The organism is Streptomyces sp. NBC_01275, from assembly GCF_026340655.1.
Taxonomy (GTDB): Bacteria; Actinomycetota; Actinomycetes; order Streptomycetales; family Streptomycetaceae; genus Streptomyces.
In genome coordinates this window covers 3,038,310-3,094,841 of sequence record NZ_JAPEOZ010000001.1, presented here as the reverse complement: position 1 = coordinate 3,094,841, position 56,532 = coordinate 3,038,310, and the positions used below count along the sequence as shown (strand labels likewise).

The following is a 56,532-nucleotide window of genomic DNA, read 5'->3' as shown; positions in this document are numbered from 1 at the left end:
CCGCTGGTCGGCCTGGACGTGGCCGGCCACGAGATGTCCCACGGCGTGACCTCGACCACGGCCGACCTGACCTACTCCGGCGAGTCCGGCGGCCTGAACGAGGCCACGTCCGACATCTTCGGATCGCTCGTGGAGTTCTACGCGGGCAACTCCAACGACGTCGGCGACTACCTGATCGGCGAGAAGATCGTCCGCTCCGGCTTCGGCCGGGACGCCCTGCGCTACATGGACAAGCCGAGCAAGGACGGCAACTCCGCGGACTACTGGAGCAGTTCGGTCGGCAACCTCGACGTCCACTACTCCTCGGGCGTCGCCAACCACTTCGCCTACCTCCTGGCGGAGGGCAGCGGCACGAAGACCGTCAACGGCGTCACCTACAACTCCCCGACGTACAACGGCTCGACGGTGACGGGCATCGGCCGGGACAAGCTCGGCGCGATCTGGTACCGCGCCCTGACCGTCTACATGACCTCCTCCACCAACTACGCGGCGGCCAGGACGGCGACCCTGAACGCGGCCCGCGACCTCTACGGCGCCGGCAGCACCGAGTACAACGCGGTGGCGGCGGCCTGGAGCGCGGTCAACGTGAACTGACCGTTCGCCGCCGTCCGTTCCGGCGAGCGACGCGGCCGCCCGGGCTCCGGAGCCCGGGCGGCCGCCCCCGGCCACCCCGCGGACGAATGTTCGGGACCCGCCCCGCGATCACCGGTTAGGCTCCCCCCGCGCGCATCCCGCGCGAACAGTGGGAACCGGGGGTAACAGGGGACATGGCAGAGGAAGTCGGCGTATCGGAGAAGAGCCCGAACGCGTGGGGGCAGGCCGTCATGGCGGTGGTGCTGGTCGGGGCGCTCGCGGGCGGGCTGTGGGTCATCCAGAAGAACTCCGCCGAGGGCGCGAGCGCGGCCGCCGACGAGCCGGCCTCCTGCTCGAACGACAAAGACGCCAAGCCGTCGGCGAAGCGCATATCCGGAGCTCAGCTCTGCAAGGCGCTCAACCGCACGGACCTGTCGTGGCTCCTCGGCACGCCCCGGGAGAAGGCGCAGACCGCCCACGGCAGCGAGAGCTCGGTCAAGCTGGCCGGTGGCACCGAGATCGCCACCCCCGAGGCGACCGTCACCTTCGAGACGTACTCCGTGAAGCTCTCCCGCTCCTACGACGGTTTCCCGGTCGCCGACATGGCCGATCTGCTGGGCGGCACCGCGCAGAAGAAGACGATCGCCGGCCACCCGGCGGTCCTCTACTCGGACCGGACCATCGCCCTCAGCTTCGACCTCGGCGGCAGCGGCAAGGCCAGCACCGGCCCCGGCGGCATCGCCCGCAGCCTGATCGTCGCCCCGGACGCCAAGGACGGCGGCGGCTCCTACGAACTCGCCATCTGGCGCCAGGACGACGTGGTCCCCGACGACGCGGCGCTGCTGAGCGTGGCGGAGCGGGTGCTGCCGACGATTCCGGGGTGGACGACCGGCTGACCGGGGCCACAATGCCCCCGTGGACGAAGAGACCGCACATGACCAGGCCGACCTGATCCCCCTCCTGCTCCAGCACCTCCACACCCCGCTGACGGGGACGTCGTACCTGCGCGGAGTCCTGCCCGCGCCGGGTGGAGCGGACGCCGTGCGGGTCGCCGTAGGGCCCGAAACCGCCGTATCGACACGGGAGTTGACGCTCTACGAGGTTCCGCTTCTCGTCGGGGACGACGCCGTGACCGCGTACGACGTCATCGGGGTGCTGCGCACTCTGTGCGCGCAGGGCGAACGGCCGGCGGCGGTCGGGTCGGTGTGGGGGATGCCGATCGTCGCGGTGGACCCGGCGGTCGTGCCGCGGGCCGCCGAGAGCGCCGCCGACCGGGGACTGCGGCTGCTGCGGACGCTGGCCGGGCCGTCGTACGACGAGACGTACGAGGATCCCCTGCTGTGCGGTTTCCTCTTCCGGGACCAGGAGCGGGTGCGGCTGTACTACCGGGTCGAGGGGCTGGCGGGCGTGACCGCCGCCGACGTCCGGACGACCGGCGCGCTCACCGCGCTGATCGCGGCGCTGCCCTCGCTGCTGCGGGGCGAGGGGGAGCGGATGGCGGCGGACGACCGTGATCCGCACTGCGCGCGGGTGCTGGAGCTGACGTACTGGTGAGCGGGTGTGGTGGTGAGGGTGCGGGGCGTGGGACGGTCCGGGACGTCCGGTCAGGGGTGGGTGGGGGCCAGGTGCTTGAAGTAGGCGATGAGGCCGGTGAGGCCTAGTTCGAACGCCTGGTCCGCGCGGTCGCCGCTCTCGGGAGCCGCGGCCAGCGCCGTGGACAGCCGAGGGGTGTCGGCGGAGTCGACCGTGTCCCACATCGTCGCCGGTGCGGCGAGGTCGAGGGCCGAGCCGAGGATGAAGTTCTCGAGGGTGTTGAGCGCGGTCAGTCCGGCGTGTCCGGTGAAGCCGGCGCGCTCCATCAGCCCGAGCGCCCTCTCGTACATCGTCACCGCGTCGACCGCCCGTACCGTCTCCGTGGCGAGCAGCGGGATGGCGCGGGGGTGCGCGGCGAACGCGGAGCGGTAGGAGCGGGCCCAGGCCGCGAGGGCCTCCTCCCATACCGGCAGGTCGAGCGCGGTGGTGTCGACGGCCTGTCCCACCCGGACGCGTATCAGCTCGATGACTCCGGTGCGGCCCTCCACGTGGTGGTAGAGGGAGGAGGGCTGTACGCCCAACTGCCGTGCCAGCTCCGGCATCGTGAAGTCGCCGCGCTTGTCGACGAGCGCGAGCGCGGCGGCGGCGATGCGGTCCTGGTCCAGGATCGGGGATCTCGGTCGGGCCATCTGCGGGCGACGCCTCCGTCGGGTTTAACCCGTTCGTTACCGGAACCGGGCTTCCGTATGTGGATGTGGACGCCTACTTTACCTAAACCGAATCGGTTTCGGTTTACCGGGTCGGTGTCCCGCTTGTCCCGCCCTCGGCATCCCGCCCGAGCCTCCCCTAGGGGACCGCACATGCCCGATTCCACGATCGCGACGTCCGCCGCCGAACCTGTCGAACCCGCAGAGCCCGCCGAGTCCGCAGAGCCCGCAGGGCCCGCCGAGTCCGCGGCGGGGGCGGCCCGCCTCAAGCGGGACGCTCTCGGCACCAGCGACATCACCTTTCTGGTGGTCTCCGCCGCCGCACCGTTGACGGTGATGGCCGGGGTCGCTCCGCTGGCCGTCCTGCTCGGCGGGCTGGGCGCCCCGACCGCCTACCTGGCGGCCGGAGCGGTGCTGGCGGTCTTCGCCGCCGGATTCACCGCGATGACGAAGTACGTGGGCAACGCCGGCGCCTTCTACGCCTACATCGGCCGGGGGCTGGGCCGGCATCTGGGGCTCGGCGCGGCCGCCCTGGCCCTGGCCTCGTACAACGCGCTCCAGATCGGCATCTACGGACTGTTCGGCTCGGCGGCGCACGACACCCTCAAGACGCTGTTCGCAGTCGACGTCCCCTGGCCCGTGCTCGCCTTCGGCGCGGTGGCCGTCGTCTGGTACCTGGGCTACCGGGGAGTCGACATCGGCGCCAGGGTCCTGGGCGTCCTGCTGGTCGCGGAGACCGCGATCCTGCTGGTGCTGGCCGTCGGCGTGCTCGTCGACGGCGGCGGCTCGGGCATCGGCTTCGCGTCCTTCACGCCCTCGAACGCCTTCGCCCCCGGCATGGGCGCGGCGCTCGCCCTGGCGTTCACGGCCTTCATGGGCTTCGAGTCGACCGCGCTCTACCGCGAGGAGGCGCGTGAACCGAACCGCACGATCCCCCGCGCCACCTACATCGCCGTGGGATTCCTCGGCCTGTTCTACGCCTTCATCGTCTGGGCCGTGATCCAGGCGTTCGGCGAGGCGCAGGTCCGCGGGGCGGCGGCCGCGCACCCCCTCGACCTGTTCTACGTCGCCACCGACGAGTTCGTCGGAGCCTGGGCCTCCGACGCGATGCGCGTCCTCATCGTCACCAGCGTCTTCGCCGCCCTGCTCGCCTTCCACAACGCCGTCAACCGCTACGCCTACGCACTGTCCGGCGAGGGCGCGCTGCCCCGGGTGCTGGGCAGGACCCACGCCCGGCACAAGTCCCCTTACGCGGCGGGCCTGTTGCAGACCGCGCTGGCCGCGATCGTGGTCGCCGGGTTCGCGGCGGCGGGCGCCGACCCCTACCTGAAGCTGCTGCTGTGGGTGAACACCCCGGGCGCCATCGGCCTCATGGTGCTCCAGATACTCACCGCGGTCGCGGTGTTCGCCTTCTTCGTGCGCGACCGGCGCGGCGAGAGCGTGCTGCGGGTGGTGGTCGCGCCCGCGGTGGCCGTCGTCCTGCTGATCGCGGCCACCGCGACCATGGTCACCAGGATCGATCTGCTGACGTCGGCCAGTACGACGGTCAACGCGGTCCTGCTCGGTCTCGTCCCCGTGGTGCTCGTCGCGGGAGTCGCCGTCTCCTTCGCCCGCCGGAACCGGGACCGGAACCAGAACGGGGACCGGAACCAGAACGGGGACCGGAACCAGAACGGGGACCGGAACCAGAACGGGGACCGGAACCAGGACCGGGACCGGAACCAGGACCGGGATCAGGGCCGGTCCGCCGAGCCCGCTTCCGTGAACCTCTAAGAACCTCTCAGCAGAACAGGAACCGTCTTGTCCGCTTCGCTCACGCCCCGGGATCACCGCGGCGCCGCCGCCGACCTCGTCCTGGTGGGCGCAAACGTCCGCACGCTGGACCGCGCACGTCCCGGCGCGGGCGCGGTGGCCGTACGCGGCGACGTCATCCTGGCCGTGGGCGAGGCGGCGGACGTGAGGGACTGGCGCGGCCCGCACACGGAGGTCGTCGACCTCGGCGGCGCCACGCTCACGCCGGGCCTGGTCGACGCGCATCTGCACCCGGTCTCCGGGCTGGAGATGGCGGTCGGCGCCGATCTGTCGGCCTGCCGCGACCTCGACCAGCTGCGGACCGTACTCGCACACACGGCCGCCCGCACGCCCCCCGGCGGCTGGGTGCGCGGCTGGGGCCTGGACCCCAACGTCTTCGGCGACCGGCACGTCACCACGGACCTGGTCGAGGACGCCCTCGGCGGCGCCCCCGCCTATCTCCTGATGTTCGACGTCCACTCCGCCCTGGCAAGCCGCAGGGCACTCGAACTGGCCGGGGTCGCCGGACCTCGGCGTTTCGCGGACCGTTCCAAAGTGGTTTGCGACGCGTACTGTCGCCCCACCGGGCACCTGCTGGAAATGGCCGCGATGTCCCTGGTGGAACGTGTGATCCCGGCCGAGCCGCTCCAGGCCAGACGGGACCGGCTGCGCCGCCTGCTGTCCGACATGGCCGCCACCGGGCTGACCGGCGGGCACGTCATGGACTGCCAGGGCGACAGCCTCGACCTGCTCACCGCCCTGGAGGACGGCGACGACCTGCCCCTCCGGCTGCGGATCGCCCCCTTCTGCCTCCCCGGAGCGGACCGCGACGAACTGGAGCACCTGGTCCGGCTGCAACGCCGACGCGGCCGCGACTGGCAGGTGGGAGCCGTCAAATTCATGATCGACGGTACGGTCGACGGCGGCACCGCCTGGCTGGAGGAGCCCGACACGCACGGGGAGTCCGCGCACAGCCTGTGGCTCGACCCCGCCGACTACACCGCCGCCGTCCATCACCTCGCCCGCGCCGGCGTACCGACCGTCACCCACGCCATCGGCGACGCGGGCGTACGCCACACCCTCGACACGCTCGGCGCCCTTCCCCCCGGATCGCCGCGCCTCCTGCATCGTGTCGAGCACATCGAGACGCTCGCCCCGGACCAGGTCCCGCGGTTCGCAGCCCTGGGCGTCATCGCCTCCATGCAGCCCACCCACTGCACCGACTACACCCGCGCCGACCACGGCGACAACTGGTCGCAACGGCTCGGCGACCAGCGCGCCGATCGCGGATGGGCCTGCCGCGACCTGCGTGAGTCCGGAGCGACGCTGGCTCTCGGCTCGGACTGGCCGGTCGCCCCGTACGACCCGCGCGCCGTCCTGGCCGCCGCCCGGCTCCGCCGCCCCGCGGGAGCCCCGGACGCCGTCCCCAACCAGCCGGCGCAGGCGCTCACCCCGCTGATGGCCATCGAGGGCTACACCACCCACGCGGCACGCGCGGCCGGTGAGGAGTCCCGCTCCGGCCGTATCGTCCCCGGCCACCGCGCCGACCTGACGGCCTTCGCCGTCGACCCCCTCACCGCACCGCCCGACGAACTCGCCCAGGCCGACATCGGACTCACCGTGTCCGGCGGCCGGATCACCCACCGGGCCTGATCCGCGGGGACCGGCGGCCGCGACACCGCCAAAGGCGAGGGCCGACGCCTGGGAGGCGCCGGCCCTACAGGGTCCCTGGAGCCGTCGGCTCAGGCGGCCGGCTCCGGATCCCGGTCCCGGTCCCGGTCCGCCGCCTCCTGGGCCTCGCCCGGCTGCTCGGGCTCACGGTCCCGCATGACCAGCGTCGCGAGTATCGCCGCCGCCAGGACGCCGATCGCGCTGACCGTGAAGGTCGTCGTCATCGAGGTGGTGAAGGCCTCCCGGGCGGACCGGATCAGGCCCTCGTCCTCACCGGCCGCGGCCAGCGCGCCGCCGATCGACTGACGAGCCGACTCGGGGGCGTCGGCGGGCATCTCGGCGGCGAAGCCGCTGGTCAGCAGGGAGCCGAGGATCGCGATGCCGAGGGCGGTGCCGGCCTGCTGGACGGTGTCGTTCAGGGCCGAGCCGACGCCCGCCTTGTCCGCGGGGATGGTGCCCATCAGCGCGCCGACGGCGGCCGGCATCGCCAGGCCCGCGCCCAGACCGAGCAGGCCGAGGGAGATGGCCGGGACGGTGAAGCCGGAGTCGGCGTCGACCGTCGTCAGAAGGCCGAAGCAGGCGACCATCACGAGCATGCCGGAGAGGATCAGGAGCCGGTTGCCGATCCTTGCCGCCAGCTTCACGCCGACGCCGTTGCCGATCAGGGCCGCGATGGCCAGGGGCAGGAAGGCGAGACCGGCCTTGACGGGGGAGTAGCCGAGGACGAACTGCAGGTACTGCGTGAGGACCAGCAGCAGACCGCCGTTGCCGATCTGGACCAGGGCCAGGGAGAGCGAACCGCCGCTGAAGTTGCGGTGCTTGAAGAGGACCAGCGGGACCATGGGGGAGGAGGCGACGTTCTCCCAGACCACGAAGCCGGTCAGGGCGGCGACGGCCACGACGAGGGTGACGGCCGAGCGGTCGCCGAACGCGCCGTGCTGCGGAAGCTCGATGATCCACCACACCAGCGCGGTCATGCCGACCGCGGACAGCACCGCGCCCAGCGGGTCCGGCTTCTGCCAGGGCGCCCGGGACTCCGGCATCAGGACCACGCCCGCGACGAGGGCCAGGACGACGACCGGGACGTTCACGAAGAAGATCGAGTGCCAGGAGAAGTGGTCGATCAGCACCCCGCCCAGCACCGGGCTGCCGACCAGTCCCAGCATCGACACCGAACCCCAGGCCGCCATCGCCTTGCCGCGCTCCTCCTCGTCGAAGACGGTGATGAGGATCGACAGGGTGGACGGCATGATCAGCGCCCCGCCGACGCCCATCGCGGTGCGTACGGCGATCACCTCGCCGGGGCTGGTGCAGAGCGTCGCGGCCAGTGAGGCGGCCCCGAAGAGCGCCAGGCCGATCAGCATCACCTTCCGTCGGCCGAACCGGTCGCCGAGGCTGCCCGAGGTGAGCAGGAGGCCCGCGAAGACCAGGATGTAGGAGTCGAGGATCCACTGGGTGTCCTGGGCGCTCGCGCCGATGTCCTCGGTCATCGAGGGCACCGCCACCGTCAGCGCCATGCTGTCGATCGTCAGGACCACCGTGCTCAGGCAGAGCACGAGGAGGATCCACCAGCGGCGGGGATTGCGGCTTTCCAGGGTTTCCATGGGGGCGTCCTGCCCTTTCATCGGCTTAGCGGCTTCATCTGCCTGCGTACAGTGTTCCGTGCGATGCGCACACTGTACGCACAACGGAACGGTGTGCGCAATGCCTGAACTGTGTACGCTGATCGCGCACGACGTACGCACACGGTGAGGAGAGGCTGGAGTCATGGCCGCCAAGGCGAACCCGAACAACCCGCATAGCCCGACGAACCCGAAGAACCCGAAGAGCCCGAAGCCCGTCCCCTCCGTATGGACCCGCCAGGAGCGCGAACCCGACCAGCCCTCCCTCAGCCGGGACGCGATCGTCCGCGAGGCCGTCGCCATGCTGGACGCCGAGGGCATCGAGGCGCTGAGCATGCGCAAACTCGGCGCTCGCCTCAACGCCGGCGCGACCTCCCTCTACCGGCACGTCGCCACCAAGGACGAGCTGATGGAGCTGGCCGTGGACGAGGTCGCCGCCGAGACCCGCGTACCGCCCGCCGACGGCTCCGACTGGCGGGCCGGCGTCACCGAGGCCGCGCGGTCGTTCCGCGTCACGGTGCTACGGCACCCCTGGCTCGCCTCGGTCCTCGGCCAGGCCGGTCTCGTCTATCTCGGGCCGAACCTGATGGCGTACACCGAGCGCCTCGCCGCCCTGTTCAGCGCGGCCGGCTTCACCGAGCCGGGCCGGGAGATCGAGCCGCTGCTCAGCTACGTCATCGGCATCAGCACCACCGAGGCGGCCTGGCTCACCACGGTCGCCCGTTCCGGCGAGAGCGAGGCCGAGTTCGTCGCCCGACTCATGCCCGCGGCCCGTCAGGCCGCCGCGCCCTTCGAGCACCTCGCCGACGAGTACACCGCAGAGACCGCCGACCCGGCCGCCCTGCGCGACGCCAAGTTCGCCTACGGCCTGGAGGTCGTCCTGGACGGCCTCGCGCTCCGCCTGCCGCCGTCGGACAGCTGAGACCCCCTGCCGCCACGGTGTTCCACACCCCGCGGTCCGGGCCCCCGGCCGGGCGAGCGTCGGCGCCCACCGGAGGCGCCGCTCACTCGGCGCCGGCGGCCAACGCCCGCCGCACCCCCGGCTCCTTCGGCCCCAGGAAGTGCGGGTCCGGTTCGAACACCGCGTCCAGCGCCGCCTTGCCCGCCGCGAAGATCTCCCGAGTGCCCCCGTAGTACCAGGTCACGTCATGTTTGGCGTCGACCCCGACCCCGTACGAGTCGACCCCCGCCGCCTCGCACAGCGCGACGGCCCGCCGGATGTGGAAGCCCTGGCTGATCAGGACGGCCCGGTCGACGCCGAAGATCTTCTTCGCCCGGACGCAGGAGTCCCAGGTGTCGAAACCGGCGTAGTCGCTGACGATCCGCGCGTCCGGGACGCCGTGCTTCGTCAGATAGCCGCGCATGGCGTCCGGCTCGTCGTAGTCCTTGCGGCTGTTGTCTCCGGTGACCAGGACGACCGAGACCCGGCCCGCCCGGTACAGCGTCGCCGCCGCGTCCAGCCGGTGCGCGAGATACGGCGACGGCTCGCCGTTCCACAGGCCCGCGCCGAAGACGACGGCGACCTCGGCGCGCGGCGCGTCGGCGGTCGTGCCCAGCCGGTCCGCCGTGGAGACGTAGAGCCAGGTGGCGGGCAGCAGTGCGAGCACGCTCGCCGCCATCACGGCCTGCACCAGCCGCCGCTGCCCGGCACGCGTGCGCGGCAGCCGCGGTCGACGGATGTTCATACGGACGTCCCCCCGGGTTGAAAGCCCCTTCGGCCCGGGAAGACGCAGCGTAGGGTGATCCGGTTCGTCCGCCCGCCGCGCCCACCGTGTACCGCACCTCACACCGCACCTCACACAGCCCCCACGCGCGTGGTGAACGCCCCGAAAAGACTCGTGACGGTCAGGCAACGGGGGTGCAACCTCGTGCGGTCAGGATCGGTCCATGAACGAGATCAGCGCACAGCTCAGCGGCCGACTCGGCCTCGGCCGGCCCGGCCTCGTTCAGCTCGGCGGCCGGCGGCGGCCCGAACCGCCCGCGCTCGTCGTCGTGGCCCACGGCAGCCGTGACCCGCGCGCGCTCGCCACCGTCCGCACGCTCCTCGACCGGGTCCGCGCGCTGCGTCCCGGCCTGCCCGTGCACCTGGGCCACATCGAGCTCAACGCGCCCCTCCTGACCGACACCCTCGCCGACCTCGACGCCCGCGGCACGACGGACGCCGTCCTGGTCCCCCTCCTCCTCGCCCGCGGCTACCACGTCAGGCGCGACATCCCCGAGATGGCCGCCGCCGCCCGGGTACGCACGCGCGTGGCCACGCCGCTCGGCCCGCACCCCCTGCTCGTGGAGACCCTGCACACACGGCTGGTCGAGGCCGGCTGGCGCACGGACCTGACGGAGGCGGAGCGCCGCAGGAGCGCGGTGGTCCTCGCGGCGGCCGGCTCCCGCGACCCGGACTCCGCGGTGGACACCCGCCGTACGGCCCGTCTGCTGGCGCAGCGCCTGGGCGTCCTCGTCGTCCCCGCCTACGCCTCCACCGCGGCCCCCGCCGTCCCCGAGGCACTGCGCACCCTGGCCGCGCGAGGCCGCGACCGGGTGGCGGTGGCCTCCTGCTTCACGGCCCCGGGCCGGTTCGCGACGGAGTGCGCCGACGCGGCCCCCTGGATCGCCTCGGCCCCCCTGGGCACCCACCCGGCGATGGCCGACCTGCTGCTGCACCGCTACGACCAGGCCCGCGAGGCGGACGGCAGGAGCAACGCCGCCTGAGCGGCCCGACGGGGCGCGACCGGTCCGTACCCCCCGATTGTCACCGCGGCCGCTTACTGTCGAGACATGGAAGGCACCGCAGAAGGCACCGCACCCCGCACCACCACCCCGACCGGCCCCGCCGCCCCCACCACGCCCCGCACCGCCTACGACCCGACGTCGGTCGCCCGCTGGGCCCCGGAGCCCGACAAACGCCCGGGACGCACCGCCTTCCAACGCGACCGGGCCCGCATCCTGCACTCCTCGGCCCTCAGAAGGCTGGCAGGCAAGACGCAGGTGGTGACGCCCGGCACCCGCAGCCGGGTCTGGGACGCCAGCCCCCGCACCCGTCTCACCCACTCCCTGGAGTGCGCCCAGGTGGGCCGCGAGCTGGGCGCGGCCCTCGGCTGCGACCCCGACCTGGTGGAGGCCGCCTGCCTCGCCCACGATCTCGGCCACCCCCCTTTCGGCCACAACGGCGAACAGGCGCTGAACGAGTTCGCGGCCGACTGCGGCGGCTTCGAGGGCAACGCCCAGTCGCTCAGGCTCCTCACCCGCATCGAGCCCAAACGGTTCGTCAAATCCGAGGAGAGCGGCGAGGCCACCAGCGTCGGCCTCAACCTGACCCGCGCCACCCTCGACGCCGCCACCAAGTACCCCTGGCCGCGCGGCGCCCACCCCACCGACCCGGCGTCCGGCAAGTTCGGCGTCTACGAGGACGACCGGCCCGTCTTCGACTGGGTCCGTGCGGAGGCCCCCGGCACGCGCACGTGCTTCGAGGCGCAGGTCATGGACTGGGCCGACGACGTGGCCTACTCGGTGCACGACGTGGAGGACGGCCTGCACGCCGGCCATGTCGACCCCAACTGCCTGCACGCCGAGCCCGAGCGCCAGGAGGTCTTCCGCGTCGCCGTCGGCCGCTACGTCCCCGCCGACACCGACCCGGCCGAACTCGCCGCCGCCCTCGACCGGCTCCAGGACCAGGAGTGGTGGCCGCACGGCTACGACGGCACGGCGGTCGCCCAGGCCCGCCTCAAGGACGCCACCAGCCAGCTCATCGGCCGCTTCTGCCTCGCCGCCGAGGCCGCCACCCGCGCGCGGTTCGGCACGGGCCGCCTGACCCGCTACGACGCCGAACTCGTCGTACCGCACGAGACCCGGCTGGAGTGCGCGGTCCTCAAGGCGGTGGCCGACCGGTACGTCATGCAGCGCGCCGAGCAGGAACTGCTCCGCGCCGACCAGCGCATCGTCGTCGCCGAGCTCGCCCAGGCCCTCACCGCCCGCGCCCCCGACGGCCTGGACCCCCAGTTCCGGGCCCTGTTCGACCAGGCCCCCGACGACCGCGCCCGGATGCGCGTGATCGTCGACCAGGTCGCCTCCCTCACCGACGCCTCGGCCCGCTCGCTGCACGCCCATCTGACGGCCCGTCCATGAGACGTACGAACCCCGGTGGTCCGAACCCCGGACCTTCGAACCCCGGACCTCCGAACCCCGGTGGTCCGAAACCCGCCCGAACGTGACCCTGCGTGGGTCTGATCGGGCCACTCCCCCTTCCCCCATCACGCTGCGTGCGGGACGCTCGCATATGGCGGCACCCTTACGAGGAGGCATCACGTGGTCGACGCGGATCAGACATTCGTCATCGTCGGAGGAGGCCTGGCCGGCGCCAAGGCGGCCGAGACGCTCAGGGCGGAGGGCTTCACCGGCCGCGTGATACTGATCTGCGACGAACGCGACCACCCCTATGAGCGCCCGCCGCTCTCCAAGGGCTATCTGCTCGGCAAGGAGACCCGCGAGAGCGTCTTCGTGCACGAGCCCGCCTGGTACGCGCAGAACGACATCGAGCTGCACCTGGGCCAGACGGTCGACGCGATCGACCGCACCGCGAAGACGGTCCGCTTCGGCGACGACGGCACCCTCGTCCACTACGACAAACTGCTCCTGGTCACCGGCTCCGAGCCGCGCCGCCTGGACATCCCCGGCACCGACCTCGCCGGCGTCCACCATCTGCGCCGGCTCGCGCACGCCGAGCGCCTCAAGGGCGTCCTGGCCGCCCTCGGCCGCGACAACGGCCACCTCGTGATCGCCGGCGCCGGCTGGATCGGCCTGGAGATCGCCGCGGCGGCCCGCGAGTACGGCGCGGAGGTCACGGTCATCGAACCGGCGCCGACCCCGCTGTACGGCGTCCTCGGCCCCGAGCTGGGCAACGTCTTCGCGGAGCTGCACCGCGAGCACGGCGTCCGCTTCCGCTTCGGCGTCCAGCTGACGGAGATCGTCGGCCAGGACGGCATGGTCCTCGCCGCCCGCACCGACGACGGCGAGGAGCACCCGGCGCACGACGTCCTCGCGGCGATCGGCGCGGCCCCCCGCGTCGCCCTCGCGGAGGCGGCCGGGCTCGAGCTGGCCGACCGCGCCCACGGCGGGGGCATCGCCGTGGACGAGGCGCTGCGCACCTCCGACCCCGACATCCACGCGGCCGGCGACGTCGCGTCCTTCCCGCACGCCCTCTTCGACACCCGGCTGCGCGTCGAGCACTGGGCCAACGCCCTCAACGGCGGCCCGGCGGCGGCCCGCGCCATGCTCGGCAAGGACGTCGTCCACGACCGCGTGCCCTACTTCTTCTCCGACCAGTACGACCTGGGCATGGAGTACAGCGGCTGGGCCCCGCCGGGGACGTACGACGAGGTGGTGATCCGAGGGGACGCGGGCAAGCGGGAGTTCATCGCGTTCTGGCTGAAAGAGGGCCGCGTCCTCGCCGGGATGAACGTGAACGTGTGGGACGTCACAGAGCACATCCAGAAGCTGATCCGGGGCCGGAACCCGGTGAACACCGAGGCTCTGGCCGACCCGCACGTCCCCCTGGAGAACCTGACGTCCTAGCGCGCCCCTCGCGTGACCTCTTGAGTGTCGGTCCGTCCCCGTAGAATCACCTCGTGGCAGGACGGATCAACGACGAGGACGTGAAGGCGGTACGGGACGCGGTCCCGATCGACGCCGTGGTGTCCGAGTACCTCCAGCTGCGCAACGCGGGCGGCGGCAACCTCAAGGGCCTCTGCCCGTTCCACGACGAGAAGTCGCCGTCCTTCCAGGTCAGCCCGAGCAAGGGTCTCTTCCACTGCTTCGGCTGCCAGGAGGGCGGCGACACCATCACGTTCGTGATGAAGGTCGACCACCTCACCTTCTCCGAGGTCGTCGAGCGCCTCGCCGCCCAGGCCGGCATCACCCTGCGCTACGAGGAGGGCGGCTACAACCCCTCCCACCAGCGCGGCGAACGCATCCGCCTGGTCGAGGCCCACAAGATCGCCGCCGACTGGTACGCGGAACAGCTCGCCACCAGCCCCGAGGCCGACACCGGCCGGATCTTCCTCGCCGAGCGCGGCTTCGACCAGGCCGCCGCCGTCCACTTCGGCGTCGGCTACAGCCCCCAGGGCTGGGACCACCTCACCCGCTTCCTGCGCGGCAAGGGCTTCAGCGACAAGGAGCTCTTCCTCTCCGGCCTCTCCCAGGAGGGCCGCCGCGGCCCCATCGACCGCTTCCGGGGCCGGCTGATGTGGCCCATCCGCGACATCGGCGGCGAGGTCGTCGGCTTCGGCGCGCGCAAGCTCTACGAGGCGGACAACGGGCCCAAGTACCTCAACACGCCCGACACCGCGATCTACAAGAAGTCCCAGGTGCTGTACGGCATCGACCTCGCGAAGAAGGACATCGCCAAGTCCAGCCGCGCGGTCGTCGTCGAGGGCTACACCGACGTCATGGCCTGCCACCTCGCCGGCGTCACCACCGCCATCGCGACCTGCGGCACGGCCTTCGGCGGCGACCACATCAAGATCCTCCGCCGGCTCCTGATGGACAACGGCAGCGCTCGCGTCATCTTCACCTTCGACGGCGACGCGGCCGGCCAGAAGGCGGCCCTGCGCGCCTTCGAGGACGACCAGAAGTTCGCCGCCGAGACGTACATCGCGATCGCCCCCGACAACATGGACCCCTGCGACCTGCGCCTGGCCAAGGGCGACGAGGCGGTCGCCGACCTGGTCGAACCCCGCACGCCCCTCTTCGAGTTCGCGCTGCGCCAGATCGTCGTCCGCTACGACCTGGACACCCCCGCCGGCCGCGCCGCCGCCCTCGACGAGGCCGCCCCGATCGTCGCCCGCATCAAGAACACCGGCGCGCAGCACGAGGTCGCCGTCCAGCTCGCCGGCATGCTCGGCATCCTGGACACCCAGTTCGTCGTCAAGCGGGTGGCCCAGCTGGCCCGTTGGGCCCGCGACCGCGGCGGCAAGGGCCCCGCCCCGGCCCGCGGCGACGCCCAGCAGCCCTACGAGGCCGCACCGCACCGCACCGGCGGCCCCGCCCTCACCCTGCGCAACCCCGTCTACGCCACCGAACGCGAGCTCCTCAAGCTCGCCCTCCAGCGCCCCGAGCTGGTCGCCCCGGCCGTCGACGCCTACGGCGTGGACGAGTTCACCGCCGCGCCCTACGCCGCCGTACGCCAGGCGATCCTGGACGCGGGCGGCGCCGAGTACGGCACGCAGGACGGGCAGGAGTACCTGGTCCGGGTCCGGGAGATCGCGCCCGACGACGCCGTCCGCGCGATGGTCACCGAGCTCGCCGTCGAGCCGATCATGCGGCGCTCGGTGGACGAGATCTACGCGGGCACGGTCCTGGTGCAGGTCCGCCGCCGCGCCGTCGAACGCCGCGTCCGCGACGTCCAGTCCCAGCTGGCCCGGCTCGGCGCGGGCGGCGACCAGGCCCAACTGACCGCCGTGCAGAACGAACTGTGGATCCTCCAGCAGTACGACCAGGCCCTGCGCGAGCACGGAGCCGCAGCTCTCTGAGCGTGTCGCGGCCCCCGGGTTCGCCACGCGGTCAGCACGCGGTCACACACCGGACGCAAAAAGTCATCGCACGCCCCTCGTGGCGGAGATGTGTCGTACTCCACACTGGGTTCCGGTGCCTGAGTCCTCGGAGCGCGGCCGATCCGTCCCCAGCGGGTCCCACACCCCCGCGCTGCGCTCATCGCGTACGGGACGGACAGCGGCCTGGCCGCCGCCTCCGCCCCCGAAGTACCGCTGCCGCACACCTCTCGGCAGCGATCATCCTGGAGGTCGCCCCCGTGCAGACCCAGACCCTGACCCAGTCCGACACCAGTACCGACGACACGGAGCCGGACGCCGAGACCGACGTCCTGGTCGCGGTCCCGCCGCAGAACCGTGCCGTGCACCACCCGGAGACGGACCCGGAGCCGGAGACGGAGCCGGAGGCCGAGTCGGCCGAACCGCCCGCCGAGGCGCTGGACGAGGCCGCCGAGGCCCCCGAACCGCCCCGCGCCCGGGTCGTCGACAACAGCGGCCCGTCCTCCGACCTGTTCCGCCAGTACCTGCGGGAGATCGGCCGCATCCATCTGCTCACCGCGGCCGAGGAGGTCGAACTGGCCCGCCGCGTCGAGGCGGGCCTGTTCGCCGAGGAGAAGCTGAGCAGCACCCCCGACCTGGACAGCGAGCTGGCCCTCGACCTCGACCGGCTGGTCGTCATGGGCCGTATGGCCAAGCGCCGCCTCATCGAGTCCAACCTGCGCCTGGTGGTCTCGGTGGCCAAGCGGTACGTCGGCCGCGGGCTCACCATGCTCGACCTCGTCCAGGAGGGAAATCTTGGCCTGATCCGAGCGGTCGAGAAGTTCGACTACGCCCGCGGCTACAAGTTCTCCACGTACGCCACCTGGTGGATCCGCCAGGCCATGTCCCGCGCCCTCGCCGACCAGGCCCGCACCATCCGCGTGCCCGTCCATGTCGTCGAGCTCATCAACCGGGTGGTCCGCGTCCAGCGCCGCATGCTCCAGGAACGCGGCTACGAACCCACCGCCGAAGAGGTCGCCGGCCAGCTCGACCTGGCGCCGGAACGCGTCGGCGAGGTCCTGCGCCTGGCCCAGGAGCCGGTCTCCCTGCACGCCCCGGTGGGCGAGGAGGACGACGTGGCCCTCGGCGACCTCATCGAGGACGGCGACGCGGCCAGCCCCGTGGAGTCGGCGGCCTTCCTCCTGCTGCGCGAACACCTGGAGGCCGTCCTCTCCACCCTCGGCGAACGCGAGCGGAAGGTCGTACAGCTGCGCTACGGCCTGGCGGACGGGCGGCCGCGCACGCTGGAGGAGATAGGCCGCATCTTCGGCGTGACGCGCGAGCGGATCCGGCAGATCGAGTCCAAGACCCTCAACAAGCTGCGGGATCACGCGTTCGCGGACCAGCTGCGGGGCTACCTGGACTGAGGGCTGCCCACCTTCGGGTGAGCAGCCCTCGGGCTCAGTCGACTTCCGCGACCGCCTGCGCGAACTGCGCCTTGTACAGCCGCGCGTACGCCCCGTCCGCTGCCAGCAGGTCGGTGTGCGCACCCTGCTCGACGATCGAGCCGTTCTCCATCACGAGGATGGTGTCCGCGTCCCGGATGGTCGACAGCCGGTGGGCGATGACGAACGACGTACGCCCGTGCGCGAGCTTCGCCATCGCCTTCTGGATCAGCACCTCGGTCCGGGTGTCGACGGAGCTGGTGGCCTCGTCGAGCACCAGGATCACCGGGTCCGACAGGAACGCCCGGGCGATGGTGATCAGCTGCTTCTCGCCGGCGCTGACCCCGGAGCCCTCGTCGTCGATCACGGTGTCGTAGCCGTCGGGCAGCGTCCGGACGAACCGGTCCGCGTGCGCCGCCCGCGCGGCCTCCTCGATCTCGCCCCGGGTGACCTCCCGCGACGCCCCGTAGGCGATGTTCTCCGCGATCGTGCCGCCGAACAGCCAGGTGTCCTGGAGCACCATGCCGATCCCGGCGCGCAGCTCGTCGCGGGACATCGTGGCGATGTCGATGCCGTCGAGGGTGATGCGCCCGCCGGAGACGTCGTAGAACCGCATGAGCAGGTTCACCAGGGTGGTCTTGCCGGCGCCCGTGGGGCCGACGATCGCGACCGTGTGCCCGGGTTCGACCCGCAGCGAGAGGTCCTCGATCAGCGGCTTCTCGGGGTCGTAGCGGAAGGACACGCCCTCCAGCGCGACCAGTCCGCGCAGCTCCTCGGGCCGCAGGCCCGGCATCGGGTCGGCGCTCTGCTCCTCGGCGTCCATCAGCTCGAAGATCCGCTCGGCCGAGGCGACGCCCGACTGCACCAGGTTCGCCATCGACGCGACCTGCGTCAGCGGCATCGAGAACTGGCGCGAGTACTGGATGAACGCCTGCACGTCGCCGATGGAGAGGGAGCCCGACGCGACGCGCAGCCCGCCGACGACCGCCACCAGCACGTAGTTGAGGTTCGAGACGAACATCATCAGCGGCTGCATGACCCCGCTGTTGAACTGCGCCTTGAACCCCGCCTCGTACAGCGCGTCGTTCTGCTCGGCGAACTGCTGCGCCGACTCCTCCTGCCGGCCGAACACCTTCACCAGCGTGTGGCCGGTGTACATCTCCTCGATGTGGGCGTTCAGCTTGCCGGTGGAGCGCCACTGCTGCACGAAGTGCGGCTGCGACCGCTTGCCCACGCGGGTGGCGACGACCGCCGACAGCGGCACGGTCACCAGCGCGACCAGGGCGAGGATCCACGACACCCAGAACATCATCGCCAGCACGCCGATGATGGTCAGCAGCGAGTTGATGAGCTGGCCCATCGACTGCTGGAGCGTCTGCCCGATGTTGTCGATGTCGTTCGTCGCGCGGGAGAGGACCTCGCCGCGCTGGCGCTTGTCGAAGTAGGACAGCGGCAGCCGGGACAGCTTGGTCTGCACGTCCTCGCGCATCCGGAACATCGTGCGGTTGACGGTCTTGTTGACCAGGCGCGTCGCCGCCGCCATCAGCAGACCGGCGATCAGGAACACGCCGAGCGCGACCAGCAGGACCTGCCCGACCTGGTCGAAGTCGATGCCCTTGCCCGGGGTGAAGTCGGTGCTCCTGAGCATGTCGGCGACGTTGCCCTCGCCGCGCGCCCGCATCGAGTCGAGGACCTGTTCCTTGCTGGCGCCGGCCGGCATCTCCCGGCCGATGATGCCCGCGAAGACCAGGTCGGTGGCCTTGCCGAGGATCTTCGGCCCGACCACGTTGAGGCCGACGCTCACGACCACGCAACAGAGCATCGCGTAGAGGGTGAGCCGTTCCGGTTTGAACTGGGCGAGCAGCCGCCTGCCGGACACCTTGAAGTCCATCGAGCGGTTCTCGGGACCGGTGCCGGCCATCATGCGCCCCATGGGCCCGGCCATCAGGCAGCCTCCGCTTCCGTGAGCTGGGAGAGCACGATCTCCCGGTAGGTCTCGTTGTCCGCCATCAGCTCGCGGTGGGTGCCCGCGCCGACCACCCGGCCCTCGTCGAGGACGATGATCCGGTCGGCGTCGCGGATGGTGGCCACCCGCTGGGCGACGATCACGACGGTCGCCTCGGCGGTCTCCTGCCCCAGCGCCGCCCGCAGGGCCGCGTCGGTGGCGTAGTCGAGGGCCGAGAAGGAGTCGTCGAAGAGGTAGATCTCCGGCCGCTGCACGAGCGTACGGGCGATCGCGAGCCGTTGCCGCTGACCGCCGGAGACGTTGGCGCCGCCCTGTGCGATGGGGGAGTCCAGCCCGTTCTCCAGCTTGCTCACGAAGTCCTTGGCCTGCGCCACCTCCAGCGCGTGCCACAGCTCCTCGTCGGTGGCGTCGGGGTTGCCGTAGCGCAGATTGGTCGCCACCGTGCCCGCGAACAGGTACGGCTTCTGCGGCACGAGCCCGACGGTCCGGGCGAGGACCACCGGATCGATGCCCGCCACGTCCTCCCCGTCGACGAGCACATCCCCGTCGGTCGCGTCGAACAGCCGGGGCACCAGCCCGAGCAGCGTGGACTTGCCGCTGCCCGTCGAGCCGATCACGGCCGTCGTCTCGCCGGGGCGGGCCACCAGGTCGATGCCCTTGAGGACGGGCTCCTCGGCGCCCGGATAGCGGAAGCCGGCCCCGCGGATCTCCAGATGCCCGTGCCGGCGCAGCTCGGTGACGGGCGCGAGCGGCGGCACCACCGACGAGGAGGTGTCGAGCACCTCCTGGACGCGCTCGGCGCACACCTCCGCGCGCGGCACCATCATGAACATGAAGGTGGCCATCATCACGGACATGACGATCTGCATCAGATAGGCGAGGAACGCGGTCAGATCGCCGATCTGCATCTCGCCGCTGTCGATGCGATGGGCGCCGAACCAGACCACCGCGATCGACGACAGGTTCACCGTGGTCATGACCACCGGGAACATCAGGGCGAGCAGGTTGCCGGTCTTCAGCGAGATGTCGGTGAGGTCGGCGTTGGCCTTGCGGAAGCGGTGCTGCTCGTACTCGTCGCGGACGAAGGCGCGGATGACCCGGTTGCCGGTGATCTGCTCGCGCAGCACCCGGTTCACCGTGTCGAGGCGGACCTGCATCGACCGGAACAGCGGGCGCAGCCGCAGCACGATCAGCGTCACGCAGACGCCCAGCACCGGCACGACGGCGACCAGCACGCCGGACAGCGGCACGTCCAGGCCGAGCGCCAGGACGACACCGCCCACGCACATGATCGGCGCCGACACCATCAGCGTGAACGTCATCAGGGCCAGCATCTGGATCTGCTGGACGTCGTTGGTCGTACGGGTGATCAGGGAGGGCGCGCCGAAGTGGCCGACCTCACGGGCGGAGAAGGACTGCACCCGGTCGAAGACGCCGGCGCGCATGTCCCGGCCGAGGGCCGCGGCCGTCCTCGCGCCGTAGTAGACGGCGCCGATGTTGCACACGACCTGCGCCAGCGAGATGCCGATCATCAGCCCGCCGAAGGACAGGATGTAGCCGGTGTCCCCCTCGACGACGCCGTTGTCGATGATGTGCGCGTTCAGCGTGGGCAGGTAGAGGGTGGCGCAGGTCTGCAGGAACTGCAGCAGCACCAGCAGGACGATGGGTTTCTTATAGGGCCTGAGATAGGTCCGCAGAAGTCGTATGAGCACGCTACGTCTCTCGGAGTCGGCAGGAGGGGCATGGGCATGGGCACGGGCAGTCGGTTGCCCCTGGCCCCTATCGTCGGACACTCCACCCGCGTTACCTCAACTGATTAAGCCGACAGCAGTGCTTTTACGGCCGTCCGTGTACGGTCCACCACTCAGCGACACCACCGCTGCCGCTCGGCGACACCGCCGAAGCCGCTCGGCGACACCACCGCTGCCGCTCAGTGACACCGCCGAACGCGGCGACACCTCCGCACGCTACGCGCGTCAGCCCCTGCGCGTGGGTCAGCCGCGGAATGCCCCCGGATGCGTCTGCTCCCGCACCGACACGTACTGCTGCCGCACCGCCTGGCCCACGGCCAGCTCCTCGCCCGGCTCCAGCACCTGCGCCGCCGCCCCCTGCCAGGCCGGCGGGGTCCGCGGATCCTGCGTCCCCTGCGACACCCCGAGCGCCCACGCGGCCTGCCGCGCCGCCCCGATCGCCGCGTAGTCCGCGGGCTGCGGTACGACGACCTGCGCCCCGAAGAGCATGGGCGCCGAGGCCTGCACGGCGGGCAGTTCGGCGGCCGCCCCCAGCAGGAAGACCCGCCGCACGTCCACGCCCCGGCCGCGCAGCACGTCCAGCGCGTCGGCGAGCCCGCACAGCATGCCCTCGAACGCGGCCCGCGCGAAGTGCTCCGGCTTCATCGACTCGCGCCGCAGCCCGGCCAGGGTTCCGGCGGTGTGCGGCAGGTTCGGCGTCCGCTCGCCCTCCAGATAGGGCAGCAGCACCAGCCCGTGCGAGCCCGGCGTCGACTTCATCGCCAGCTCGGACAGCCCCTCCAGATCGGCCGCGCCGACCAGGTCGACGGCGCCGCGAAGGGTCCGTACGGCGTTCAGGGTGGTGACGACCGGCAGGTGCATGCCCGTCGCGTCCGCCAGGGAGGTGATCATCCCGCTCTGGTCGAGGAGCGCCTCGTGGTGCACGGCCATCACGGACCCGGAGGCCCCGAGGGACACCACCGCGTCGCCGTGCCCGATCCCGAGCCCCAGCGCGGCCGCCATGGTCTCGCCGGTCCCGGCGGAGATCAGCAGCCCCTCCGGGGTGGTGCCGGCCGCGTCGGACGGCCCGATCACCTCGGGCAGCATGGTCTGGTGACCGAGCGCCAGCTCGACGAGGTCGGGCCGGTAGCCGCCGGCGGCGGCCGACCAGTACCCCGTCCCGGACGCCCCGCCGCGATCGGTGGTGCGCCGCACCGGCCGCCCCAGCAGCTGCCACACCAGCCAGTCGTGCGCCTGCATGAGGACGGCGGTGCGCAGGGCGGCGTCGGGCTCGGTCTTCGCCAGCCAGCGCAGCTTGGTGATCGGCTGGGCGGCCTGCGGCACACAGCCCACCGCCTGCGCCCACGCCTCGCGGCCGCCGAGCGCGTCGATGAGATCGGCCGCCGCGACCTGCGCCCGCTTGTCACCGCCGACCATCGCCGGCCGCACGGTGTTGCCCTGCGCGTCCAGCGGCACGAGCGCGTTCTGCTGCGCGGACACGCCGATGGCCTGCACGCCCTCCAGCAGCCCGCCGCCCGCGGCCTCGCCCAGGGACAGCAGCCAGGCCTGCGGATCGACGTCGGCCGACCTGCCGATCTCGCCGCTGTCCACCGGATGCGGCGCATAGCCCTGCCGGAGCACGGCCCCGGTGTCCGCGTCGCAGACGACGATACGAGTGAATTCGGGCGAACTGTCCAACCCGGCGACTATCCCCATGTCGAAAATTCTGCCGCACCGAGCGGGGTGAACGTGTCGGCTCCCGCGCCCCTAGGTGTTGCTGGTGCCCCAGTCGTCCTCGCCGTCACCCTGCCCCCGCTCCCGCAGAGCCCGCACCCGGTCCGCCACGGAGGCGGGCATCCGGTCGCCGACCTTCGCGCTGACCGCGTGGTACGCCTTGCCCGCGTACTGCCTGCCCTGCTGCGCCGCGGTCTCCGCGGTGTTGCGCACGGCGGGGTTCTGCGCGACCTGGCGCGCGGACTTCTTCAACTGCTCGTAGCGCTCGCGCCCGGCCCGCGTGCCCAGCACGTAGCCCAGGGCGAGTCCGGCGACGAACGTGAGCCGGTAGCGCATGACGGCCACCCTTCCCTTGTGTAGGCACCTGTACAGGTACCGTCCGCGGGCCCCGTCCGCGGACCCCGCACAGCGGCGGGGCCTCGACGCCGGGGAACCGATTGGCGGAGCACCCCCCTGCTTGCGCTAATGTATGTGTCGCAGAGAGCGAGCGCCCCCTGGCGAATACCCAGGTAGGTACGTTCGATGCAACGAGGCATTCCTCCGTAGCTCAATTGGCAGAGCAGCCGGCTGTTAACCGGCAGGTTACTGGTTCGAGTCCAGTCGGGGGAGCTTCGATCTCCTGTAGCTCAATTGGCAGAGCAGCCGGCTGTTAACCGGCAGGTTACTGGTTCGAGTCCAGTCGGGAGAGCATCGTGAACGAGGACCCCCTGGGGGTCCTTTTTCATGTGGGTCCCACGCCGACGGGAACCGCGCGGGCAGCAGCGCGGTCCTCATGATCGTGCACGGTCGTGTGCAAGGTCGACCAGCCGAAGCGTGAGATCGTATGAGCGGCTATGCTGCGGCAGACGGCGCGCACACATGTACGCGACACGCCGCTATGGGGCGGTAGCTCAGCCGGTTAGAGCAGCGGACTCATAATCCGTCGGCCGTGGGTTCGAGTCCCACCCGCCCCACCGTGCGCTACACGTGGAGAATCGATCTGACCAGCAACTTTGCTGGAGGGTCGAGTGAGTTGGGGGATCTTGGCGGCCCTAGTCGATCATGGGTTCATGATCCTGAGGCCGGATTGAGGCCGGAGGTCACGCGGCGGCACGCATTCCCTCATCTGGGCCGTCGGGGTCGCTCTCCGGGGTGCCGCGCTGGTCCTCCATCTTGGAGGGCTCGCCCTGCCCCGGATCTTGCTTCCGCGACCGAGGCACGACTGCGTTCGTGGATTCCGCCTCGGCCGTCATGAGCTGAGGCAGGACGCTCGTATACGTGTCCGAGGTGATCTGGCGGGAGCTGTGGCCCAGCCGCTCCTGGACGACTTTGATGTCTGCCTTGCCTAACAGCGCCAGCGTTGCCGACAGGTGCCGGGTGTCGTGCAGGCGAATCGGCGGGAGGCCGGACAGCTCGACGAGTCGGTTGAACCGACGACTTATCCAGTCGGGGTGCAGGGGCTCGCCGTCTTCGTGGGTCCAGACCCGGTTGCTCTCGACCCACGCCTGTTCCCCGGACCACTGCTCGCGCTCCGTGGCCTGGGTGACTCGCCATCTTGCCCACAGCCTGTTCGTCTGAGAGTCGAGCGTGACGGTGCGCACGCTGTCCTGCTTCGGAGCCTCGTCGTACTGCTGGTAGGCAATCTCAACGATCTGCGCGGAGATGCGGAACCACGAGCCATCAAGGCTCACCTCCGGCCAGGGCAGAGCGCACATCTCGCCGCGCCGGGGGCCACGGAAGATGAACGCGTGCCACATGGCGCAGAGCCGGTCGTCATTCACGAAGTCGAGGAACTCGCCTGTCTGCTCCGGCGTCCAGACCATGACAGGGCTGGGCTTCTTGCCTGTGCGCTTCCACTCTTCGACCCGCTCCGCTGTCCAGACCAGGGCCTTGGGGCGCTTGACCGCCGGCAGCTCGACGAGGGCGGCCAAGTTGGCCGCATACTCGCCGCGCTTGATTCCGCTGCCCAGGAACGAGCTGAGGGTGGCGTTGATGCGGTGCATCGTCGGGGCGCTGGTGATCTTCTCCTTGCCCTTGCGGCCCTCGCGGAACGCGGCGTTGGCGTCGAGGTATGCCTGACGCGTGACGCGGCGCTCCTGCTTCCTCCCCGCGGCACGTACCCAGGCTGTGTAGGCGGCGTCGCGAGCTTCCTGCAGCTCGATCACCCTCGCGTGGTGGATGAGCCGTTCGGCGTTCTCCCGCTCGATCGCGTCGTACATGCCCTCGACGTGGCGTAGTTTGAGGTCACGCCGCTTGATGTGGCCGAGGTGAGGTTTGAGGTAGAGCCTCACATGCTCCTCGTACCCGTGGCGCGTCGTACGGGCCAGGCCCTTCTTGCGCTTGAGCCACGCACCCAGGTCCTCGCCGACGGTGGCGTTGCTGAGGACGTCGGCACCACCGATCAGATCGCGGTAGACCTCAGCCGCCTTGGTTTCCGCCTTGTCCTTCGTGGCGAATCCCCCTCGGCGCACGCGCTGACGCTCTCCGCCCTCGCCCGCTTCGAGTTCCATGGTGAAGTACCAGGTGCCGTGACCCTTTCGTCGGAGCTTCGGGCAGCCTGCTCCGAGCATGCGCAGTTTCGGAGCGCCGGCGTCGTCGAACTTCGGAGTGCCGTCGGTATTGACGGCTGGTTCCTGGCATGCACAGCGCCGGTAGTAGGTGGGATTGAACACTTATATCCCCTTCGTGTCCTTCTTTTGCGGGCCTTCTGTGTCGATCTTGGTCGAACTGATGTCTATCTTGCCCCAACACTCCAGTGTTGCCGTATCCTTATGGCACGTTGGCGTGGGGGAGAACGCGACAACGGGAATGACAACGAAGGACGCATCTGTAGCTACGGACACCGGGGTGAGTTCGATGACCCTGGAGGAACTACTCGCGCTGCCGCCGACCGTGAACGTCGTGACGGCTGCGCGGGCGCTGGGGATCGGCACGCACAAGGCTTACAACTTGATCAAGGAGGGGTCTTTCCCCGTGCAGACGCTCCCCCTGGGCGGCACGGTGAGAGTCCCCACCGCTGCACTCTGGCAAGTGCTTGGGGTGACGCCATTGGTGCAGTGATCTGTGAGTCCTTGGGTCTGTGGGTCTCGCTGAGCCATAGCTCGGACATGTGCTGTGGCCTAGGATCAGGCGGCTACGGGCGCACGAGACGAGAACGGACCACCGCATGCCACGGCTCTACGGTTTCGACGACGCGGCACGTCGTCGGCTACGTGACGACGAAGTGGACCCGCTCCGCCAGATGGTGAGCCGGGCGCTGAGCGATCAGTCCAACCAGGACGTCGCTGTGTGGGCGAACGCTGAGGGCTACCGGGGAACGCTTGGCGGAGAGTGGAAGGACGCGTCGGTCGGACGGCTGTTCCGCAACCCGGCGATCGCGGGACTGCGCTTCGACGATGACGGCGAACTCGTCGACGCCGGCCACCCCGGCGTCATCACGCGCGAAGAGTTTGAGGCCCTGCGGGAGCGGGAGAAGGCCCGTAGCACGGGGGATGCGGATCCGGCGTACGACTATCTCCTGATCGGCGGGGTCAGTCCCTGCGGCAAGTGCACGCAGGCTCTTACGGGTGCCCGCACCAACGCGGGCACGCCCGGATACCGCTGTCGCCCGAAGGACAAGAATGGGCACGGCGGCTGCGGCGAAGTCCGGATTGATGCCGAGCTGTTGGAGAATCACGTCGGGGAGTACGTCGTGGCCGAGCTCCTCAAGCCCGGTATCCGTGCCCAGATCGCCAAGGCCCAGGAAGCTGTGCGCAAGCAGGTTGAGAACCTCCGACAGGAGACCGATGACCTGGAGGCGCGCCGGAAGGAGCTTGGGACGCTCTACGGCAGCCGACAGATCAGCGGTGACGCGATGGTGGCCGCCGAACGCGAGATCACAGCGAACCTCAAGGTCGTCCGTCCGCGTCTCCGGTACGCGGAGCAGATGGCGAACTTCTCAGTGGGCGGGGCCAAGGATCTGGTGAAGTGGTGGAACACCGCGCCCACCGCATCGAAGAGGGGCATTGTGATGCTGCTCTTGGAGAAGGTGGAGGTGTTCCCCGCGAGCGCCAGAGGTGTCCGGACAATCGAGCCGGGGCGTGTCGTCCTCCACTGGCGCAAGATTTCGAACTTGTCAGACGGCTGACGCCGCTACGCGCGAGGCGAGCCGCCTACCCACCATCGCCATGGTCAGCCCTGTGATCAGCGATATCACGGCGAGCCCGGCCAGGAGCGGCGAGACGATCTCTTCGTACCGAAGTGGCCACGGGTGGCCCAGGTAGTGGGTCACCAGATATGACCCCTTGCTGGCGGAGTAGGCCACCCCGAGAAGAGCCGAAATCGACGACAGAGCGAGGCCGCGCGCTGACCAGGCGTGGCCTCCCCTCCGGGCCACTAGGGCCATTCCGGTGCACAGGAACGCGATCTCGCCGCAGGTGATCGCAACGTAGGCCAGATAGACCATGAGGTAGACGGTGACGCCTGGCACTATGGCGAACTCGGTGGTGAACTCCACCGATTCGTCGGTGGTGTTGACGAACAGCGGAAGCATCGCCATCAGTACGCACACAGCGAAGGCGATGCGTGCGTACAGGCTGGCCTTCAACACCTCGTGGTTGTAGGACCAGTCCACGAGCATGAGCTGGAGGCTGCCGCACCACAGGATGGCGCAGATGTGCGCCCCGAGCTTGGCCGCGTTGTTCATGCCGGTGGCAGACTCGATCACGTCCTCAATCGGCGGTACGGCGAGCATGACGCCCACCGTGCAGACACCGAACGCTACGGCTCGAGTGAAGCGGGCTATGTGGTAGTCGCTTCGGTCGCGCTGACGCCAGGCTTCGCGCGCGGAGAGCACCGTACCCGCCAGGCCGAAGAGAGCGCACACGCCGAAGACGAGGCCGTCCATTTGCTTTCAGGTTCCTTCCAGATCGGAGATGGCGCGCTCGGCTGCTTCGGTGAAGCTGAGACGTCTCCGCCGGCCTGGTCGCGGTGGCTCCGCAGCAGGAGGAAGAGGCTCGGGCACTTCTGGGACGGTGAGATCGCTGTGCCCGTGTCGCAGTCGGATTGCGCGTGCGGCCTCCAGAAGTTCGGTAGCCCCAGCTTCGCCTAGGTCATGGATGAGCCGAAGTGCCTCGCGCGCGTCTGGGTACTCCTCATAGACCGACAGGGACGTCAATCCGTTGTGACCGGGGAGTAGGTAAGCTACCGGAGAGTCGAATGCCCGTGCGAGCCCGGCCAGTTGGGCGCTCGATGGATTCGTCTTGACGCCGTTCAGGAGGTCATTCACGACCTGGTAGGTCATTGCCGGTTTTTCGCCGGGACTCTCGGCCGTGGCGGCGGCGATGTCGCGCGTACTCAGGGTCTTCCCGTCTGCCCTGCGTTTCCTGCCGATCAGGACAGCGAGTTTGCTGGCGAGCGGGATATCTGGGCCGAGCGGCATGGTGCTAGCTACTCCTCGTGACGTGGCAGGCCCGGCCGGGCGGTGGGCAGCTGGTTGCGGTGCTCGTTCAGTATCGACTGTGGGGCGACAGTGTCCGGTGAGGCAACCTATTGTCTATGCGTGTTGACAATAGGTGATGCTCGCAGCAAGATCTGTAACCTCAGTCGTAGTAAGCGCGTGCTCGACATGCGGGGCCGTCACCCCTCACCGCCTCCCAGGGTGCAAGAACGCAACAAGCACCTTGATGGGTCTCAATGTGTGCCGCTAGCTCGACTGTGTCGGGATCTAAGTAAGCGGCTCGTTATGGGGGGGCGGAACGCTGCAGCGCGGGGAGGGTACGAGTGGGGATCGAGCTGGACCGAGTGCTGGCCCGACTGGGAGAGTCGGGCGGCGCGGAGAACGTCCTCCTGGATGACGAGGCGGCGCTCGGTGCGTTGGGGGCTCTGGCGATCGTCGACCCGAAGCGGGTCGGGTGTGACGTGGAGTGTGTGAGCGGTGCCGCCGCAAGCTGATCTATGCGAGTAGTCGGACGCGGGCCTCGATGGGGTCCGCGTCCATGCGCTTGACCTGCAAAAACTTCTCGAAAATTGTGGACCCCTCTCCTGAATGCATATAGAATAGAACCAGAAGGAGGGGGAGGAGAAGCCCCCATTGACCTCTTGGAGCCTGAAATGCCGCACAAGTATGCCGCCCTGAAGATGCGCCAGATCCACCGCAACCCGAACCAGCCCCGCAAGGCCTTCGACGGGAACGCACTGAAGGAGCTGGCCGAGTCGATCAAGGAGCACGGCCTCCTTCAGCCGATCGTCGTCCGGAAGGTGGAGGACGGCTACGAGCTCGTCGCCGGCGAGCGCCGCTTCCGGGCCAACGAACTTGCGGACAACATCACCATCGAGGCGAAGATCCTGCTGCCCGAGGGCGAGTGCGAGATCAGCGACATGGACTCCTTCAAGAAGGCGATGGCCGAGAACCTGAACCGCGAGGACATGCTCCCGCTGGAGGAGGCGCGCGGCTTCAAGAAGGTCTTAGACGAGGAAGGGGGTGCCACGCCCGCGAGCGTCGCCAAGGCGTTCTCCAAGTCGGTCCAGTTCGTCAACCAGCGCCTGGCCCTGCTCGCCCTGCGCCCCGAGATCCAGGCGGCCGTCGACCTCGGGCACATCGGCACCCAGGCCGCGGTCCAGATCGCCGCACTCTCGCAGGGCAACCAGAAGGCGGTCTTCCAGGACTGGAAGAAGGGCGACAAGAACGACAACCAGCTCGTCCACATCGCCTACGCCATGCGCAAGCAGGAGAAGGCGGCCACGCAGGACTCCATGGTCGACGTCGACGAGATGACCCCCGAGGAGAAGGCCGAGCGGAGCCGCGCGCAGGCCAAGACCAAGAGCGACCTCGACGCGATCGAGGGGATGTGGGCGTTGCTGGACAGCATCGGCAAGGCGGACCCCATGGAGCTGGCCCGCACCCTGGCGGGGGAGGTCGGCAAGCGGCTTGAGCAGATGGACCGGGTCGCGGACGTCGTGCAGAAGGCCCGGTTCCAGCTCCGCCAGGCGAAGGCGCACGCCGACGCCAGCGAGATCATGGTCAACCCTGCCGCCGCAGCGCCCGACCTGGTGGCTGAGGCCGACGCCGTACTCGCCCAGCTGGACCCGGCTGCGGGCGACGCCGAGCCGGAGACGCAGGCCGAGCCCGCCCCCGACGCCGACGCCGAGGCCGACGCGGAGGCCGACGTGGAGATCGAAGCCACCCCCGCCGCCGATGCGGAGCCCGAGAGCCCGGCAGGGCCGGGAGGGGACGACACCGAGGCCGAGGCGGCGGCCGAGCCGGTCGCCGTCGCAGCCTGACCTGTCCACCTCGGGGCGGCCCCCAGCGGGCCGCCCCCCTTTCTCTATGGAGCCCAACAGCGATGAACGACATCCGGACCATGCGCAACATCAACCACAATCTGTTCGACGTGCCAGCCTCGGCCAACGCCCTTGAGGAGTACGACTCCGACGTAGCCGAACTTGTCCGCGAGGCTGCGACGCACCTGTTCAAGGCGCGCCGTGACAACGACGGGACGGCCCGGAACGAGGCGTACAACCTCACCCTGCTTGCAGCCTCCGGCCTCATGAGCGGCGCCGGTAGTTCGGTGTACGTGCGCACCCACCTCATGGTCACGGCCCGACTGGTCGAGCTCGAAGCGGCTCTGCTCGCCGCCGAGGCCAAGACCGCCAGCGAGTGAGGAAGCAACCGTGAAGATAGATCCCGACGTTCTCAAGGTCATCCGCTCCGCCACGGTCGACGGCCTGGCGCTCCGTCTCAAGGGCCAGCTCGACCGCAAACTGTACGAGCGGGTCAACCTGGCCCTTCACGCGGTCGGCGGCACCTGGAACCGCTACGAGCGCGCCCACATGTTTCCCTTCGCCGCTGCCGACGCCATCGCGGGACTGCTCGCCACCGGGGAGGTGATCACCGACGTCGACCGCGGGTACTTCCCCACACCGAAGCCCCTAGTCGAACAGCTCCTGGACCTGGCGGAACTCGAAGCCGGTTGTGAGGTGTTGGAGCCGTCGGCCGGACGCGGCGCCATCGCTGAGGCCGCAGCTGCCCGCGGTGCCGTTGTCGACTGCGTCGAACTCGACACCGCTCGCGCCGAGCACATCCGCGCCGGCGGTTACGCCCGCGAGGTCACGGCCGCCGACTTCTTCAACGTGAAGGTGCAGCGCCGCTATCAGCGGGTCATCATGAACCCGCCGTTCGCTGACCGGCAGGACATCCGGCACGTCCAGCGGGCGTTGCGCTTCGTTCAGCCGGGCGGCCTGGTCGTGGCGGTCATGTACGGGAGCCTCCCCTACCGGACTGACCGCAAGGCAAAGGACTTCCGGGCACGGGTTCGGGAGGCGCGAGGAACCATCACAGAGCTGCCCGACGATGCCTTCCCTGCGGTCGGAGTGAGCACGGTGGTTGCCGTCATCCCGGTCCGCGAGCCCGCGCCGCCTCCTCGCTTCAACCCTCAGGCACCCAAGCCCGAGGACTGCACGGCAAGGCCCGCAGCGGCCCGGCAGGGTCTGTTCTTCACGGACGCGCCGACGGTCCACGGCATGGCGGCCCTCGACGGGTCGAGGACGGGGCTGCGCCATGGCTAGAGATAGATCCCAACACTGATAAGTGATACGGTCTATCTCGTTGGTGGGGGCGGCCTCAGCCGAGGAACCGGCTTACCAACGTGCCGTGGCATGCGGCATTCCCCTTCGGTGCCTGGCGGGTGGCCAATCCCCCGCGCCCTACCCGCCAGGCACCGGCCCCGCACCTGAGCGGAGCCGCCGGAGCGCCGCCAAGATCCACGATCACGACCGGACCCGTCCCCGCCTCACGCCGGGGGCGGGTCCCCGTGCACTCAGGAGCGCCATGAACACAGAGAACTTCGCCGGGGACCCCGCGGATCGCGAGCTGTACGAACGTCTCCTCGTCGAGCGGGACGGGACGCCGATCAAGGCCCTCGCTGAACGTGACCCAGGCCTGGAAGTTCGAGGAGGCCCGGATCCAGATGCGGCCCGGCACCTCGCGGACCTCGACGCAGCCGCAACTTCCCGACAACGAAAGCGACATAGAGCATGACCACCGAGCAGACACCGCCCGCAGAGCCGGAGCGCCGGACGCCTCCCGTACCAGGGGCGGTGTGGTGCCGATCGTGTGATTCCTGGTGCCTGCCGTCCGGCATCTGCCGCTGCAACAACCGGTGATGCGCACCCTCCTTCGCCTCACCGCCGACGCGATGGCCGTCCTGCTCATGGCGGCCATCGCTGTTGTCGCCTGGTTCGTTGTGCAGCTCGGTGGTGGCGGGGTCCTTCTCGCCAGCCTCTTGGCCTTCCCCGGCTGCGGGCTGGCGGCCGCCGTCATCCACCATGTTCAGCGATGGGCGCACGGCCGGCGACTGACGCACCAGCTGAACCCCCGCTCCGGCGACCGTCATGGCCCGGCGTGATCGTCTAATCTGAACTAGCTGTAGGGCGCGGGGAACGGCCTACACAAGGGACGCCCAGTGACCCCGACGCCCGCCAACATCCCCGAACTGCTCCTGCCGCTCGCCGTCCCCACCGGGGACCTCACGCCGTACTACCGGAACCCCCGCAACGGCGACCTCCCCTCGATCGCCGAATCGCTGACCGTCAACGGCCAGTACCGCGCGATCGTCGTCAACAAGGGCTCGCTCACCGGCCGGCACAACGAGATCCTGGCGGGCAATCACACATACGAGGCCGCCCAACAGCTCGGCTGGGAGCAGATCGCCGTCACCTGGGTCGACGTCGACGACGACGCTGCGGCCCGCATCGTCATCGTCGACAACCGGACCAACGACCTCGCCGGATACGACAGCGCGCTCTTGGCCGAGATCCTCTCCGAGATCCCGGACCTGGCCGGTACCGGCTACGACCGCGAGAGCGTCGACCGGCTCCTCGACGACACGTCCCTTCCCGAGACGTTGGAACTCACCTCCGACGGCGCGGGCACCGGTGCCGCAGCCACCGTCGACTACCTCCAGTGGGGTTACCTCCAGTGGGAGTCCAAGCGGGTCCGGATCACCTCCGAAGAGGTCGAAGCCCTCAACGCCATCTACACGAAGTTCGTGGACGACACCAACAGCGACCTCGGCTTCGGCTGGCACGTCTTGCAGCAGTCCCACGAGGAGGGCGAGGCGGCATGAGCAGTGCCCCCACCACGACGTTCTACGAGGCGTACCCGCTCGACCGGCTTCGCCCCGCCGACTACAACCCGCGCCGCCTCAGCGAGGAGGCGTTCGTCAGGCTTCAGGCGTCACTGCGCCGCCACGGCGTCGTGAAGCCCGTCATCCTCAACGCCGACGGCACGCTGGTCGCAGGCCACCAGAGAACCAAGGGCCTCCAGGCCATCGGCCTGACGCACACCCCTGCGGTCATGCTCGGCACGAAGGTCCGGTTGCAGGACGAGATCCAGTTCAACCTGCTGCACAACCGGGTCGAGACCGAGGCCAGCATCGTCTACGCCGAGCCCGGCGTCATCGGTGCCTGGTCGTGGATTCCATGGCAGTCCATCCGGGTCGCGGAACGGAAGAACCTCTCCTTCGTCAACGCCATCGGGCACATGACCGCCGGCCACGGCCCCTGGGGGAGCGTCGTCATCGACGACCAGGGTCGCATCGTCCTCAACGCCGAGTACGCCGTCGTCGCCTCCATCAACCGCTTCGACCTCCTCGCCTGGACCGTCACGTCCGCCGACGCCGCCCAGCTCCACGCCGACCTCACCGGCGAGTACGGCGTCTACGACTGGACGGCCATCGAGAGCAAGGCCCCGGTGTGGAACCAGCACATCGTGCAGCCCAAGAGGCTCCGCAAGTTCTCCTCCAAGGCCAAGGCCGGAAAACTCGCCTACGGCTCCGAGACCTGGGACCAGTTGGTCACGCCCTGGCTCAAGCCCACTCACCGCGTCGTGGACTTCGGTGCCGGGTACGGCGACTACGCCAAGCACCTGCGCGCCAAGGGCTTCAACATCCACGACTACGAGCCCTACCGCTGCCGAGACGGTTCGTACGCCGTCGACATCCGCGCCGTCGTCGGCATGATCCGCGACATCGACAAGGACATCCAGACCAACGGCCTCTACGACGTGGTGGTCCTCGACTCCGTCATCAACGCCACCACCACCCTCGACTACCAGCACTGGGTGATGACCACCGTCAACGCCCTCTGCTCGGCGGACGGAGTCGTGTGCCTCGGCACCCGCAACCTCGCCCGCGAACTCCGGGACGAGCAGGCCAAGCGGGTCACCTCCCAGACTGCCACCACGAAGATGAGCTTCCTCGACGAGGACAATGTCGAGATGAACTTCGTCAAGGGGAAATGGCAGAAGCTCCGCTTCCATACGCCCGAGACCCTGGAGCCGCTGCTCCGCCGCTACTTCGAGGACGTGAAGGTCACCGACCTCAGCGGCTCCAACATCAAGGCCACCTGCCGCCGCCCCATCGCGCTCCCCAAGGAGGAATACGAGAGGGCATTCGAGGGGGAATTCAACATGCCTTACCCGAATGGCTTCCGGCATGACAGGCATCTGGAATTGGTGGGAAATTTGATAAAATTGGTAGTAGAGAGAAATAGATCTCTTGCCAATTGAAACGGGTGAATGGGGAACGGATGTCGCAGCGAATACAGGTCCAAATTGAATCACGAACTCGATACCACATCATGTGGCTGGCAGGCGTGCGGCATGTAGCCCTCGACCAGCACTGCTTGCGCAGCTTCGGCCAGCCCGACCGCCCCCGGCTGGACACCAGCCGCCAGCACCAGGCGATCGAACTCCCCGAGCACAACCCGCCCCTGGCTTGGTACCTGTGCGCGCTGCCCAACCCGTGGAAGTGGAGCGAAAATGCGCACCTTGCTTTCGAGGGCGCACCCGGAGAGCAGTGGGACGGGCCCGCTCTGGTACCAGGCCTGTATGTGCATCTGGACAACGCTCGCCCCATCACCGGATGGGGCGAGCACAACATTCCCCTGAACGAGCCGCGCCGGAACTCGGTCCGTTTCCGGACCTGCCGTAATTACCAATTCGCCTGGTGGTTGCGAACCCAGCATGATGCGCCGGACGCGCCGCCGGAGTATGTGCCTCCCAAGAGGCCAGGGGAAGGTGAGCAGATGTCTCTGATGTGACTGCGTGAGGTGTCATCGACTCGTGACTCCTCACGCAGAACGCTAGGCAGATGTGCCAGTCTCGTCCGAGTCGCCTCGGTCATGGAATGCCCTCTTCGCTCGATGCCATGACGCGAAGATCTCGGGCAGTTGATCGAGGAGGCCCTTGGTGACGAAGAGAGCGATCGTCAGGACCCCCGCGGCTCCAAGAAGCCACAGGATGGCGGAGTCCACCGGTTCAAATCCCTTTCCCTGTCGGGTGGTCGAACCGAGGTGGCCGGGGGCAGACCTCAGCTCGACCACCACGCCAATGCGTGTGGTCGGCTGAGGTCCTGCCGACGCTCAGAACTCAGATGATGCGGTGCTAGCGCAACCCGAGACGGGCAATTCCCTTTCGGTCCAGCACAACCAATGGGGTATCTGGGACGTCGGTGCCAGATACCCCAAAGCATGCGACAGATCTGTACAAATTCGGCTGGCAGTTTGCAGACTGCACCGAACCCAGGCCTGTTGGCGGCATTGTAGCCAACTTCAGCTTCGCCAGGTCAAGTTGCACAGGACGTCTCGGCTCTCCTGGGCCCCCGGCACCTGCGCCGTAGGTGCGATCATGGGGATGGGCGCGGGGGCGCACCCGAGCTGTGAAGGACCCCCGCCGTGGGACGCCCCGACAAAGCCGCGCGTGCGGCCATCGCGCGCCGCCGCTCGGACGCCATCGATCTACGCCTCGCCGGCGTGGACTGGCTGACGATCGCCCGCAAGCTCGCTGCCGACCCGACCGTCAACTCCGACGGGATCGCCTACCCGCAGGGCTACGGAGTCGAGCGGTACCGCAAGAACCAGGACCCGCCCACCAACGAGGCCCTGATCCATGCCGCTTGCCGGGACGTCCGCACCGCACTCGCCGACCGCCGCGCCGAACTCAACGATGACGTAGACGAGTTGCGCGCACTGGAAGCCGACCGCCTCGACCGGCTGTTCTTCGTCGCCTACAAGAAGGCCGTCCGCGACCAGGACCTCGCCGCCATCGACCGCACCCTGCGGATCATGGAGCGCCGTGCCCGGCTGCTCGGCCTCGACATGCCCGTCCGAGCGGAACTGTCCGGCCCGGACGGCGGACCGGTCCCGGTCGAGAACGTGACCGTCGACGAACTCAACGCTCTGATCGCACTCACCGATCCGGACGGCGAATGACGCCGCGTGACCACGAGAGAGTCATCGCCCACTACAAGACCCTTCCGCAGGCGCAGCGCCGCACCATCGCACGGGCCGCATCTCCCACGCTGCGCGCGGAGCTGGCCCGCGTCGAACGCCAACTCGCCATGGACCGCTCGCCAGGTGCGCTCGCCGCAGTCCTCACCGGTGGACGCGAGATGCAGGCGCCGCACCTGGATCTCATCGACCAGGCATTCATCGACATGGCCGCCGGCCGATGCGACCGCGTCATGCTGACCATGCCCCCGCGGCACGGCAAGAGCCGACGGGCCTCCCGCTGGGCACCCCTTTGGTACCTGCGGCGCAACCCCGGCCACCGGATGATGATCGCTAGCTACTCCGCCGACCTGGCCGACGACCACGGCCGGTGGATCAGGGACGCCATCAACACCTGGGGCGACGACCTCGGCATCCAGCTCAAGCCAGGAAGCCAGGCTGCCAACCGATTCGACATCGTCGGCGGCGAAGGTGGCCTCCTCGCGGCCGGCATCGGCGGCGGCCTCACCGGACGCGGCGCACACATCGCCATCGTCGACGACCCGGTCAAGGATATGGCTGACGCCGACAGCCCCACCATGCGCAAGCGCGCCTGGGACTGGTGGACTTCGGTACTGCAGACCCGACTCGAACCCGTCGGCGCAATCTGCCTCATCCAGACCCGGTGGCACGAAGACGACCTCGCCGGACGCATCCTCGCCACCGAGCGCGACGCCTGGCGGGTCATCGACCTGCCCGCCATCGCCGACAGCCCCGACGACCCCCTTGGCCGCACACGTGGTCAGGCGCTATGGCCCGAACGCTTCGACGTCACCCACCACGCCAAGACCCGCAAGCGAGTCGGCGAACGCGTCTGGGCAGCCCTCTACTTGCAGAAACCCCGGCCACCGGAGGGAGGCGTGTGGAAACGCGAGTGGATCGAGACTGCCCGTATCAACGCTGTCCAGTTCTCCGGCCTCGACATGGCGCGCATCGTCGTCGCCGTCGACCCCGCCGGCGGAGAGTCCACCGTTGGCGACGAAACGGGTGTCATCGGCGTCGGCCGCGACTTCGACCGGCAGCTGTACCTCCTGGCCGACCGATCCGGCTCCATGGGCGCCAACGACTGGGGCCTGGCCGCATGTCGTCTCGCCCTCGAACTCAAGGCCGACGCGATCGTGGTCGAGAAGAACTACGGCGGCGACATGGCACGGCAGATCGTCACCCAGGCGTGGGAGCAGCTGCGCCGTGACGGTGTCACCAAGGGCCTGCTGATGCCGATGATCCTGGAAGTCACCGCCAAGGTCGGCAAACGTCTGCGCGCAGCTCCCGTGGCCCAGCTCTACGAACAGCAACTCGTGCACCACGTCGGCGAATACCCCGAACTGGAAGGTCAGATGGCCACCTGGGTCGAGGGAATGGACAGCCCGGACCGTATGGACGCCGCCGTGCACGGACTGACCGAGCTGGCCGACCCCGACCAGCTCGACACCCTGCCCACCGACACCGATGACGATCGCTTCGACGGCCGCCGCTGAACTGCCGCCAGCGTCGCCTGAAAACGGCCCCATGAGGAAACGGCCCAGTATGGACGATCAACTGACGCGATCTGATGGAGCGCCGTTCCTCTGTTGGGAGGACCGCACGGGCCGCAGCGCAAGCGTTCCGATCACAGTGAGCGACGGGTGCTTACCGGGAAAGATTCACTGGACATGTCTCTTGGGACGGATTACCCCACGCCAACAGCAGAAGCTAGACCCTTCCCCCACCCACCGAGCGGACCAGGCAAACTATCAGGAAACCAAAACGACCCCAGCACCAATGCGACTTCTAATGCTGCAAAAGTAGCGCAACTCTTGAATTCGAAATCGCTATCGGGTTCAACTATTTCCATGAGGAACACTAATGCCGTAACCGCGAGACCCCATAGCGCCAAACCGAAGAGGGTTATAATTACGGAAAAAGGTATCGCCTTCCATAGGGTCGCGTCGGAAGCATAGGCGGCTCGGACTGACGTGACAGTGATCATCAAAATGCAGGTTTTGATCACGAAAAGCACGCCTGCAGAGCCAACCGTAAACCTCTTTTTGAAGAGCGGCGTGGTGATAGACGCTCGCGGCACGGGATGCTGCACATTTTGAGCAGCTACTAGCTTTTCCTGCCGTTCCGGCATGCTCCGGGTACTTTGCCAGCCAGCGTTAGGCGGTTGGACGGGGACTGCCTGCATGGGATGCGGCGGCGGGTTCTCTGGAGGGCGCTGCACCCGCAGTCCCTGAATCTGTCGAGGGTCGGCCGGGCGGCCATGCGGAGGCTCTGCAGGGCGTTGAATTCCGTCCAACCGCCCCACGAGCGCGGCCGCAGTAGGCCGCTCGGTGGGAGATTTGGACATCAGCTCGTGCAGCAGAGGGGCGAGCTTTCCAGCGTGTGAAGGCGGTTCGAGAGGCTTGTTGAGGATGGCATGGCAAAGGGCCATCAAGCTGGACCCGTCGAAGGGGGCGTGGCCTTCGACGGCGGTGTACAGCGTGGCACCGAGGGACCACAGATCGCCCGAGGGCGCGGCGTCGGCCCCCTCAAGTTGTTCGGGTGGCATGTACTGGGGTGTGCCGATGATTGCCCCAGTTGCGGTGAGACGGGTCCCGGCGGAACCGTCCAGCACGCGTGCGATTCCGAAGTCGGTGATGACCGTACGGCTTCCGACGATCAGCACATTGTCCGGCTTCAGGTCGCGGTGCACGACTCCGGACGTATGGGCATGCGCGAGAGCGTCTGCCATTGTCGTCGCCAAGGCCGCGACTTGCGGCCACGGCAGGCGGCCACTTCTGGCAATCAGGCCAGCGAGAGATTCACCCGCGACGAGTTCCATGACGATCCAGGGTTCCTCGCCATCCCTCACCACGTCGTGAACGGTGATGATGCCGGGGTGGTTGAGCTGGGCAGCTACCTGGGCTTCTCGCAGCGTTCGTTGCAGCAGTACCTCGCGCTCCGCAGCGAGAAGGCCCTCGGGTAAGAGGACTTCCTTGACCGCGACGTTCCGATTCAGCGTTTCGTCGTGGCTTCGCCAGACGCGGCCCATGCCGCCTTGGCCGATGGTCTCGTCCAACCGGTACCGGCCACCTATCAGGCGCCCCCGTGCCCCTACCATGGCGGCGAGTGTAGGCCACGCCTACGAGATCCGTACCAGAACTGGCGATAATTGGGTCTTCGGGTCAAATGCAGAGGGCGTCTCGCTGCGTGACTCTGGAGATGTCCCCACACCCTCAGTTTGAGAAAAGAGGCGATCTCGGAAGGGGTGCCGTGTGAGCGACGCTTCTCGTCGCCGCACCCGACACCGTAACCTGATCTTGCGGCGCGGGGCCGACTGCCTGGAGGGGCACTGTGGGCCTGCGCGAGCTGATCACCGACGTCTGGAGCTGGCTGGACTACAAGCCAGCCATGGCCGACCCACGCCGCCCAGGCCTTAACACCTGGGCGGAACTGACCCGATCCTGGGTGCCCGACGAGGACCTGCGACGCCTGGCCGCCTACCGGCTGCTGGCCGCGTACGACTCCAACCAGGCCGGCCAGGTCGCCGCCGTGACGGGCGATGACGAGGCGGGCATCGAACGGAGGGAGCTCGGCGACGCCTCCAAGTTGGTCGACACCGCGCTCGGCTACCTCCTCGGCTCCCAGCAGGTCATCACCGTGGCGGGCGCGGAGCACACCGACGACGAGGCGACCGCCGAGGCAGCCGCGGCGCTGGCCGTACAGGTCAAGCTGAGGGCGTGGGCGGAGAAGGAAATGCTGCCGTTGCGCCTTCAACAGGCCGAGAGAACCGCGATCCTGCTGGGCGACGCCGTCTACACCCTGGCCTGGGACCCGGGGAAAGGCCGGGTCCTGTTGCGCGCTTGGGACCCGGGCCTGTACTTCCCGGAGTGGCCGGAGGACGGCGAGCAGGACGGTGCTGAGTTCCCACTGCGCGTTCACCTGGCGTGGGAACTGCCCGAGGACAAACGGCGCGGGCTGAAGGCGAGGCTTCGGCGGGTCACCTACGAACTCGGAGCGATCGGACCGGCCAGTCGGCGCGGCGCAGCGAAGGACGGTAGCCCGGCACGCGAGCACCTGTACACCGACAGTGGCGACCCGGTCCTGGTCACGGGCGACGCGCGCAACGCCGACACAGGACTCATCACCCGCGCCTACCCCTGGGCACCCACCCGGTCCTCCCCGTGGACGTGCTACCTGACCGACGCGGAATGGGACCTGGACGACCTTAAGCACGCCGACCTGCTGTACGACCTGCCGATGCACAAGGGCCGGTACCGGGTCCGCTCGGATGGCGAAGTCCTCGACAGACTCGACCTGATGACGGACTTCATACCCGTCATCCACATCACGAACAGCATCCCCGCCAGCGGAGAGCACTGGGGGAAGCCCACCGTGGCCACCGTCCTCCAGGCCCTCGACGAACTGTCCGCCACGGACACCGACAGCTCTGGCGCTTCGGCTACCACCGGCTCGCCGATCATCGGTTTGGCCGGGGCCCGACTGCCCATTGACCGCGCCACTGGCCAGCCGCTCCCGATCAAGGTGCGGGCGGGGACGGTGTGGCAGCTCAACGACAACGGGCGCATGGACGTGCTCGACACCTCGGCCCAACTCGCCGAACTGCGCGCCCGCGTCGACCACATCCTCGACCGCATCGCCGCGAACAGCCGCCTCACCGCCGCCGGCCTCGGCACCCTCGACCCGACCGCTCTACCGTCCGGCTACGCGCTACAGCTCGCACTCGGCCCGCTCGACTCGCTTGTCGCCGCCATGCGCCTGGCCCGCGACCACAAGTACGTCGTCCTTCTGCGGATGGTGCAGCGCCTCCACCAAGCTGGACAGGCCGAAGGCTGGCCCGCGGGGGAGTCGTTGCCCGCACGGCTGATGTGGGGACCGCACACTCCGACTGACCGGGCAGCCGTCCTGGACGAGGTCGTGAAGGGGGTAGGAGCTGGGGTGCTGTCCGTGGAGACAGGTGTGCGGATGCTCCAAGATGTTGGATATCCGATTGAGGATGCCCATCAGGAGATTGAACGGATTCAGGCCAGAGCCTTCGACGCGGCATCAAGGCTTGCTGACGCCACAGGAGACAATGCGGCCGTCCGGGCCTACCTCGGCCTGCCTCCTGCCAGCCCAGAGATCCCGAACGTCCAGCTCGGCGGGAGTGACGCTCAAGCGGCGGTGTGGCAGGAGGAGTAGGTGCCAGGCCGTAAAGGAGGGACGGGCTAAGACGGCTGGCGATCATCGGTCTCGCCGTCTCGGGCGGTGTTTCGCAGAGAGTCCCGAGCCTCACGCCAGGCCGAAAAAAGTTCGGGGAGTTGGCGGAGGAGGGCGGCGATGAGAGTGATCAAGAGGCCCAAGAAGCCGAAGACGGCCAGGGCGCCACTGATGGCGACGTGTTCCATGGCGATGAGCATGGGTCTGGCCTCTGACCAGGGCAAACGCCGAATTTGGGCGCGGGTATTCTGTTTTTGGGCAGGCCGAAGTTATGGGTTTTGCAGCTCCTCGGCGGCCCTCTCATAACTCGGCGGGGCCGTGAGCTGCGTGGATCAAATTCTTCGGCAGCCACGCGAGTATTTAAGCAATTCAATTTAGGCAATATCGGCGGTCGGTGAAGTTGATTGCCAAGTTGACTTGAACCGAGCGGTCGTGGCTGGAAATGTGCTCTTGATGTTGAGCTGGAGGAGCCTGGGAGCACCCTGCGCTGTGACTACACTGATCACTGGCGCGGGGGCGCTGGAGAGCTGTGGATGGTTCACGCATGACGCACCCCTCACTACCCAACCCGCTCGAACCGGTCGGGCACCGCCGTGACGGGCGGCCGATCTACCCGATCCTCGGGGCCTCGCCCGACGACGACTCCAGCAAGCCCGGCGACGAGGGCGACGCCCCGACCAGCAGCGTCACGCAGGAGGACCTGTCGCGGCTGCTGGCCCGCGAGAAGACTCAGGGCGGCCGGGCGGCCGTGAAGAAGCTGCTCGGCGACCTCGGCTTCGACAACTCTGACGCGCTGGCCGAGTTCATCACCACGAAGCGCGACGCCGACCAGGCCGCGCTGACCGAGGTCGAACGCCGTGAGCAGGCTGCCGAGGAGAAGCTGAGGTCAGCCGAAGCACGCGAGGCGCAGGCCCTGGCCAGGGAGCGTGCCGCCATTCGGCGTGCCGCCCTCGGAGGACTAGGCGCGACCGGTGACGACCTTGATGACGCGGTGCTTCTGATCGACCGTGCCCTTCACGACCAGCCCGACGCCGACGAGCAGGCTGTCATCGCTGCCGCTGAGCAGCTGAAGGAACGGCGGCCCGAGTTGTTCGGCCAGGCCCGGGAGACCGTGCCGCCCGCTCCGGGCGGATCTCCCGCCGGCGGCCCGCCGAAGCGCGGAGGCATTCCACCCAGGCCGGGAGCAGCGGGTCTCGAAAGGGCTCGGCGACGAGGGCTCATCAGCGACTGACCACGTCAACGAGACATGGTTCTGGGACCACGCCCCGCAAAACCGTGGACGCTCTTCCGGAAGTCGGTCGGGCTTGATCAGGGACCACGCCCTGGCGCGGCTCGACCGTCGTCGTCTCGTGGACACCGCCCCGCGCCGACCTGCGCCGGGTGCGGGAGAAATCTGATCCGCACCCACGAGGGAGACATCGTGAGCGACTACCAGGTCCTCACCACCACCACGACGGTCACCGACGACCGGACATGGCTGGCTTCGCTGGATGGCGTCCATGAAGCCCAGACAATCCCCATCGATACCAGCAAGCTCACATCGGGCACCCACTACACGGCGGGCACGCTCAACCAGCCCCGCAACATCATCAAGTCGGGGCTTCCGCTCGGCAAGATCACTGCGTCGGGCCTGTACGCCCCCTACAACTCCTCAGCGAGCGATGGCACCCAGATCCTCGCTGGGTTCCTCGTCGCCGAAACCGCCTTCACCCCCGGCTCGCCGAGGACCGCGGGTGCCCTGCTGTGGCGCGGCGAGGTGTACGCGTCGAAGCTGCCCGTCGCCTTCACGGCCCCGGCCGCCGCGAACACGACGGCGTTCATCCACTACCGGTAAGGAGGCAGACCCCATGGCACTTGAGAAGCTTCTCGAGGCGATCGTCCCAGAGGACATCCAGGCCTTCGTCCGAGCGATCACCACGCCGGAGGACTACCTCCTCACCCGCGAGGTATTCGCCGAACGGAACATCGACAACGTCAAGTTCCGTACGAAGAGCAGCAAGCGGCGCGTCAACGCGGCACGGTTCCGCGCGTGGGAAGCCGCGCCGACGCTCGCGAAGCGGCGGGCCGAGCAGGTCATCAGCGAAGGCATGCTGCCCTGGGTTGGCCAGGAGCTGCCGTTCTCCGAGCTCCAGGTCATCCTGTCAGCCGTCGATCGTGGCCAGGACACCAGTGAGTTCCTCGACCTGCTGTACGACGACCTCGAACAACACGTGGAGGCCACGAAGGCAGCCATGGAGATCGCCGCCGGCCAGATGCTGTCCACCGGTGTGGTGTCGTTGCCCGGTGTGGCCCTGGACGTGGACTGGCGGGTGCCGGCTGCCAACCGGCCGACGGTGGCGGTGCCGTGGTCCCAATCGGATGCGGCCACCCCGGTCACGGACGAGCTGGCGTGGATCCAGTACCTGAAGAGCATCGGCGCCCCGCGTCCGGAGCGGGTCATCAGCTCGGAGAAGGCGCTGTCCCTGCTCGGGTCCACGGCGGAGTACCGGGCTGCGTTCCACAACTCGCCGTCCACGGACCAGATCCCGACCGGGATGCTCGCTCCGGAGGAGGTCAATCGCGTCCGTGCCAAGTACAACCTGCCGCCCGTCACCGCCTACGACGTGCAGGTGTACGACAGCAGCGACAACCTGGTACGCACGACCCCGGAGTCGCTGTGGGCGATGATCCCGCCGCGCCGCGAACAGTGGGGCGAGACCCAGTACGGTCTGACCGCCGAGGCGATCGAGCTGCGTGGCAAGGGAGTCATCACCGCTGAGGAGGCCCCCGGCATCGTGATCACAACCCACGTGCAGACGCGCACCCCAGTCCAACTGTCCACGATCTCCGCCGCCGCTGCGATGCCCGTGCTGTACGTGCCGGACATCCACATCGCCGCGACGGTCTTCTAAAGGGAGCTGGCCATGGCGAAGTTGGCGCGCACGGTATTCGTACGAGACCCCGAGCAGGGCCCGATCCGACTGGAAGCGGGGGAGGAGGTTCCCGAGCGGCTCGCCCTGCTCATCCCGAACCCGGCCGCGTGGGCGGGGGAGGCTCCCTCTGCGGAGGAGGACACCCCGAACCCGATCGGCGCGGACGGCGAGGCGGGAGAGATACCAACCATGGCGGATCGTGCCTCGGAGCCGGAGCCGGAGCCGGAGCCGGAGCCGGAGCCGGAGCCGGAGCCGGAGCCGGAGCCGGAGCCGGAGCCGGAGCCGGCCAAGACCCCGAGACGACGCGCCGCGAAGACGGCTGTCGCAGGTGCGTAGGTAACGGCCCATCACCAGTGAGGCTCGTCACCACCACGGTGTCGGGCCTCACCTCGTACAACAGGAGCATCTTGTGGACGTCGCTGTACGCGCCTGGCTGCTGGCTCAGCTCGGCCCCACCACTGACACCTCCGACTTGGACGCACGCTACGTGCGGCTGACCTCCGCTCGCGCTGTCGCGAACGAGGTCTTGGCCGAGCGGCGCGCGAAGCTGCTCGCCGACCCCCTCCGCATGACCGTGGACGGCGTGGTCACCATCGACCAGAGCAACAACCTCGCAGGACTCGAACGTCAGATCACCGCGCTCGTGGACCTGGTCGCGCCGGACGAACTGGCCAATAGCGAGGAAAGCACTGATGTCGTGACCGTGCCGCTGCTGCGCGCTCGCCGGGGCCGGTAGAGCAGCGTGCCGTACGAGTGGTCACCGTTGGTGCCCGGAGATCCGGACGAGATCGCGCGCCGCGTCGCGGCCGTACTCGAGGAAGCCTGGCAGCGACTCGCCGCCAAACAGCGCGCCGTCCTCACCCAGTTCGCCGACAACCCAAGGACGCCCCATACCGTGGCGACGTTGGAAGAGTTCAAGCAAGCGATCCGCGCCTTCCGCCAACGCGTAGACCAAGAGGCACGACAGTTCGTCCAACGGCAGCTACCTCACCTGTACGCCGCCGGCGCTCAAGCCGCCGCTGAGGCCCTCGACGTGACCTTCACCTGGACCACCCTCCACCGCGATGCCCTACAGTCGCTCGCGGCCGACTCGTACGCCGACTTCCTGCGCCGTTCCCAGGAAGCCGAGCGAATGGCCAACCAGTTCTATCGGGCGGCGCGAGAGGCGGCCCGCCGAGAGATCCCGCTGCTCGCGGCGGGCAACATGACGGCGAAGCAGGCTGGGAAGAATGTGGCGGTCAGACTCGCCGCCGAGCACAAGCTGACCCACGTCGTCTACCGCAACGGTGCTCGCGTCCCGGTCCGTGCGTGGGCCGAGGCCGCCACCCTCGCCAAGTCGGCCGTCGCCTTCAACGCCGGCACCCTTAACCGGACCCGCCAGGCGGGCGTCACGATGGTCGAGGTCTTCGATGGCCTCGACTGCGGCTGGACCACCCATCAGGACAGCGACAAGGCCAACCGCACAGTGCGGACCGTCGAGGATGCCGCGCAGTGGCCGATCTCCCATCCTCGCTGTCGGCGCGGTTTCGGGCCGCGCCCGGATCTGTTGGAAGCGGCCTGAGCCGGCAGGTTGGCGCGGCGGCGTTCGGCGGCCTGTGTGTACGAACGCCGCCGCCGTGCCAGGAGTGACCCGTCAGCGCAGGGGGTCCCGCATCATCGTGGCGAAGACCGGCGAGTCGTCGAAGGGCTGTTGCCGACCGATCTGCTTGTATCCCCAGGACTCATAGACGGCCTTGAGGCGTCCGTCGGACAGAGCAGGGTTGACCAACAGAGTGACGCGTCGCTCCTGGCGCTGCGACAGCAGTTCCTCGTGAAGAGCGTGCGCGGTGCCTTTGCCGTGAGCGCCCCTCCACGGTTGGCGCACGAGGATCTCGTTCAGGGCCAGGGTCTTCCTGCCGTCCTCCGCGATGTACTCGTCGGCGAGAGGCTCCTGCTCTGCGGACCACCATCCGGTGTTCTCGCCCAGCGGCACAGCGAAGACGTACCCGACCGGTTCCTCGTCGTGGTACCCAATCACGGCCTCCCAGCCCGTACGGGACGAGTACGCGGTCAGCCGTTCGTCGAATCGATCGCGTTGGTAGAAGGGTCGGTCCATCAGGCCGAACTCTCCGCGCACTTCCACGTGAACGTCGAGGATGAGCTGCCGTACTACATCCACGTTGCTGGTTCTGCGATAGGTGATCGTGTCGTTCATGCGGCTGCCCTCCGGTGCTCAAGTCACTCGGTGGTCTCGGAATGGCGTGGCGCTATGACCACTTGGCCCCACCTGGCCGAGCGGCAGCACGGCGTCCTAGAGCGTGTCTCTTTGACGGGTTGATCAGTTGATCGGATATGTCTGTCCGGTTAGTGATCACCGATGCGATGTGGGACCGGATCGAGCCGCCGATGCCGGCCGATCCGGTCCGTGGACGACGATGGGCCAACCACCGCCGGACCCTGGAAGCTATCGCGTGGAAGTACCGCACCTGCTCACCCTGGCGCGATCTGCCAGAAGAGCTGGGACCCTTTCAGACCGCGCACAAGCGCCTGATCAGGTGGGCCGTGGACGGCACATGGGAACGGGTCCTCGCGGCGGTACTTGCAGTGGCGGATGCCGATGACGACGTGGGCTGGACGGTCTCGGTGGACTCCACCGTCTGCCGGGCTCACCAGCATTCGGCCGGAGCCAGGAAAAGGGGGTGCCCGGCCGGTCCGAACCTGAGGACCACGCGCTCGGACGCTCCCGCGGCGGCTTGAGCGCGAAGGTCCACTTGGCCAGCGACAGCCGGGCGCGGCCTCTGTCTATCCACGTCACTGCAGGCCAGGCCGGTGATGCGCCGGCCTTCGAGGCGGTCATGGCCGGAATCCGGGTCCCGCGAAGAGGACTCGGTAGGCCAAGAACCCGCCCTGCGCTCGTGCTTGCGGATCGCGCCTACTCTTCCCGCGCGATCCGTGGACACCTCCGTCGGCGTGGCATCCGTGGGGTCATCCCACAGCCCGCTGATCAGATCGGTCACCGTTTTCGGCGAGGCCGTGCCGGAGGCCGCCCGCCCGGCTTCGACGCCGAGACATACAAGGAGCGCAACACCGTCGAGCGGTGCATCGCCCGACTCAAGCAGTGGCGCGGCCTCGCAATGCGGACGGATAAGCTCGCCATCGCCTACCAGGCCGCACTCCACCTTGCTGCCATCCTCATCTGGACCCGGCGCTGAGCAAGGCGTTCGAAGGATTCGTCAGACAAGCCCATGGACGACGAGTCGATTCTGTTCTCCGTCAAAGATGCCGACCAGGACGTTGGCCTCCCGCCGGTCCCCACCGAAGAGACCCCGCTGGTCGAAGTGGACGATCAGAATGTCGTGGCTGTCGATCACCTCGGAGATGCCCCGGGTCTCGATCGTGTCCGACCACGCGTCCAGGTTCCGACCAAACCACTCCGGCAGCCCGCACGGCTCGGCAACAGCATCCCAGAAGTCGTTGAGTGTCTCGATCGGCCGACCGCGCAGATCAACGATCAACTCGCTATACGTCATCGCAGCAGACTAACCAGCCCGCACCACGATGCACTCACCGATCAAAGAGATGGGCTCTAGTTGTGGAATCATGGCAACTGAGAGGAAACTGAGGGGGTTGACCTTGGCTGACGTGCTGATCAGGCGCGGAGTTGCCGGACTGCCGAGCGTGTCCCGCTCGGATGTCCCCGGGAACTACCCGTACGAAGCGATCAGGGTGGCGAAGCTCATCCGAGCCGCCGGCTTGACCGTCGAGTTCGAGGACGAGAAGCCTGATCGCACCTACCTGACCCACGACGCCGCCGAGTTCTGGTTGCCGATCATTGAGTTCGCCAGGGACGTCGGGAAAGAGACCCTGATCGCAACGCTGACTGGCTTGGTCTCCTCCTACGCGACGATGAAGATCCTCAGGAGGGGCGATTCGTCCGGCGAAGAGGTGACTGTTCCGTCCCCCGTTCTGCACGTGGAGGTAACCCGGCAGGGTGACCTGACCACCAAGCTGGTGCTGGACGGCCCGGCCGACTCGGTCCTCGAAGCGATCACCAGGATCGAGAGGTGGGGTTCTGAGGATGAGCGCCGTCAGCTCCCCGAGGGATGAGAACGAAGTCTTCCAGCAGTGCCAGGTCGACCTTGAGCAGGCCAAAGCTGCACGCCACCCCGATCCAGCTGCGCTAGAGATCCTGCGGCGGCTGAGGGGGGAGCTGCGGCAGGTAATGGACCGTTCCGAAGAGCACGACCTTGCCCTCTTCGACCGAGCTCATGAGCTGCTGGACGAGGTAGGCGGATTGCTGAGGCGGGGCTATCCGAAGGCTTGCACCATGGCCTACCGCGACGGCGTCTACTACCGGGAGTGTCCAGTCGATCTTGGGCATCTTCGGGTCGGGTTTAGCGTGGAGACACGCGTGGACGAGTCGGAGTGCTCGATTTGCGGACTTGATCCTGACGAATGCGATCACATCCCCGGTGAGTCGTACGAAGGCCGTGAGTGCCTCGTCGTCATCACGAAGGCCCAGATCCTGGCAGTGGCCCTCGTAGCTAACCCGAGGTTCCGGGATGCGCGCTTCGGCAGCCTGTCGCTCGGCACATCTACCGAGCTGCGTGCTGCTCTTGGGCCGAATTTTCGGCCGGGAGTGAGGCTCAGCTGCGATAAGTGCCTCGCGGGATGCCACGGCCTCAACCGAAACTTCGATGGGTCGACACACGGCTGATCGACAGTAACTGGCCGGACGAGACTCGGCGCTGCCGCAGAGTCGCTCTTCCGCGTACTGGTCGTTCTCGTGGTGCACCCACGAGCTGCTTCACCCCCGTGCCGGTGACACCAGCTCACCGCCACTTCAAGGAGACAGCCTCTAGGGCCAGGTGGGCCGGAGTGCGGCCCACTCGCGATCGAGGATGGCGTGTACGACGGAGTCGCGCCAATTCCCGGCCTTCAGAATGTGCTCCCGAATGGTGCCCTCTTCGGTCATTCCCGCTGCCGACATTGTCTTCGCTGACCCCTGGTTGAACGGCGATCGAGCACCCCAAATGCGGTGCAGTCCGAGTTCGTCGAACCCGAGACTGAGGAGGAGGCGCACCGTTTCGACGCCATATCCAACACCCCAGGCGTCTGGGCGCAGCGCGAAGCCGAAGGTTGCTCCGCGCTGCTGGTGTGGATCCATAGCAATCCGGCCAAACCCGACTGCATCGTCTGATTCCCGCTCTATGACCATGAGTGCGTACTCGGATCGCGGGACTGCTGCAGCTGAGGCGACAGACCGGGCGATGATCTCGCCGACTTGGTCGCGCGTACGCGGTTCGAATGACAGGTGCTCCGTCGCCTCTTCGTTGCCGTAGATGGCGAACACCGCGGCGACGTCGTCGGCGGTGAGCTCACGAAGGGTGAGGCGTGGGCTGGACCGTTTGACCGGGTACATGCGGCGGACTTTACCCGCGTGGCAGCGCCGGCCGGCTTGCCGGAAAGGCCTCGATCTCCAGGCGGAGGTCGCGCCCGACGGCAGATGTCCTGGCTGGGCTCTGACCTAGAGCCTGGCGCACCCGCATCGCCGAGACGATGATGCCGTTGTTCCTGTGCGTGACCGGCAGATCCAGAACAGGTCGGAGGGCTGCCGCCGTACCGTCCACGTCGCCCGCGAACAGTCGGATCATTGCGAGGTCGCATCGCGCGCCGGCGAGATCCCCGAACGCCCAGTTCGGTGACGTCGGGTCGCTGAACGCTCGCACCGCATCCTCCGCCTGGTCACTGAGCTGCTGGTTGCCGTTGCCGAGCAGCGCCTCCGCCTCCACCGCGTAGTAGAGCTGCTTCTCCGGCGCGTAGAAGAAGAGGCCGCCGAGCCGATCAAGATCGTCGTGGACGACGTGCTCGCGTCCTTCGGTGGCTCGCTGGTTCACGGTATGGACCGTGGCTTCATCGCCGATGACCGCGGCTGCACGGGCTTGCAGGCCCAGTAGCCACAGGCCCACCGTTCCAGGGAGGTTGGCTGCGGTCGCGGCACCCTGGCTGGCGTAGTGCAGGGCGTCGTCAGGCTTGTCCGCCCAGTACGCGATGAGGCTCTTGAGTCCGTCGACCAGAGCTATGAGTCCAGGGTGTTCGGCATCGCGGGCACAGGCCGCTGCAACGCGGGTCATGGTCAGGGCCTGGTGCGGCGACTGCATGTCGTTGAAGCCCTTGGCTACCAGGAACGACAGCAGGGCACCCTTGAAGTACAAGTCGCGCAACTGCGACGGCTTCAGCCGGCCGCCCTCCAAGAGGCGAAAGACCTGTTCCTGCGTGGCAAGAAGGTCGTCCCAGACCACCGAGAGGGGTTCGCGGGGGTAGGCGGTGACGAGTCGGTTGACCTCGTCGTCGAGTAGTCCGAGCGTGTCATCGCCCACGGTCCCGCGGTCTTGCCCGAAGAGGAAGTCCTTCGCGCGCTGTACAGCCATCGCGCCCGTCCTTTGCATCTCGATCAGGTCCGCGCCGGCATCGACGCGGGGGTGAGTCGGTGACGTGCCGCTGGAAGGTACGAAGCTCGGTGGAGTCCCGGCGGGTACCTCAGTCCATAACGCATCGATGGTGTGGCCAAGCATCGCGGTGATAACCGGGCGGAAGGCGCGCTGAGGCCTACGCCCGTCATAGAACCATCCTTGGACGGTCTTGAGCGCCGGGACTTCCGTGTGGGGACCCCGTTGCCCGGCTGCGGCCTGGTAGAGCTCGAGAACGTCCTCGGGGGTGCGTACGCCGCGTTGTTCGAGGATGAACCGGAAGAACAGCACGGTGCCCGCCTCTCATCGTTGTGTCTGGCATGCCATTGCGACGACGGTAAGACTCCTTCCCCGATGAAGTTGCCCTGGATAGAGGTTACTTAGCGGTCCGAGGTCATTTCGGGGGAACTCCGAGGCTGACCTTCAAAATCCCGGCCCAGTCCGAGGTCTGTTGGGGGGTAGAGCCGTCGACCAGCGGTTTGCAACGCTCGTACTCCGTTTAGCTGAGAGTGCCCGAGCGAGCACAGCCGTATACCGGGAGCCCCCGTGAACCATCCGAGTCCGAGTCCGAGCACCGCGCCCGGTGCGCTCGTGCCTACGACCGGGACGTCGCCCGGCGAGGGGCCGCAGCTCGCCGCAGTCACTCTGTTGCCCCTGGTATCCGAGGAGCGGCCGGCTTTTGACTGGTGTACGACGTTGCTGGCCGACGGGGGAGCGGGTCGCAACGCACGGCTGCGGTCCCGGTCCTGGCTGACGATCGGGCGCTGGTCGGGCAACGTGGACATCGCGGCACGTGTCGCCGACAAGCTGGTGGACAACGCCGTACGGCACGCCAGGCCCTTCGCCGACGGCCGCGTCCCTCTGCGTCTGATCGTGACCGCGGACGCCCGGGAGCTTCTTGTCGAGGTGGACGACGCGTACCCCGAGTTCCCCGGCTTCGAGAAGGCGGCGAACCAGTCCGGAAGAGCCACAGGAACGCCGACTGGCCTGTGGTGGGTGGCGCACTACCGGGGCCGCCTGGGGTGGGGCGTGGTGAGGGACGACGACGGCGTGATCGTGGGCAAGACCGTGCAGGCCGTCCTCCCCGTCGGCTGACGCGCCCGGCCGGCCCGCACGTCCCCCTGCTGGAACCGACTCCGAGGACCTCATGCCTTCCCCTCAGTCCACTGCCCGCCCGGCCGCTCACCGCCGCAGACGGGGCCGCCGCCCCCGGACAGACCGCTATCTCCTGGACGAAGTCTCCGGCGTCCTGTACGCCCCGCTGGCGTGCATGGCCGTTCTGGCGGGCGGGACCGTCGTTGCTGCTTGGGCCTTCGGCTTCACCGTCACGCAGGTCGCCGTCTGCCTCGGTGGCAGTGTGCTCGTCACGGGACTCGTCGGCGCCATCCGGGTCCAGGCCGTGGCGGCCGCCCTCCAGGGGCATCGTGACGGCGAGCTGCAGCGCGTCGCGGAGGCCGTGCAGGCCGCGGAGAAGAGCGTCATCTGGACGGCGCAGGAGCTGTGCCGGGGGGCGCGTCCCCCACTTCCCCAGGAGCCTCCCTTCAACGGCGGCGACACGCTGGCCAAGGTTCTGGAGCTGGTCGGCAGCCTGCAGGTGCAGGGCGCCGCCGCCATGCTGCGCGTGCATGACGAGTCGCAGGCCGCGGTGCTGGTGGCGATGCATCAGACCCTGTCGCGCCGTCAGCACGGGCTGATCGGGGAGATGCTGGAGCACCTGACACTGCTGCAGAGGGCGACCGAGGACGTGGATCTGCTCGCCCACTGCTTCAAGATCGACCACCTCGCGACACGGCTGCGCCGCATGGTCGAGAGCGTCTCCGTCGTCCTGGGCGGCCAGTTCCTGCGCGAGACCCGGGCGCCCGTTCCCGTCGCCACGCTTCTGCGCGGCGCGAAGTCGGAGGTCGTGAAGTACCCCCGCGTGCAGCTCGCGAGCGGTGACGTGGGGGCGGCGTTCGCACTGCCCGCCCACGTCCACCCCGACGTCACGCATCTGCTCGCCGAGTTCATCGACAACGGCCTGGACCACTCCGACCCGGCTGCCAAGGTCATCGTGCGGGCGCAGAAGGTCGCCCGGGGTCTGCACTTCGAGGTCGAGGACCGCGCGATCCTCCTCATGAACCCGCAGAAGCGGGACCTCCTCAACAAGCTCCTGAACAACCCCGGCCACGCCGACATCGCAGATCAGGTCCGCCGGGGCAGCCTCGGTCTGATCACCGCCGCCAGGATCGCCGTGAAGCACGGCCTCGAAGTCTGGCTGTCGATGAACCCGACGGGCGGCACGACGGCCAACGTCGTCGTCCCCAACCACTACCTCGTCCCGACCGCTCCGGCCATCGGGACCGTCACGATCCCCGCTCAGCCCCAGCCTCGGCCAGGTGCTGGGCAGCTGGCGCACGCGGCGGCTGCACCGCGCCCGACGGGTCCCGGCCCCAGCGCCGCCGGCCCCGCGCGACCGGTCGGCGACGCCAGTACGGGCTCGCTGCCCCGACGAAAGCGGGTGCAGCGTCCCATGCCCACGGAGCAGGGCCCCGCAGCTCCTGCCCCGGCCGCGAATCCCCAGGCCGTTGCGGACTGGCGGACCGGTCTGCACGCCGGTCTGCAGTCCGATGCCTCCCCCACCACCCAGTCCTGATCTCCCGGAGTGTTTGCCATGACCTACGACACGACTGCCCCCGTGATCTCCCCCAAGGAGGTCCAGGACCAGATGGCGCGTCTGCTGGACGAATTAGTGCAGGACACCGCCGGCGTCACCCACGCATTACTGGCCTCCCGAGACGGGATAAGGCAGGCGATCCCGTCCCACATGGACGAGGACTGGGCGGACGAGCTGGCCGCCGCGTTCTCGGGCCTGGCAGGACTGGCCAAGGGCGTCACCGGGCCGACGGACAAGCAGATGCCGGCGGGCCAGATCCTCGTCGAGCGCGAGGACACCCTCTTCCTGGTCACCGAGGCCGGTACGGGAAGCGCCTTCATCGCCTCCGGAAAGACCGTCGCAACCGTCCTGGTCGTGCTCGCTCGCACGGACGCCAACGTCGGAACCGTCGCCTTCGCCGCCGGCCGCCTGGTGCAGCGGTTCGCCCCCTACATGACCACCCCGGTCCGCACGCGTCACGGTCAGGGCTCCGGTGTCGAATGAACTCCCGCTCCGGTCCGGACTCATTAGCGGCCTCGGACGAGACGGCCGGCATCGTGCGGCTGTACGCGGTGACCGACGGGCGCACCCGAGCCCGTCACCGCCTCAGCATGCACACCGTCCTGGGCCCCGGCCGACGCCCGCCGCGCAGCATGCCCGAGGAGAGCGTGCAGATCGTCGAGTTGTGCCGGCAGCATCGGCGTCCGCTTGCCGAGCTGGCCGGGACGCTGAGCCTGCACGTCGCCGCGGTGACGGTCCTCGTCTCCGACCTGATCGACGCCGGGGCCCTGAAGGTGCACGTGCCGGTGGCGCCCGGCGAGAACCGCGACGTACAGACGCTGATGGCTGTGAGCGCCGGCCTCAAGCGCCGGTGGCCGGGCGCAGAAGCGAAGGCCGGGTGACGGCGCCATGACGCAGCCTCTGCAGCCGGGCGAGCGGGTGACCGTCAAGGTGGTCGTCGCCGGCGGGTTCGGCGTCGGCAAGACCACAGCGATCGGAGCGGTCAGCGACATCACTCCGCTGCGCACCGAGGAGCTGCTGACCGAGCAGAGCACGGCGACCGACAGCCTGCACGGGGTCGAGGCCAAGACGACCACCACGGTCGCCTTCGACTTCGGCCGCGTCGGCTGGGACGTGCCCGACCCGATCGAGCTCTACCTGTTCGGCACCCCAGGACAGCCGCGCTTCTGGGACTTCTGGCACGACCTGGCCGAAGGCGCGTTCGGCGCCGTCGTCCTGGCCGACACCCGCAGGATCGACTCCAGCTTCCACGCCGCCGACTTCTTCGAACAGCTCGGCATGCCCTTCGTCATAGCGATCAACCGGTTCCCCGGCGCCGCTCCCCGCACCCTTCCGGAGATCCGCGAGGCCTTCGACGTGGACGCCTCCGTGCCGCTGATGTTCTGCGACGCCCGCAACCCCGAATCCGTGGCCTCCGTGCTGATCGCCCTGGTCAAGCACGTCGTGAAGAGCCAATCCGCCCGCCCCACCCTTTTGGACGCATGATGACCACGACGACAGCCCGCACTGTGCAGCACCAGATCCAGACCTACACGGACGACCCGGCCACCGAGCTGTCCGAGATGGCCACCCGCCTGACCCGGTTCAGCGAGCTGGGCATCCCCATGCAGGGGCAGCAGGTACTCGACGACATCGCCACCGACATGGCCGAGCGCACCGGCTTCCTCTACGGCATGGTGAACGCCTTCAGCGACGAGCAGACGTTCCTGGGCCTGCACAACCCGCCGCGGGACGCCGGCTATCCCATCGTCGGCCGCTCCATGAACCGCGGTCACGGCTACTGCCCCGAGGTCGTCCAGCGCAAGCGCGGCCTGCCCCTGCCGGACGTGGCCGCCTCCCCACGCTTCCAGAGCAACCACGTCGTCGACGCCATCGGCATCCAGTCCTACTTCGGCAGCCCGATCATCGACGAGGCGACCGGCCTGGTCCTGCTCACCGTCTGCGTCATCGACCCGGAACCGCGGACCCTCCAGGACGCGGCCCGGGTGCAGACCATCGTCCGGGGCGCCGTGCGCGCGGCGGCCGACGTCGTCAAGATCCCCACGCCTGCCCGTTGACGAACGTCTTGCCCCGGAACTCCCCCGCACGCGGTTCCGGCCGCAGCCGCCATGTGAGCCCCCTTCAGGGAGAGGGACCGTCCATGTCCATGCCCGCCACGCCCGCCACTCTTGACAGGTTTCTCACGCCTGCCCATCAGGCGCTGTGGGAGGCCGCCGACGACTTCGCCGCCCAAGAGATCGCGCCCCGGGTGGACCGTATGGAGAGTGCGCCGCAGCGGGTGGACCGGAAGATCGCTCGGTTGCTGGCCGGCCGCCGTTGGTTCGGCGTCACCGTGCCCGAAGCCTTCGGCGGGATGCAGGCCGGGCAGGTCGCCAAGACGATCCTCATCCACCGCCTCGCCCGTGTCTCCGGCGCGGCCGCCGCCATCCTCCAGGCCAGCCTGATACCGGTCGGTGCCCTGCTCCACTACGGTGACTACGACCAGCACAAGACGCTGCTGCCGGCCGTGGCGGACGGCAGCGTGCTGATGTCGATCGCGGTGACCGAGCCGGACCAGGGCGGTCACATCGGCGGGATGGCGAGCGCGGCCGAGTGGGACGGGAAAGCCTGGGTTCTCACGGGGGTCAAGGCCCACGTCGGGAACAGCCACATCGCCGACCTCCACGTCGTCGTCGCCCGCACCGGCCCGGCCGGCGCCCGCACGACGCAGGCTCTTACCGCGTTCCTCGTCCCGGGCGACCAGCGTGGTGTGAGCGTCGTACGGCACACCGGCAAGCTGGGGCTGCACGGTTTCAGCTTCGCCCAGATCAGCTTCGACCGGGTGCGCATCCCCCCGGACCGGGTGCTCGGCGAGGTCGGCCAGGGCTTCGACGTCGCCCAGTCCAGCAGCGTCCTGTACGGAAGACCCAACCTGACGGCCGTCTCTCTCGGCCTGCACGAGACGGCCGTCGCGCTCACCGCGCAGTACGTCGGCGCCCGGCCCCGCTACAAGGGCACGCTCGCCGACCTCGGCGTGGTCCGAAACCGGCTCGGGCAGATGGCCGCCCGGGTGATCATGGCCCGGATCCTCGCCTACCACGCCGTCGACATGCTCGACCGCGGCCTGTCGTGCGACGAAGAGCTCATCGCCGCCAAGGGCCTCGGCCACGAACTCGCCGCCGAGGCCGGCCGGGACGCCATGGAACTGCATGCCGCGAACGCCCTCGACGACGGCTACCCCCTCGAACGGGTATGGCGCGACATGCAGACCACCTACGCCCCCGCCGGCACCGGAGAAGTCCAGCGCCTGCGCCTCGCCCAAGGCCTCCTGCGCGAACACGACCACCCGGGCGACGAGGCCGACCGCACACCGTGGTCCGTGCTCCTCGCCGACCACACGCGGCACGCCCGAGCGGACCCGACGACCGCACTGTGAAGCCCCCGCGCACGGCGCCCCCGTAATCCGCATCGCCGTGCGCGGTTCCACGCCCCGCTGCCGGGCCCCGCCCCAACCATCCCGGCAGCGGGGCCCCAACCGCCACCGCCACACGACTCAACGGAGAAATCTCCATGGCACACGCCGACACCGGCTCCGCCCGTCACGGGCCGCGCGGTGACGCCATCAAGGCATGGCAGACCGCCGTCTTACGCCTGTCGGCCGACGCCGACGCCCGCTGGCACCGCATCGCCGCAACCGCGCTCGACCCGCTGAAGGCATTCAGTTGAGTACAGCTCAGGCAGCGGTCGGTGACGGGGACGGCGGAGCCGCCTCAGCCCACAACGAT

56 protein-coding genes, 3 tRNA genes and 1 pseudogene (2 of these 60 running past the window's edge) are annotated in these 56,532 nt (G+C 68.9%); 45 read left to right on the top strand and 15 right to left on the bottom strand.

Annotation, left to right across the window (positions count from 1 at the left end; translation table 11 throughout):
* From OG562_RS13545 to OG562_RS13535, 3 genes are all read left to right on the top strand, one after another.
* A protein-coding gene (locus tag OG562_RS13545; protein WP_266397051.1) for a M4 family metallopeptidase crosses the window boundary here: on the top strand, positions 1-594 show its 3' portion. 1,053 nt of this gene lie to the left of the window's left edge; 594 of the gene's 1,647 nt are visible here — the last part of the coding sequence; its start codon lies off the left edge, out of view; the stop codon is at positions 592-594.
* 173 nt (positions 595-767) lie between these two features.
* Positions 768-1,469: a DUF6215 domain-containing protein gene (locus OG562_RS13540; protein WP_266397049.1), complete on the top strand. Its 702-nt coding sequence runs from the start codon at positions 768-770 to the stop codon at positions 1,467-1,469.
* Positions 1,470-1,488: 19 nt separating this feature from the next.
* Positions 1,489-2,127, top strand: coding sequence for a hypothetical protein (locus tag OG562_RS13535; protein WP_266397047.1), 639 nt, complete (start codon positions 1,489-1,491; stop codon positions 2,125-2,127).
* 50 nt (positions 2,128-2,177) lie between these two features.
* Here OG562_RS13535 and OG562_RS13530 read toward each other — a convergent pair whose 3' ends face one another.
* Positions 2,178-2,795, bottom strand: a complete 618-nt coding sequence (locus OG562_RS13530; protein WP_266397045.1) for a TetR/AcrR family transcriptional regulator C-terminal domain-containing protein — start codon at positions 2,793-2,795, stop codon at positions 2,178-2,180.
* Positions 2,796-2,966: 171 nt separating this feature from the next.
* Here OG562_RS13530 and OG562_RS13525 point away from each other — a divergent pair, with 171 nt between their 5' ends.
* Entirely contained in the window at positions 2,967-4,586 is a 1,620-nt protein-coding gene (locus tag OG562_RS13525) for an APC family permease (protein ID WP_266397043.1), read from the top strand.
* A gap of 27 nt (positions 4,587-4,613) precedes the next feature.
* A complete protein-coding gene (locus OG562_RS13520; RefSeq protein WP_266397041.1) occupies positions 4,614-6,257 on the top strand; it encodes an amidohydrolase in 1,644 nt (547 codons plus the stop codon).
* Between the two features lie 89 nt (positions 6,258-6,346).
* On the opposite strand, the gene OG562_RS13515 is transcribed toward OG562_RS13520, so the two are convergent.
* On the bottom strand, positions 6,347-7,879 hold the full coding sequence (locus tag OG562_RS13515; protein WP_266397040.1) for an MFS transporter: 1,533 nt from the start codon (positions 7,877-7,879) through the stop codon (positions 6,347-6,349).
* 163 nt (positions 7,880-8,042) lie between these two features.
* Here OG562_RS13515 and OG562_RS13510 point away from each other — a divergent pair, with 163 nt between their 5' ends.
* The gene (locus OG562_RS13510) at positions 8,043-8,819 is read left to right on the top strand and encodes a TetR/AcrR family transcriptional regulator (protein WP_266397038.1); all 777 of its coding nucleotides are present in this window, start codon (positions 8,043-8,045) and stop codon (positions 8,817-8,819) included.
* 82 nt (positions 8,820-8,901) lie between these two features.
* Here OG562_RS13510 and OG562_RS13505 read toward each other — a convergent pair whose 3' ends face one another.
* Complete coding sequence (locus OG562_RS13505; protein ID WP_266397036.1) at positions 8,902-9,582, bottom strand: vancomycin high temperature exclusion protein; 681 nt, start codon at positions 9,580-9,582, stop codon at positions 8,902-8,904.
* Positions 9,583-9,784: 202 nt separating this feature from the next.
* Between OG562_RS13505 and OG562_RS13500 the strand changes: the two genes are divergently transcribed.
* From OG562_RS13500 to OG562_RS13480, 5 genes and pseudogenes are all read left to right on the top strand, one after another.
* On the top strand, positions 9,785-10,603 hold the full coding sequence (locus tag OG562_RS13500) for a sirohydrochlorin chelatase (RefSeq protein ID WP_266397034.1): 819 nt from the start codon (positions 9,785-9,787) through the stop codon (positions 10,601-10,603).
* Between the two features lie 66 nt (positions 10,604-10,669).
* Positions 10,670-12,016: a deoxyguanosinetriphosphate triphosphohydrolase gene (locus OG562_RS13495; RefSeq protein ID WP_266397031.1), complete on the top strand. Its 1,347-nt coding sequence runs from the start codon at positions 10,670-10,672 to the stop codon at positions 12,014-12,016.
* A 180-nt stretch (positions 12,017-12,196) separates the two neighbouring features.
* Positions 12,197-13,462, top strand: a complete 1,266-nt coding sequence (locus tag OG562_RS13490) for an NAD(P)/FAD-dependent oxidoreductase (protein WP_266397029.1) — start codon at positions 12,197-12,199, stop codon at positions 13,460-13,462.
* 53 nt (positions 13,463-13,515) lie between these two features.
* Positions 13,516-15,417: a DNA primase gene (gene dnaG, locus OG562_RS13485; protein ID WP_266397026.1), complete on the top strand. Its 1,902-nt coding sequence runs from the start codon at positions 13,516-13,518 to the stop codon at positions 15,415-15,417.
* A 115-nt stretch (positions 15,418-15,532) separates the two neighbouring features.
* Positions 15,533-16,841, top strand: a pseudogene (locus OG562_RS13480) (RNA polymerase sigma factor).
* A 34-nt stretch (positions 16,842-16,875) separates the two neighbouring features.
* Here OG562_RS13480 and OG562_RS13475 read toward each other — a convergent pair.
* The 4 genes from OG562_RS13475 to OG562_RS13460 form a co-directional block, all read right to left on the bottom strand.
* Positions 16,876-18,804 (bottom strand): ABC transporter ATP-binding protein, encoded by a 1,929-nt coding sequence (locus tag OG562_RS13475; protein WP_266397024.1) that lies wholly within the window; start codon positions 18,802-18,804, stop codon positions 16,876-16,878.
* The gene (locus OG562_RS13470) at positions 18,804-20,537 is read right to left on the bottom strand and encodes an ABC transporter ATP-binding protein (protein ID WP_266397021.1); all 1,734 of its coding nucleotides are present in this window, start codon (positions 20,535-20,537) and stop codon (positions 18,804-18,806) included. The genes OG562_RS13475 and OG562_RS13470 overlap by 1 nt, the downstream gene beginning before the upstream one ends.
* Before the next feature lie 282 nt (positions 20,538-20,819).
* Positions 20,820-22,271 (bottom strand): FGGY family carbohydrate kinase, encoded by a 1,452-nt coding sequence (locus OG562_RS13465; RefSeq protein ID WP_266397019.1) that lies wholly within the window; start codon positions 22,269-22,271, stop codon positions 20,820-20,822.
* 51 nt (positions 22,272-22,322) lie between these two features.
* On the bottom strand, positions 22,323-22,625 hold the full coding sequence (locus tag OG562_RS13460; RefSeq protein WP_266397016.1) for a YtxH domain-containing protein: 303 nt from the start codon (positions 22,623-22,625) through the stop codon (positions 22,323-22,325).
* 200 nt (positions 22,626-22,825) lie between these two features.
* Between OG562_RS13460 and OG562_RS13455 the strand changes: the two genes are divergently transcribed.
* From OG562_RS13455 to OG562_RS13445, 3 genes are all read left to right on the top strand, one after another.
* Positions 22,826-22,898 (top strand) — tRNA-Asn (locus tag OG562_RS13455).
* 6 nt (positions 22,899-22,904) lie between these two features.
* A tRNA-Asn gene (locus tag OG562_RS13450) sits at positions 22,905-22,977 on the top strand.
* A 191-nt stretch (positions 22,978-23,168) separates the two neighbouring features.
* A tRNA-Ile gene (locus tag OG562_RS13445) sits at positions 23,169-23,242 on the top strand.
* Between the two features lie 126 nt (positions 23,243-23,368).
* Here the strand turns inward: OG562_RS13445 and OG562_RS13440 are convergent.
* Positions 23,369-24,940, bottom strand: coding sequence for a tyrosine-type recombinase/integrase (locus OG562_RS13440; protein WP_266397014.1), 1,572 nt, complete (start codon positions 24,938-24,940; stop codon positions 23,369-23,371).
* A 184-nt stretch (positions 24,941-25,124) separates the two neighbouring features.
* Here OG562_RS13440 and OG562_RS13435 point away from each other — a divergent pair, with 184 nt between their 5' ends.
* Together OG562_RS13435 and OG562_RS13430 are read left to right on the top strand one after the other, a co-directional pair.
* On the top strand, positions 25,125-25,328 hold the full coding sequence (locus OG562_RS13435) for a hypothetical protein (RefSeq protein WP_006379963.1): 204 nt from the start codon (positions 25,125-25,127) through the stop codon (positions 25,326-25,328).
* Positions 25,329-25,434: 106 nt separating this feature from the next.
* Positions 25,435-26,394: a recombinase family protein gene (locus tag OG562_RS13430; protein ID WP_266397010.1), complete on the top strand. Its 960-nt coding sequence runs from the start codon at positions 25,435-25,437 to the stop codon at positions 26,392-26,394.
* Here OG562_RS13430 and OG562_RS13425 read toward each other — a convergent pair.
* Positions 26,383-27,153 carry a hypothetical protein gene (locus OG562_RS13425; protein WP_266397008.1) on the bottom strand — a complete coding sequence of 257 codons (771 nt, stop codon included), beginning with the start codon at positions 27,151-27,153 and terminating at the stop codon, positions 26,383-26,385. The two genes, OG562_RS13430 and OG562_RS13425, sit on opposite strands and share 12 nt — an antisense overlap.
* 6 nt (positions 27,154-27,159) lie before the next feature.
* On the bottom strand, positions 27,160-27,687 hold the full coding sequence (locus tag OG562_RS13420; RefSeq protein WP_266397006.1) for a hypothetical protein: 528 nt from the start codon (positions 27,685-27,687) through the stop codon (positions 27,160-27,162).
* 341 nt (positions 27,688-28,028) lie between these two features.
* On the opposite strand from OG562_RS13420, the gene OG562_RS13415 reads away from it, so the two are divergent.
* The 10 genes from OG562_RS13415 (at position 28,029) to OG562_RS13370 (ending at position 37,051) form a co-directional block, all read left to right on the top strand.
* Entirely contained in the window at positions 28,029-28,199 is a 171-nt protein-coding gene (locus OG562_RS13415) for a hypothetical protein (RefSeq protein ID WP_266397005.1), read from the top strand.
* 159 nt (positions 28,200-28,358) lie between these two features.
* Positions 28,359-29,528, top strand: a complete 1,170-nt coding sequence (locus tag OG562_RS13410) for a ParB/RepB/Spo0J family partition protein (RefSeq protein WP_266397003.1) — start codon at positions 28,359-28,361, stop codon at positions 29,526-29,528.
* Positions 29,529-29,590: 62 nt separating this feature from the next.
* A complete protein-coding gene (locus tag OG562_RS13405; protein ID WP_266397001.1) occupies positions 29,591-29,908 on the top strand; it encodes a hypothetical protein in 318 nt (105 codons plus the stop codon).
* 10 nt (positions 29,909-29,918) lie between these two features.
* Positions 29,919-30,812, top strand: coding sequence for a methyltransferase (locus OG562_RS13400; RefSeq protein WP_266396999.1), 894 nt, complete (start codon positions 29,919-29,921; stop codon positions 30,810-30,812).
* Between the two features lie 596 nt (positions 30,813-31,408).
* Complete coding sequence (locus tag OG562_RS13395) at positions 31,409-31,651, top strand: hypothetical protein (protein WP_266396997.1); 243 nt, start codon at positions 31,409-31,411, stop codon at positions 31,649-31,651.
* Positions 31,652-31,708: 57 nt separating this feature from the next.
* Positions 31,709-32,371 carry a ParB/RepB/Spo0J family partition protein gene (locus OG562_RS13390; protein WP_266396995.1) on the top strand — a complete coding sequence of 221 codons (663 nt, stop codon included), beginning with the start codon at positions 31,709-31,711 and terminating at the stop codon, positions 32,369-32,371.
* Positions 32,368-33,813: a ParB N-terminal domain-containing protein gene (locus tag OG562_RS13385; protein ID WP_266396993.1), complete on the top strand. Its 1,446-nt coding sequence runs from the start codon at positions 32,368-32,370 to the stop codon at positions 33,811-33,813. The genes OG562_RS13390 and OG562_RS13385 overlap by 4 nt, the downstream gene beginning before the upstream one ends.
* A gap of 20 nt (positions 33,814-33,833) precedes the next feature.
* Entirely contained in the window at positions 33,834-34,346 is a 513-nt protein-coding gene (locus OG562_RS13380; protein ID WP_266396991.1) for a hypothetical protein, read from the top strand.
* Positions 34,347-34,979: 633 nt separating this feature from the next.
* Positions 34,980-35,516 carry a hypothetical protein gene (locus tag OG562_RS13375; protein ID WP_266396989.1) on the top strand — a complete coding sequence of 179 codons (537 nt, stop codon included), beginning with the start codon at positions 34,980-34,982 and terminating at the stop codon, positions 35,514-35,516.
* A 128-nt stretch (positions 35,517-35,644) separates the two neighbouring features.
* Positions 35,645-37,051: a terminase family protein gene (locus OG562_RS13370; protein WP_266396988.1), complete on the top strand. Its 1,407-nt coding sequence runs from the start codon at positions 35,645-35,647 to the stop codon at positions 37,049-37,051.
* A 191-nt stretch (positions 37,052-37,242) separates the two neighbouring features.
* Here the strand turns inward: OG562_RS13370 and OG562_RS13365 are convergent, their stop codons facing one another.
* Positions 37,243-38,613 carry a serine/threonine-protein kinase gene (locus tag OG562_RS13365; protein WP_266396987.1) on the bottom strand — a complete coding sequence of 457 codons (1,371 nt, stop codon included), beginning with the start codon at positions 38,611-38,613 and terminating at the stop codon, positions 37,243-37,245.
* Between the two features lie 275 nt (positions 38,614-38,888).
* Here OG562_RS13365 and OG562_RS13360 point away from each other — a divergent pair, with 275 nt between their 5' ends.
* The 7 genes from OG562_RS13360 (at position 38,889) to OG562_RS13330 (ending at position 45,227) form a co-directional block, all read left to right on the top strand.
* Positions 38,889-40,736, top strand: a complete 1,848-nt coding sequence (locus OG562_RS13360) for a hypothetical protein (protein ID WP_266396986.1) — start codon at positions 38,889-38,891, stop codon at positions 40,734-40,736.
* A 562-nt stretch (positions 40,737-41,298) separates the two neighbouring features.
* On the top strand, positions 41,299-41,985 hold the full coding sequence (locus tag OG562_RS13355; RefSeq protein ID WP_266396985.1) for a hypothetical protein: 687 nt from the start codon (positions 41,299-41,301) through the stop codon (positions 41,983-41,985).
* 189 nt (positions 41,986-42,174) lie between these two features.
* Positions 42,175-42,588 (top strand): head decoration protein, encoded by a 414-nt coding sequence (locus tag OG562_RS13350; protein WP_266396984.1) that lies wholly within the window; start codon positions 42,175-42,177, stop codon positions 42,586-42,588.
* A gap of 13 nt (positions 42,589-42,601) precedes the next feature.
* Entirely contained in the window at positions 42,602-43,645 is a 1,044-nt protein-coding gene (locus OG562_RS13345; protein WP_266396982.1) for a major capsid protein, read from the top strand.
* A gap of 12 nt (positions 43,646-43,657) precedes the next feature.
* Entirely contained in the window at positions 43,658-44,002 is a 345-nt protein-coding gene (locus tag OG562_RS13340) for a hypothetical protein (protein WP_266396981.1), read from the top strand.
* 73 nt (positions 44,003-44,075) lie between these two features.
* Entirely contained in the window at positions 44,076-44,402 is a 327-nt protein-coding gene (locus tag OG562_RS13335) for a hypothetical protein (protein ID WP_266396979.1), read from the top strand.
* A gap of 6 nt (positions 44,403-44,408) precedes the next feature.
* Positions 44,409-45,227 (top strand): hypothetical protein, encoded by an 819-nt coding sequence (locus tag OG562_RS13330; protein ID WP_266396977.1) that lies wholly within the window; start codon positions 44,409-44,411, stop codon positions 45,225-45,227.
* A gap of 72 nt (positions 45,228-45,299) precedes the next feature.
* On the opposite strand, the gene OG562_RS13325 is transcribed toward OG562_RS13330, so the two are convergent.
* Positions 45,300-45,860, bottom strand: coding sequence for an N-acetyltransferase (locus OG562_RS13325; RefSeq protein WP_266396974.1), 561 nt, complete (start codon positions 45,858-45,860; stop codon positions 45,300-45,302).
* 137 nt (positions 45,861-45,997) lie between these two features.
* Between OG562_RS13325 and OG562_RS13320 the strand changes: the two genes are divergently transcribed.
* Positions 45,998-46,857 (top strand): IS5 family transposase gene (locus OG562_RS13320; protein ID WP_266396972.1). Its coding sequence is split into 2 segments (ribosomal slippage): positions 45,998-46,349 and positions 46,349-46,857, totalling 861 coding nucleotides; the frame shifts between segments, so codons are not numbered across the junction.
* 21 nt (positions 46,858-46,878) lie between these two features.
* Here OG562_RS13320 and OG562_RS13315 read toward each other — a convergent pair.
* Positions 46,879-47,175, bottom strand: coding sequence for a barstar family protein (locus tag OG562_RS13315; RefSeq protein ID WP_266396970.1), 297 nt, complete (start codon positions 47,173-47,175; stop codon positions 46,879-46,881).
* Between the two features lie 70 nt (positions 47,176-47,245).
* Between OG562_RS13315 and OG562_RS13310 the strand changes: the two genes are divergently transcribed.
* Entirely contained in the window at positions 47,246-47,752 is a 507-nt protein-coding gene (locus OG562_RS13310; RefSeq protein WP_266396967.1) for a hypothetical protein, read from the top strand.
* Positions 47,724-48,362: a hypothetical protein gene (locus OG562_RS13305; RefSeq protein WP_266396964.1), complete on the top strand. Its 639-nt coding sequence runs from the start codon at positions 47,724-47,726 to the stop codon at positions 48,360-48,362. Before OG562_RS13310 ends, OG562_RS13305 begins: the two co-directional genes overlap by 29 nt.
* A 141-nt stretch (positions 48,363-48,503) precedes the next feature.
* Here the strand turns inward: OG562_RS13305 and OG562_RS13300 are convergent, their stop codons facing one another.
* Entirely contained in the window at positions 48,504-49,067 is a 564-nt protein-coding gene (locus OG562_RS13300) for a GNAT family N-acetyltransferase (RefSeq protein WP_266396962.1), read from the bottom strand.
* A gap of 10 nt (positions 49,068-49,077) precedes the next feature.
* The gene (locus tag OG562_RS13295; protein WP_266396959.1) at positions 49,078-50,406 is read right to left on the bottom strand and encodes a hypothetical protein; all 1,329 of its coding nucleotides are present in this window, start codon (positions 50,404-50,406) and stop codon (positions 49,078-49,080) included.
* A 357-nt stretch (positions 50,407-50,763) separates the two neighbouring features.
* On the opposite strand from OG562_RS13295, the gene OG562_RS13290 reads away from it, so the two are divergent.
* The 9 genes from OG562_RS13290 to OG562_RS13245 form a co-directional block, all read left to right on the top strand.
* Complete coding sequence (locus OG562_RS13290; RefSeq protein ID WP_266396956.1) at positions 50,764-51,210, top strand: hypothetical protein; 447 nt, start codon at positions 50,764-50,766, stop codon at positions 51,208-51,210.
* A 52-nt stretch (positions 51,211-51,262) separates the two neighbouring features.
* A complete protein-coding gene (locus OG562_RS13285; protein ID WP_266396953.1) occupies positions 51,263-52,747 on the top strand; it encodes an ATP-binding protein in 1,485 nt (494 codons plus the stop codon).
* Between the two features lie 18 nt (positions 52,748-52,765).
* Positions 52,766-53,251: a roadblock/LC7 domain-containing protein gene (locus OG562_RS13280; protein WP_266396951.1), complete on the top strand. Its 486-nt coding sequence runs from the start codon at positions 52,766-52,768 to the stop codon at positions 53,249-53,251.
* Entirely contained in the window at positions 53,248-53,649 is a 402-nt protein-coding gene (locus tag OG562_RS13275; RefSeq protein WP_266396950.1) for a DUF742 domain-containing protein, read from the top strand. The genes OG562_RS13280 and OG562_RS13275 overlap by 4 nt, the downstream gene beginning before the upstream one ends.
* 7 nt (positions 53,650-53,656) lie before the next feature.
* Positions 53,657-54,253 carry an ATP/GTP-binding protein gene (locus tag OG562_RS13270; protein ID WP_266396948.1) on the top strand — a complete coding sequence of 199 codons (597 nt, stop codon included), beginning with the start codon at positions 53,657-53,659 and terminating at the stop codon, positions 54,251-54,253.
* Positions 54,253-54,825, top strand: a complete 573-nt coding sequence (locus tag OG562_RS13265; protein WP_323187509.1) for a GAF domain-containing protein — start codon at positions 54,253-54,255, stop codon at positions 54,823-54,825. Before OG562_RS13270 ends, OG562_RS13265 begins: the two co-directional genes overlap by 1 nt.
* 83 nt (positions 54,826-54,908) lie before the next feature.
* Positions 54,909-56,183, top strand: coding sequence for an acyl-CoA dehydrogenase family protein (locus OG562_RS13260; protein ID WP_266396945.1), 1,275 nt, complete (start codon positions 54,909-54,911; stop codon positions 56,181-56,183).
* Between the two features lie 134 nt (positions 56,184-56,317).
* Positions 56,318-56,473 (top strand): hypothetical protein, encoded by a 156-nt coding sequence (locus tag OG562_RS13255; RefSeq protein WP_266396942.1) that lies wholly within the window; start codon positions 56,318-56,320, stop codon positions 56,471-56,473.
* On the top strand, positions 56,470-56,532 hold the beginning of the coding sequence (locus OG562_RS13245) for a GntR family transcriptional regulator (RefSeq protein ID WP_323187508.1). 918 nt of this gene lie beyond the right edge of the window; only the first 63 of its 981 coding nucleotides appear in the window; it begins with the start codon at positions 56,470-56,472; its stop codon lies off the right edge, out of view. The genes OG562_RS13255 and OG562_RS13245 overlap by 4 nt, the downstream gene beginning before the upstream one ends.

What these genes read in the sequence shown, in the direction of transcription:
- OG562_RS13540 (WP_266397049.1), top strand. Translation starts at nt 768, where the DNA reads ATGGCAGAGGAAGTCGGCGTATCGGAGAAGAGCCCGAACGCGTGGGGG.
- OG562_RS13530 (WP_266397045.1), bottom strand. Translation starts at nt 2,795, where the DNA reads ATGGCCCGACCGAGATCCCCGATCCTGGACCAGGACCGCATCGCCGCC.
- OG562_RS13525 (WP_266397043.1), top strand. Translation starts at nt 2,967, where the DNA reads ATGCCCGATTCCACGATCGCGACGTCCGCCGCCGAACCTGTCGAACCC.
- OG562_RS13515 (WP_266397040.1), bottom strand. Translation starts at nt 7,879, where the DNA reads ATGGAAACCCTGGAAAGCCGCAATCCCCGCCGCTGGTGGATCCTCCTC.
- OG562_RS13510 (WP_266397038.1), top strand. Translation starts at nt 8,043, where the DNA reads ATGGCCGCCAAGGCGAACCCGAACAACCCGCATAGCCCGACGAACCCG.
- OG562_RS13505 (WP_266397036.1), bottom strand. Translation starts at nt 9,582, where the DNA reads ATGAACATCCGTCGACCGCGGCTGCCGCGCACGCGTGCCGGGCAGCGG.
- OG562_RS13500 (WP_266397034.1), top strand. Translation starts at nt 9,785, where the DNA reads ATGAACGAGATCAGCGCACAGCTCAGCGGCCGACTCGGCCTCGGCCGG.
- OG562_RS13495 (WP_266397031.1), top strand. Translation starts at nt 10,670, where the DNA reads ATGGAAGGCACCGCAGAAGGCACCGCACCCCGCACCACCACCCCGACC.
- OG562_RS13475 (WP_266397024.1), bottom strand. Translation starts at nt 18,804, where the DNA reads ATGGCCGGGCCCATGGGGCGCATGATGGCCGGCACCGGTCCCGAGAAC.
- OG562_RS13465 (WP_266397019.1), bottom strand. Translation starts at nt 22,271, where the DNA reads ATGGGGATAGTCGCCGGGTTGGACAGTTCGCCCGAATTCACTCGTATC.
- OG562_RS13460 (WP_266397016.1), bottom strand. Translation starts at nt 22,625, where the DNA reads ATGCGCTACCGGCTCACGTTCGTCGCCGGACTCGCCCTGGGCTACGTG.
- OG562_RS13435 (WP_006379963.1), top strand. Translation starts at nt 25,125, where the DNA reads ATGACCCTGGAGGAACTACTCGCGCTGCCGCCGACCGTGAACGTCGTG.
- OG562_RS13430 (WP_266397010.1), top strand. Translation starts at nt 25,435, where the DNA reads ATGCCACGGCTCTACGGTTTCGACGACGCGGCACGTCGTCGGCTACGT.
- OG562_RS13425 (WP_266397008.1), bottom strand. Translation starts at nt 27,153, where the DNA reads ATGGACGGCCTCGTCTTCGGCGTGTGCGCTCTCTTCGGCCTGGCGGGT.
- OG562_RS13420 (WP_266397006.1), bottom strand. Translation starts at nt 27,687, where the DNA reads ATGCCGCTCGGCCCAGATATCCCGCTCGCCAGCAAACTCGCTGTCCTG.
- OG562_RS13410 (WP_266397003.1), top strand. Translation starts at nt 28,359, where the DNA reads ATGCCGCACAAGTATGCCGCCCTGAAGATGCGCCAGATCCACCGCAAC.
- OG562_RS13405 (WP_266397001.1), top strand. Translation starts at nt 29,591, where the DNA reads ATGAACGACATCCGGACCATGCGCAACATCAACCACAATCTGTTCGAC.
- OG562_RS13395 (WP_266396997.1), top strand. Translation starts at nt 31,409, where the DNA reads ATGCGCACCCTCCTTCGCCTCACCGCCGACGCGATGGCCGTCCTGCTC.
- OG562_RS13385 (WP_266396993.1), top strand. Translation starts at nt 32,368, where the DNA reads ATGAGCAGTGCCCCCACCACGACGTTCTACGAGGCGTACCCGCTCGAC.
- OG562_RS13380 (WP_266396991.1), top strand. Translation starts at nt 33,834, where the DNA reads ATGTCGCAGCGAATACAGGTCCAAATTGAATCACGAACTCGATACCAC.
- OG562_RS13370 (WP_266396988.1), top strand. Translation starts at nt 35,645, where the DNA reads ATGGACCGCTCGCCAGGTGCGCTCGCCGCAGTCCTCACCGGTGGACGC.
- OG562_RS13355 (WP_266396985.1), top strand. Translation starts at nt 41,299, where the DNA reads ATGACGCACCCCTCACTACCCAACCCGCTCGAACCGGTCGGGCACCGC.
- OG562_RS13345 (WP_266396982.1), top strand. Translation starts at nt 42,602, where the DNA reads ATGGCACTTGAGAAGCTTCTCGAGGCGATCGTCCCAGAGGACATCCAG.
- OG562_RS13340 (WP_266396981.1), top strand. Translation starts at nt 43,658, where the DNA reads ATGGCGAAGTTGGCGCGCACGGTATTCGTACGAGACCCCGAGCAGGGC.
- OG562_RS13325 (WP_266396974.1), bottom strand. Translation starts at nt 45,860, where the DNA reads ATGAACGACACGATCACCTATCGCAGAACCAGCAACGTGGATGTAGTA.
- OG562_RS13315 (WP_266396970.1), bottom strand. Translation starts at nt 47,175, where the DNA reads ATGACGTATAGCGAGTTGATCGTTGATCTGCGCGGTCGGCCGATCGAG.
- OG562_RS13310 (WP_266396967.1), top strand. Translation starts at nt 47,246, where the DNA reads ATGGCAACTGAGAGGAAACTGAGGGGGTTGACCTTGGCTGACGTGCTG.
- OG562_RS13305 (WP_266396964.1), top strand. Translation starts at nt 47,724, where the DNA reads ATGAGCGCCGTCAGCTCCCCGAGGGATGAGAACGAAGTCTTCCAGCAG.
- OG562_RS13300 (WP_266396962.1), bottom strand. Translation starts at nt 49,067, where the DNA reads ATGTACCCGGTCAAACGGTCCAGCCCACGCCTCACCCTTCGTGAGCTC.
- OG562_RS13285 (WP_266396953.1), top strand. Translation starts at nt 51,263, where the DNA reads ATGCCTTCCCCTCAGTCCACTGCCCGCCCGGCCGCTCACCGCCGCAGA.
- OG562_RS13280 (WP_266396951.1), top strand. Translation starts at nt 52,766, where the DNA reads ATGACCTACGACACGACTGCCCCCGTGATCTCCCCCAAGGAGGTCCAG.
- OG562_RS13275 (WP_266396950.1), top strand. Translation starts at nt 53,248, where the DNA reads ATGAACTCCCGCTCCGGTCCGGACTCATTAGCGGCCTCGGACGAGACG.
- OG562_RS13270 (WP_266396948.1), top strand. Translation starts at nt 53,657, where the DNA reads ATGACGCAGCCTCTGCAGCCGGGCGAGCGGGTGACCGTCAAGGTGGTC.
- OG562_RS13265 (WP_323187509.1), top strand. Translation starts at nt 54,253, where the DNA reads ATGACCACGACGACAGCCCGCACTGTGCAGCACCAGATCCAGACCTAC.
- OG562_RS13260 (WP_266396945.1), top strand. Translation starts at nt 54,909, where the DNA reads ATGTCCATGCCCGCCACGCCCGCCACTCTTGACAGGTTTCTCACGCCT.
- OG562_RS13255 (WP_266396942.1), top strand. Translation starts at nt 56,318, where the DNA reads ATGGCACACGCCGACACCGGCTCCGCCCGTCACGGGCCGCGCGGTGAC.